Origin of the sequence: Devosia sp. (assembly GCF_039927955.1) — a bacterium.
Lineage (GTDB): Bacteria > Pseudomonadota > Alphaproteobacteria > Rhizobiales > Devosiaceae > Devosia.
In genome coordinates, this window is record NZ_JBDSUA010000003.1 from 1 (window position 1) to 49444 (window position 49444).

Annotated in this window: 46 protein-coding genes and 1 riboswitch; of the genes, 22 read left to right on the top strand and 24 right to left on the bottom strand. The window is 61.6% G+C overall.

Annotated elements, in window-relative coordinates; all coding sequences use genetic code 11:
- Positions 1–77: 77 nt before the first annotated feature.
- The 3 genes from ABIT12_RS00940 (at position 78) to serA (ending at position 4027) form a co-directional block, all read left to right on the top strand.
- The gene (locus ABIT12_RS00940) at positions 78–854 is read left to right on the top strand and encodes a methyltransferase domain-containing protein (RefSeq protein ID WP_348044446.1); all 777 of its coding nucleotides are present in this window, start codon (positions 78–80) and stop codon (positions 852–854) included.
- A 251-nt stretch (positions 855–1105) separates the two neighbouring features.
- The gene (locus ABIT12_RS00945; RefSeq protein ID WP_348044448.1) at positions 1106–2290 is read left to right on the top strand and encodes a phosphoserine transaminase; all 1185 of its coding nucleotides are present in this window, start codon (positions 1106–1108) and stop codon (positions 2288–2290) included.
- A gap of 153 nt (positions 2291–2443) precedes the next feature.
- Positions 2444–4027, top strand: a complete 1584-nt coding sequence (serA, locus tag ABIT12_RS00950; RefSeq protein ID WP_348044450.1) for a phosphoglycerate dehydrogenase — start codon at positions 2444–2446, stop codon at positions 4025–4027.
- Positions 4028–4180: 153 nt separating this feature from the next.
- On the opposite strand, the gene ABIT12_RS00955 is transcribed toward serA, so the two are convergent.
- A complete protein-coding gene (locus ABIT12_RS00955) occupies positions 4181–5128 on the bottom strand; it encodes a DMT family transporter (protein ID WP_348044452.1) in 948 nt (315 codons plus the stop codon).
- A gap of 155 nt (positions 5129–5283) precedes the next feature.
- Between ABIT12_RS00955 and ABIT12_RS00960 the strand changes: the two genes are divergently transcribed.
- Together ABIT12_RS00960 and ABIT12_RS00965 are read left to right on the top strand one after the other, a co-directional pair.
- A complete protein-coding gene (locus ABIT12_RS00960) occupies positions 5284–6573 on the top strand; it encodes an adenylosuccinate synthase (RefSeq protein ID WP_348044454.1) in 1290 nt (429 codons plus the stop codon).
- A gap of 47 nt (positions 6574–6620) precedes the next feature.
- Positions 6621–8681: a hypothetical protein gene (locus tag ABIT12_RS00965; protein ID WP_348044456.1), complete on the top strand. Its 2061-nt coding sequence runs from the start codon at positions 6621–6623 to the stop codon at positions 8679–8681.
- On the opposite strand, the gene ABIT12_RS00970 is transcribed toward ABIT12_RS00965, so the two are convergent.
- The 3 genes from ABIT12_RS00970 to thiB form a co-directional block, all read right to left on the bottom strand.
- On the bottom strand, positions 8682–9320 hold the full coding sequence (locus tag ABIT12_RS00970; RefSeq protein ID WP_348044458.1) for an ATP-binding cassette domain-containing protein: 639 nt from the start codon (positions 9318–9320) through the stop codon (positions 8682–8684).
- Positions 9307–10902, bottom strand: coding sequence for a hypothetical protein (locus ABIT12_RS00975; RefSeq protein ID WP_348044459.1), 1596 nt, complete (start codon positions 10900–10902; stop codon positions 9307–9309). The genes ABIT12_RS00970 and ABIT12_RS00975 overlap by 14 nt, the downstream gene beginning before the upstream one ends.
- Positions 10903–10980: 78 nt before the next feature.
- Entirely contained in the window at positions 10981–11997 is a 1017-nt protein-coding gene (gene thiB / locus ABIT12_RS00980; RefSeq protein WP_348044460.1) for a thiamine ABC transporter substrate binding subunit, read from the bottom strand.
- Between the two features lie 63 nt (positions 11998–12060).
- Positions 12061–12161: riboswitch (TPP riboswitch) on the bottom strand.
- A 26-nt stretch (positions 12162–12187) separates the two neighbouring features.
- Between thiB and ABIT12_RS00985 the strand changes: the two genes are divergently transcribed.
- Complete coding sequence (locus tag ABIT12_RS00985) at positions 12188–12883, top strand: thiamine diphosphokinase (protein WP_348044462.1); 696 nt, start codon at positions 12188–12190, stop codon at positions 12881–12883.
- Between the two features lie 405 nt (positions 12884–13288).
- On the opposite strand, the gene rpoH is transcribed toward ABIT12_RS00985, so the two are convergent.
- Entirely contained in the window at positions 13289–14173 is an 885-nt protein-coding gene (rpoH, locus tag ABIT12_RS00990) for an RNA polymerase sigma factor RpoH (RefSeq protein ID WP_348044464.1), read from the bottom strand.
- Positions 14174–14461: 288 nt separating this feature from the next.
- On the bottom strand, positions 14462–15427 hold the full coding sequence (locus ABIT12_RS00995) for an RluA family pseudouridine synthase (RefSeq protein ID WP_348044528.1): 966 nt from the start codon (positions 15425–15427) through the stop codon (positions 14462–14464).
- Between the two features lie 67 nt (positions 15428–15494).
- Here ABIT12_RS00995 and ABIT12_RS01000 point away from each other — a divergent pair, with 67 nt between their 5' ends.
- On the top strand, positions 15495–15848 hold the full coding sequence (locus ABIT12_RS01000; protein WP_348044466.1) for a DUF6476 family protein: 354 nt from the start codon (positions 15495–15497) through the stop codon (positions 15846–15848).
- 248 nt (positions 15849–16096) lie between these two features.
- Here ABIT12_RS01000 and ABIT12_RS01005 read toward each other — a convergent pair whose 3' ends face one another.
- The gene (locus tag ABIT12_RS01005; RefSeq protein WP_348044468.1) at positions 16097–17242 is read right to left on the bottom strand and encodes a hypothetical protein; all 1146 of its coding nucleotides are present in this window, start codon (positions 17240–17242) and stop codon (positions 16097–16099) included.
- A gap of 201 nt (positions 17243–17443) precedes the next feature.
- Positions 17444–18019: a DUF1134 domain-containing protein gene (locus tag ABIT12_RS01010; RefSeq protein ID WP_348044470.1), complete on the bottom strand. Its 576-nt coding sequence runs from the start codon at positions 18017–18019 to the stop codon at positions 17444–17446.
- A 139-nt stretch (positions 18020–18158) separates the two neighbouring features.
- Here ABIT12_RS01010 and ABIT12_RS01015 point away from each other — a divergent pair, with 139 nt between their 5' ends.
- The 3 genes from ABIT12_RS01015 (at position 18159) to ABIT12_RS01025 (ending at position 19985) form a co-directional block, all read left to right on the top strand.
- Complete coding sequence (locus ABIT12_RS01015) at positions 18159–18629, top strand: YHS domain-containing (seleno)protein (RefSeq protein ID WP_348044472.1); 471 nt, start codon at positions 18159–18161, stop codon at positions 18627–18629.
- Between the two features lie 243 nt (positions 18630–18872).
- Complete coding sequence (locus ABIT12_RS01020) at positions 18873–19547, top strand: histidine phosphotransferase family protein (protein ID WP_348044474.1); 675 nt, start codon at positions 18873–18875, stop codon at positions 19545–19547.
- 72 nt (positions 19548–19619) lie between these two features.
- Positions 19620–19985 (top strand): response regulator, encoded by a 366-nt coding sequence (locus tag ABIT12_RS01025; protein WP_348044476.1) that lies wholly within the window; start codon positions 19620–19622, stop codon positions 19983–19985.
- A gap of 57 nt (positions 19986–20042) precedes the next feature.
- Here the strand turns inward: ABIT12_RS01025 and ABIT12_RS01030 are convergent, their stop codons facing one another.
- Complete coding sequence (locus tag ABIT12_RS01030) at positions 20043–20909, bottom strand: alpha/beta hydrolase (protein ID WP_348044478.1); 867 nt, start codon at positions 20907–20909, stop codon at positions 20043–20045.
- Positions 20910–21072: 163 nt separating this feature from the next.
- The gene (gene ctrA, locus ABIT12_RS01035) at positions 21073–21780 is read right to left on the bottom strand and encodes a response regulator transcription factor CtrA (RefSeq protein WP_348044480.1); all 708 of its coding nucleotides are present in this window, start codon (positions 21778–21780) and stop codon (positions 21073–21075) included.
- A 423-nt stretch (positions 21781–22203) separates the two neighbouring features.
- Here ctrA and fliI point away from each other — a divergent pair, with 423 nt between their 5' ends.
- Positions 22204–23532 (top strand): flagellar protein export ATPase FliI, encoded by a 1329-nt coding sequence (gene fliI, locus ABIT12_RS01040; protein ID WP_348044482.1) that lies wholly within the window; start codon positions 22204–22206, stop codon positions 23530–23532.
- Positions 23533–23586: 54 nt separating this feature from the next.
- A complete protein-coding gene (fliJ, locus tag ABIT12_RS01045; protein ID WP_348044484.1) occupies positions 23587–24003 on the top strand; it encodes a flagellar export protein FliJ in 417 nt (138 codons plus the stop codon).
- 6 nt (positions 24004–24009) lie between these two features.
- Here the strand turns inward: fliJ and ABIT12_RS01050 are convergent, their stop codons facing one another.
- From ABIT12_RS01050 to ABIT12_RS01060, 3 genes are all read right to left on the bottom strand, one after another.
- On the bottom strand, positions 24010–24921 hold the full coding sequence (locus tag ABIT12_RS01050) for a PRC-barrel domain-containing protein (protein ID WP_348044486.1): 912 nt from the start codon (positions 24919–24921) through the stop codon (positions 24010–24012).
- Positions 24922–25193: 272 nt separating this feature from the next.
- Positions 25194–25634, bottom strand: a complete 441-nt coding sequence (locus ABIT12_RS01055; RefSeq protein WP_348044488.1) for a GNAT family N-acetyltransferase — start codon at positions 25632–25634, stop codon at positions 25194–25196.
- A 51-nt stretch (positions 25635–25685) separates the two neighbouring features.
- Complete coding sequence (locus ABIT12_RS01060; protein ID WP_348044490.1) at positions 25686–26747, bottom strand: putative zinc-binding metallopeptidase; 1062 nt, start codon at positions 26745–26747, stop codon at positions 25686–25688.
- A gap of 76 nt (positions 26748–26823) precedes the next feature.
- Here ABIT12_RS01060 and ABIT12_RS01065 point away from each other — a divergent pair, with 76 nt between their 5' ends.
- The 5 genes from ABIT12_RS01065 to ABIT12_RS01085 all read left to right on the top strand — a co-directional run bounded on the left by ABIT12_RS01065 (position 26824) and on the right by ABIT12_RS01085 (position 30217).
- A complete protein-coding gene (locus ABIT12_RS01065; protein WP_348044492.1) occupies positions 26824–27186 on the top strand; it encodes a DUF1801 domain-containing protein in 363 nt (120 codons plus the stop codon).
- 46 nt (positions 27187–27232) lie between these two features.
- Positions 27233–27844 carry a LysE family translocator gene (locus ABIT12_RS01070; protein WP_348044494.1) on the top strand — a complete coding sequence of 204 codons (612 nt, stop codon included), beginning with the start codon at positions 27233–27235 and terminating at the stop codon, positions 27842–27844.
- Between the two features lie 152 nt (positions 27845–27996).
- Entirely contained in the window at positions 27997–28701 is a 705-nt protein-coding gene (locus tag ABIT12_RS01075; protein WP_348044496.1) for a glutathione S-transferase N-terminal domain-containing protein, read from the top strand.
- 149 nt (positions 28702–28850) lie between these two features.
- The gene (locus ABIT12_RS01080) at positions 28851–29810 is read left to right on the top strand and encodes a hypothetical protein (RefSeq protein WP_348044498.1); all 960 of its coding nucleotides are present in this window, start codon (positions 28851–28853) and stop codon (positions 29808–29810) included.
- A 26-nt stretch (positions 29811–29836) separates the two neighbouring features.
- Positions 29837–30217 carry a DUF1801 domain-containing protein gene (locus tag ABIT12_RS01085; RefSeq protein WP_348044500.1) on the top strand — a complete coding sequence of 127 codons (381 nt, stop codon included), beginning with the start codon at positions 29837–29839 and terminating at the stop codon, positions 30215–30217.
- Positions 30218–30388: 171 nt separating this feature from the next.
- On the opposite strand, the gene ABIT12_RS01090 is transcribed toward ABIT12_RS01085, so the two are convergent.
- The 7 genes from ABIT12_RS01090 to fliF form a co-directional block, all read right to left on the bottom strand.
- Positions 30389–30964 (bottom strand): DUF2076 domain-containing protein, encoded by a 576-nt coding sequence (locus tag ABIT12_RS01090; protein ID WP_348044502.1) that lies wholly within the window; start codon positions 30962–30964, stop codon positions 30389–30391.
- A gap of 58 nt (positions 30965–31022) precedes the next feature.
- Positions 31023–33158: a flagellar biosynthesis protein FlhA gene (gene flhA / locus ABIT12_RS01095; protein ID WP_407065567.1), complete on the bottom strand. Its 2136-nt coding sequence runs from the start codon at positions 33156–33158 to the stop codon at positions 31023–31025.
- Positions 33159–33355: 197 nt separating this feature from the next.
- Positions 33356–34723 (bottom strand): sigma-54 dependent transcriptional regulator, encoded by a 1368-nt coding sequence (locus ABIT12_RS01100; RefSeq protein WP_348044504.1) that lies wholly within the window; start codon positions 34721–34723, stop codon positions 33356–33358.
- 10 nt (positions 34724–34733) lie between these two features.
- A complete protein-coding gene (gene fliN, locus ABIT12_RS01105; RefSeq protein ID WP_348044532.1) occupies positions 34734–35024 on the bottom strand; it encodes a flagellar motor switch protein FliN in 291 nt (96 codons plus the stop codon).
- A gap of 59 nt (positions 35025–35083) precedes the next feature.
- Complete coding sequence (locus tag ABIT12_RS01110) at positions 35084–35725, bottom strand: hypothetical protein (RefSeq protein WP_348044506.1); 642 nt, start codon at positions 35723–35725, stop codon at positions 35084–35086.
- Between the two features lie 3 nt (positions 35726–35728).
- Positions 35729–36814, bottom strand: coding sequence for a flagellar motor switch protein FliG (gene fliG / locus ABIT12_RS01115; protein WP_348044508.1), 1086 nt, complete (start codon positions 36812–36814; stop codon positions 35729–35731).
- Positions 36815–36816: 2 nt separating this feature from the next.
- Positions 36817–38448, bottom strand: coding sequence for a flagellar basal-body MS-ring/collar protein FliF (fliF, locus tag ABIT12_RS01120; protein WP_348044510.1), 1632 nt, complete (start codon positions 38446–38448; stop codon positions 36817–36819).
- A gap of 77 nt (positions 38449–38525) precedes the next feature.
- Between fliF and ABIT12_RS01125 the strand changes: the two genes are divergently transcribed.
- Positions 38526–39233: a glutathione S-transferase family protein gene (locus ABIT12_RS01125; protein ID WP_348044512.1), complete on the top strand. Its 708-nt coding sequence runs from the start codon at positions 38526–38528 to the stop codon at positions 39231–39233.
- Positions 39234–39526: 293 nt separating this feature from the next.
- On the opposite strand, the gene ABIT12_RS01130 is transcribed toward ABIT12_RS01125, so the two are convergent.
- From ABIT12_RS01130 to ABIT12_RS01140, 3 genes are all read right to left on the bottom strand, one after another.
- Complete coding sequence (locus tag ABIT12_RS01130) at positions 39527–39805, bottom strand: DUF1153 domain-containing protein (protein ID WP_192658665.1); 279 nt, start codon at positions 39803–39805, stop codon at positions 39527–39529.
- A gap of 226 nt (positions 39806–40031) precedes the next feature.
- Positions 40032–40712: a flagellar hook assembly protein FlgD gene (locus tag ABIT12_RS01135; protein ID WP_348044514.1), complete on the bottom strand. Its 681-nt coding sequence runs from the start codon at positions 40710–40712 to the stop codon at positions 40032–40034.
- Between the two features lie 9 nt (positions 40713–40721).
- Complete coding sequence (locus ABIT12_RS01140) at positions 40722–42353, bottom strand: flagellar hook-length control protein FliK (RefSeq protein WP_348044516.1); 1632 nt, start codon at positions 42351–42353, stop codon at positions 40722–40724.
- A gap of 265 nt (positions 42354–42618) precedes the next feature.
- Between ABIT12_RS01140 and mnmA the strand changes: the two genes are divergently transcribed.
- Both mnmA and ABIT12_RS01150 read left to right on the top strand, forming a co-directional pair.
- Positions 42619–43770 (top strand): tRNA 2-thiouridine(34) synthase MnmA, encoded by a 1152-nt coding sequence (gene mnmA, locus ABIT12_RS01145; protein ID WP_348044518.1) that lies wholly within the window; start codon positions 42619–42621, stop codon positions 43768–43770.
- 457 nt (positions 43771–44227) lie between these two features.
- Positions 44228–46057: an ABC transporter ATP-binding protein gene (locus tag ABIT12_RS01150; RefSeq protein WP_348044520.1), complete on the top strand. Its 1830-nt coding sequence runs from the start codon at positions 44228–44230 to the stop codon at positions 46055–46057.
- Positions 46058–46094: 37 nt separating this feature from the next.
- On the opposite strand, the gene ABIT12_RS01155 is transcribed toward ABIT12_RS01150, so the two are convergent.
- Positions 46095–46280, bottom strand: coding sequence for a hypothetical protein (locus ABIT12_RS01155; RefSeq protein WP_348044522.1), 186 nt, complete (start codon positions 46278–46280; stop codon positions 46095–46097).
- A 161-nt stretch (positions 46281–46441) separates the two neighbouring features.
- Here ABIT12_RS01155 and ABIT12_RS01160 point away from each other — a divergent pair, with 161 nt between their 5' ends.
- Positions 46442–46987, top strand: a complete 546-nt coding sequence (locus ABIT12_RS01160) for a sigma-70 family RNA polymerase sigma factor (RefSeq protein WP_348044524.1) — start codon at positions 46442–46444, stop codon at positions 46985–46987.
- A gap of 8 nt (positions 46988–46995) precedes the next feature.
- Positions 46996–49119 carry a VWA domain-containing protein gene (locus tag ABIT12_RS01165; RefSeq protein WP_348044526.1) on the top strand — a complete coding sequence of 708 codons (2124 nt, stop codon included), beginning with the start codon at positions 46996–46998 and terminating at the stop codon, positions 49117–49119.
- Positions 49120–49444 lie beyond the last annotated feature (325 nt).

Here is a 49444-nt window from a genome sequence, read left to right on the forward strand (position 1 = left end):
GCTCGTGCGGCCTTCGTGAGCCCCTCTATCGAGTGCCCGTGCATCGCGTTATAGTGCCCCATCTCCGGGAGGATCTCATGGCTGAGGCGATGCAGTTTCAAGATGGCGAGCGCTACGAAGCCATGATGGGCGTGTGGAGCGCTTTGGTTGGAACAATCTTTCTGGATTGGCTCAACGTTCCAGCGGGCGCCAAATGGGCAGACGTCGGGTGCGGAAATGGCGCCTCTACGGAGCTGATCATTGACAGGGCCAGAGCCGCACTGGTCGAGGCGATCGATCCGTCCGAAGCGCAACTGGTGTTTGCCCGAAAGCGGCACGTATCGGGGGTGGCGAACTTCACCTTGGGTTCTGCACTGCAACTTCCTTACCTGGATGGCGCTTTTGACGCCGCCATCATGGCTCTTGTCATCTTTTTCGTTCCGGATCCGGCGCGGGGCGTTGCCGAACTGCGGCGGGTCGTTCGGCCTGGCGGGACGGTTGCGGCCTACGCCTGGGACATGGAAGGCGGCGGTTTTCCTTATGAGGACGTCCATGCTGCCATGCGCGCGGTGGGTGCGGAGCCGATGTTGCCGCCGCGCTCGGAGGTCGCAAACCTGGACGTGCTTGCTCGCTTGTGGGCCGACGCTGGCCTTGTCGAGGTTGAAACCCGCGAAATTACCTCCAGCCGGGTCTTTCCAACATTCGAACACTATTGGTCCATCGCGACCTCAGCGCCCGGCATCGGGCCAGTCCTTGCCAGGCTCAGCCCGGAACAATTGGATCAGGTCCGTAATGCTGTTCGTGGTCGTCACGGCACAGGGGAGCTGGTTGTGCAAGGGCGTGCGCACGCCGTCCGGGGGCACGTTGCGCGTTGAGCCGCTCTCGCCTCCCACAGGTCGCGGCGCTTTTCAGGCAGGTTGGCCGCGATATACCTGGGTGCAAAGTCGACCCGACGAGCATGGTCGTGGTGCCTGCGTAACTCAGGAACTCCGCGATTGGTCACGATATTGACGGAAGTTGCGCCTGCATCAAAAGACGTATTGACGCCGATCCCCGCTGAGGAGTATCTCCCGCCTCAGGACACCTTGCCCTAACGCAAGGCTATCGACCTGGGAGGGTCGCAACGATGGCTTCTACGCCCCATACCGCACCGGCGGTCAAACCGGCCAATCCAAATTTCTCGTCTGGTCCCTGCGCGAAACGTCCTGGTTGGACAGTTGAGGCGCTGGCCAATGCGCTGGTCGGTCGCTCGCACCGCTCCAAGCCCGGCAAGGCCCGTATTCAGCGCGCCATCGACCTGACGCGTGAACTCCTCGAAGTTCCCGCTGACTATTTGATCGGCATCGTACCCGCCTCCGATACCGGCGCCGTTGAAATGGCGATGTGGTCGATGCTGGGCGAACGCGGCGTCGATATGCTGGCCTGGGAAAGCTTTGGCGAAGGCTGGGTCACCGATGTGGCCAAGCAACTCAAGCTTGCCGACGTGCGCATCATCAAGGCCGGTTATGGCGAATTGCCGGACCTGAACACTGTCGATACCGACCGCGATGTGGTGTTCACCTGGAACGGCACGACGTCCGGTGTGCGGGTGCCCAATGCTGACTGGATCAAGGCAGACCGCAAGGGCCTGACCATTTGCGATGCGACCTCGGCCGCTTTTGCGCAGAAGCTTGATTTTCCCAAGCTCGATGTGGTGACCTTCTCCTGGCAGAAGGCGCTGGGCGGAGAAGCTGCGCATGGCGTGCTGATCCTGTCGCCGCGTGCGGTGGCACGGCTGGAATCGTTCAAGCCCGATCGTCCGCTGCCCAAGATTTTTCGCCTGACCAAGGGCGGCAAGCTGCTGGGCGAAGTGTTCGAGGCCGCCACCATCAACACGCCCTCGATGTTGTGCATCGAGGACGCGATCGATGCGATGGAATGGGGCATGAAAGAGGGTGGGCTGAAGGCCTTGCAGGCCCGTGCCGACGCCAATTTCAAGGTTCTGGCCGATTGGGTTGCCAAGACCGACTGGGTCGAGTTCCTGGCCAGGGATACGGCGTTCCGCTCCAACACCTCGGTGTGTTTCTCGATCGTTGATTCGGGGATCACCGCGCTCGATACCGACAAGCAGGCAGCGTTTGCCAAGGCCATCGTGTCCCGGCTCGACAAGGCCGGCGTGGCTTACGACATCGGCGCTTATAAGGACGCTCCGTCGGGTTTGCGGATATGGGCCGGCTCGACCATCGAGGCGGCGTCGCTTTCGGCTTTGACGCCGTGGCTGGATTTCGCGTTTGCCGAGGAAAAGGCAGCGCTCACCCAAGCTGCGGCTTAACCAACTAAACCCCCACCCAACCTCTCCCTGATAGGGGGAGGGCTGATCGAGTGCGTGGCAATATGTGGCCACGAAAGCGGAGCTGTTCCTCCCCCTGCAGGGGGAGGCTAGGTGGGGGTCATCCAGACCCTAGTTCAAATTCAGGAGGGCTTCATGCCCAAGGTTCTCGTTTCCGACAAGCTCAGCACTGCCGCCGTTCAGGTGTTCAAGGACAATGGCGTCGAGGTGGATTACCTGCCCGACCTCGGCAAGGATAAGGACAAGCTGCTCGAAGTCATCGGCCAGTATGATGGCCTTGCCATCCGCTCCGCGTCCAAGATCACCGAAAAGATCATCGCTGCCGCGACCAATCTGAAGGTCATCGGGCGCGCCGGCATTGGTGTCGACAATGTCGACATTCCGGCGGCGACCAAGAAGGGCATCATTGTGATGAACACGCCCTTCGGCAACTCGATCACCACGGCCGAGCATGCCATTGCCATGATGATGGCGCTGGCCCGCCAACTCCCGGAAGCCGATGCATCGACCCGTGCCAGCAAGTGGGAAAAGAACCGCTTCATGGGCGTGGAAGTGACCAACAAGACACTGGGCCTGATCGGCGCCGGCAATATCGGTTCGATCGTTGCCGACCGGGCGCAGGGGCTGCGCATGAAGGTGATCGCGTTCGATCCGTTCCTGACACCGGAACGAGCGCAGGAAATCGGGGTGGAAAAGGTCGAGCTGGATGATCTGCTGGCGCGTGCCGATTTCATCACGCTGCACACCCCGCTGATCGAGGCGACGCGCAATATCATCAGCGCCGAGGCATTGAGGAAGACCAAGAAGGGCGTGCGGATCATCAACTGTGCCCGGGGTGGTCTGGTCGATGAAGCCGCGCTCTACGAAGCCCTGAAGTCCGGCCATGTTGCTGGCGCGGCGCTCGACGTGTTCCTGGAAGAGCCGGCGCAAAACAACCCGCTGTTTGAATTGGCCAACGTGATCTGCACGCCCCATCTCGGCGCGTCGACTTCGGAAGCCCAGGAGAACGTGGCCTTGCAGGTCGCCGAGCAGATTTCGGCCTATCTGATGAGCGGCGAGATTACCAATGCGCTGAACTTCCCGTCGATTTCGGCTGAAGAAGCGCCACGCCTGACGCCGTTCATCAAGCTGGCGGAAGTGCTGGGCTCGTTTGCCGGCCAACTTACCGAAACTGCGATCACCGGCATCAAGATCGAGTTTGAAGGCCATGTCGCGGGCATGAACGTGCGGCCGATGGTGGCCGTGGCGCTCAATGGTGTGATGAAGCCGATGATGGCGGAAGTGAACATGGTTTCGGCACCCCAAGTCGCCAAGGACCGGGGCATCAATGTGGAAGTGGTGACCCGCGAACAGCAGGGAGCGTATGAAAACTACATTCGCCTGACGGTGACCACCGAGCGGCAGGAGCGGGCGGTGGCCGGCACCGTGTTTGCCAATGGCCGGCCGCGCGTCATCCAGGTCAAGGGCATCAACATGGAGGCCGAACTGACGGAATCCATGCTGTATGTGACCAATGAGGACAAGCCGGGCCATATCGGCCGCCTGGGTACGCTGCTGGGCACGCTTGGCATCAATATCGCCAACTTCAACCTGGGCCGTGCCGAAGTGGGCGCCGATGCTATCGCGCTGGTCTCCATCGACGGCAGGCTGACCGAACCGCAGCTGGCCCAGATCGCCGGCCTGCCGGGCGTAAAGCAGGCCAAGGCACTGACGTTCTAGATGCGCTGACGTCCCTCTCCCTTGAGGGAGAGGGATAGAAATTCTGCGTTCAGCAGAATTTCAGGGTGAGGGGTTGAGGCCGCAAACGCCACACCGCAAACCCCTCATCCGCCCTTTGGGCACCTTCTCCCTCAAGGGGAGAAGGAAGAAGGTTCAGGTTCGTCGCGCCGCAACCTCGGCCAGAGCAATTCCTACAACGACTAACGCTGCCGCGACGATGTGGTAGCCCTGCAGCACTTCGCCCAGGATCAGCACTGACAGCACTGCGGCAAAGATCGGGATCAAGTTGATGAACAGGCTTGCCCGGTTGGCGCCGATCAGTTCGACACCGCGGACGTAGAACATTTGCGAGACCACTGAAGGCAGCAGCATGGTGTAGGCGGCGACCCACCAGCCTTGCGGCGTGACGTTAGGCAGGGTGGCAACCAGTGTGCCGATGCCGCCGCCGAGCGCGAATTGGTAGATGATGGCAGCGATAATGGCGCCGATGAAGGTGGCGACCAGATAACTCAGCCAGGAACTGGTCGCCGGCCGCCAGCGCAGGGTGACCGAATAGGCGGCGTAGGCCGCGCAGGCGAGCAGCACCAGCAGATCGCCGAAGCCGATATCGAGCTTGAGCAGGCGGGCGAGATCGCCATGGGTGGCGGTGACGAGGACGCCCAGCGCGGTGATGGCAACGCCCACCAGTTGCAGGCTGCGGACCCTGGTGCGGAACAGGATGAAATTGGCCAGCATGACGAACATGTTGATCGTCACCTGTTCGAGCGCGATGTTGATGCCCGAGGCGAAATGGGAGGCGATGTAGACCAGAATGTTGAAGGTCACATAGCCGACGCCACCATAGAACAGGAACAGCCACCATTTGCTGAACAGCACCGGGAGATCGCGCCGCAAGCCGCGAATCGAAAATGGCAAAACGATCAACAGCGCACCCGTCCAGCGGACCAGGGTGAGCGTATATGGATCGATATTGTTGACCGCCAGTTTGCCCGCGACGACGTTGCCGCCCCAGAACAAAGTGGTCAAAACCAGCAAGATATAAGGCTGGTCGAGCAGCCGGGCGGATATGCCGCGATTTTGCGGGGAGGGCGGCTTTGTCATCGCGGCTCGAGTGATGTATTGAGACTCGGACTTATCAGCAATTCGGCGCGCCACAAATTCAAAACCGGCGGCCGGGGAACTAACTTTTTTGCCAGTCCAGCTTTCGGCGATTGCCGCCGGGAGTTTGTTGGCGCGCCTATCCTGAGGACAATCGAATGGCAAATGTGGTGGTCGTCGGCTCGCAATGGGGCGACGAAGGCAAAGGCAAGATCGTGGACTGGCTATCGGAGCGCGCCGATGTGGTGGTGCGGTTCCACGGCGGGCACAATGCCGGCCATACGCTGGTCATTGATGGGGTCAGCTACAAGCTGGCTTTGCTGCCATCGGGGCTGGTGCAGGGCAAGTTCTCGGTGATCGGCAATGGCGTGGTGGTCGATCCGCACCACTTTGTCGCCGAAATGGCCAAGCTCCGGGCGCAGGGCGTCGAGATTACCCCGGAAATCCTGCGCATTGCCGACAATGCGCCGCTGATCCTGTCGCTGCATCGCGAGCTGGACTCGATCCGCGAAGATTCCAATGCCGGCCTCAAGATCGGCACCACCAAGCGCGGCATTGGTCCGGCCTACGAAGACAAGGTGGGTCGCCGCGCCATCCGCCTGATCGATCTTTCCGAGCCTGAGACGCTGATGCTCAAGATCGAGCGCTTGCTGCTGCATCATAATGCACTGCGGCGCGGCATGGGTCTGGTGGAGATCGACGCGCAGAAGATTTATGACGAGCTGACTTCGGTAGAGGCAGAAATCCTGCCGTTCATGGATCAGGTCTGGCGGATTCTGGATGAAAAGCGCCGGGCTGGCGCGCGCATTCTGTTCGAGGGCGCGCAGGGCGCGCTGCTCGACAATGACCACGGCACTTATCCGTTCGTGACTTCGTCCAACACGGTGGCCGGTCAGGCCGCTGCCGGTTCAGGCCTGGGGCCAACGGCGATCGGATATGTGCTGGGCATTACCAAGGCCTATACGACCCGTGTCGGCGAAGGTCCGTTCCCGTGCGAGCTGAACGACGAGATCGGTCGTCATCTGGCGACGGTGGGCAAGGAAGTGGGCGTCAATACCGGCCGTCCGCGCCGCTGCGGCTGGTTTGATGCGGTGCTGGTGCGTCAGACTGTGCGGACCTCCGGGATTTCGGGTATCGCCTTGACCAAACTCGATGTTCTGGATGGGCTGAAGGAAATCAAGGTGTGCGTCGGGTACGAACTCGACGGATCACGAATTGATTATTTGCCTGCCTCAATGGGGGCACAAGCGCGGGTTAAGCCGATTTATGAAACGCTCGAAGGCTGGTCGGAAACCACTGCCGGCGCGCGCAGCTGGGCCGAGCTTCCGGCACAGGCCATCAAATATGTTCGCTACATCGAGGAGTTGATTGGGGCACCCGTTGCGATGCTTTCGACAAGTCCGGAGCGGCTCGATACCATCCTCGTGCATGACCCATTCCAAGATTGAGTTTTTTTGCTAAAAGAATGTGGCAAATTGTGAGTAACAAGTAGCGAATGGCGGACTACAAAGAGCTGTTGCGCAGGGCAATCACCGCCCTGCCGGAAAATAATGGGGCCGCGCGACGCGCGGTTTATGAGAAGGCGCGTTCTGCGCTGGTCGGGCAATTGCGCGCGATCAATCCCCCGCTTCCGGCCCGCGACATCACTCAGCATCGCCTGCAACTTGAAGATTGCATCCGTCAGGTGGAGCAGGAAGCCAGCGAAGCGGTGATCACGCTGGGGCGCGAGCACGTGGCTCCGCCGCGAGTAGAACCAGAGCCCGTTGTTGCGGCAACGCCTGAACCTGCTCCGCCGGCACCGAGACCCGAGCCGACTATCGAGGCACGCAGGCCCGAATCAACTATTGAGGCGCGCAAACCCTATGTGCCGCCGCAGGCCGTTGTTGTGCCGGCTCCGTCTGTTGTCGAAAGGCCTGCCGCTTCGGAGTCTATTGAAGACATCATCAGCGCTGCCGAGCAGGCCAACCCCAAAGCGGATGTGTCGCCGCCGCAAGCGCCGAAGCCAGCAGAACCAGTTGTTGCCAAGACCGCTTTGCCGGTGATTGAAGCCCGGCCTGAGCCGCGTATGGTGCCGTCCATCGTGGCGCGCGCAGAGGCGGCAAAGAGCGCGGCCTCCTCGCCGATGCCCAACGCGAACCGCACATATGATCGTCCGGGTTTTGAGCCCAGGCGCGAGCCAATGCCCAGCTTTGCCGCCAACGCTGCGGCGGAAACGATTCGCAGCAACGGCCTGCGTCTCGAGCCATCGATTGGCATGGGCGGACAGTCGGCGGCACGTCAGCAATTAATCGAAGCGATTCAGGGCACTGAACTACGGCCGGTCGAGACGGCGCTGTCCAGCGTGCGTGAAGTCGATCTTGAACCGGCTTCGCAGCCGAACCCGGCGGAAGCTGAAGGCGCGATCGAGCGCGCCATTGAAACCCTGGACCGAGAGGCGCGCGGCGAAAAGACCGCGATGCTGCCTGAGACGCCGGACCGGGTGCGGGCCGTTGCTGCCAACGCAGCCGATACCGCATTGCTCGATGACGACCACGCCGAGCCGCAATCGCAGCGGCGCGGGGCGGGCCTTACGATTTTTCTGGTGGTGTTTGCGCTGCTGCTGGCGGGTGTTGGCGGGGCCGGGTTTTGGGCCTGGCGCGAAGGCTATGTGAACCTGGATCAAATGTTTGGCCGCTCAACCACAGCAGTGGCCGAAACTGCGCCGGCCACTGGAACAGCGACGACACCGACGCTGGACACAACACCTCAGGCTGCTCCCGTGCAGCCGGTGGCCGGGCCCGGCAACACAGCTGGCAGCACTGGGTCTGCTGCCGCGACGACGGCTCTCGACGGGCTGGAGCCGGAAGAGCGTCTGGAGCCAACCCCGACAGCGGTAGTGCCAAGCGTCGATGCGGTGAAATTGCCAGATGTCGGCACTGCGACAACGCCCTCCAACGAGGAACGTCTGCCGGTTGAAGATCCCACTCAGGCCGCGGTGACCGATCCCGCAGCTTCGGTCGATCCGGCTGTACTGGCGGGCAGTCAATCGCTGCTGCTGGAGGCATCTTCGGATGGCCGAACCGGTGCTGTGCCATTCTCGGGCACGGTGGAATGGTCCGAGGGTGTCGATGAGATCGGCCTGCCGACGCTGGTAGCCAAGGCCAATATTCCGGCGCGCAATCTTAGTGTCGATCTGATCATTCGCAAGAATGCCGATCCGAGCCTGCCCGCCAGCCATCTGATGGAAGTCAATTTCCAGGTCAGCGACAGCTTTATCGGGGGCACCATTGCCGGTCTGCCCGGTGTGTTGCTGAAAAACGAGGAATTGGTGCAGGGTACGCCGCTCGTTGGAGCTTCGGCCCGTGTCGTCGGCAGCTCGTTCCTGTTCGCGCTCAGCGCCGCAGACAAGGACATGCCGGCTAATATCGACCTGCTGACCAGCCGCAAATGGATGGATTTTGCGGTGATCTACGGCACTGGCACCCGTGCCATTATCACATTGGAAAAAGACGATGCGGCGCAGGCACTGTTCACCAAGGTGTTCACCGCCTGGTCGGCTGCTGCCAAAACGCCCTGATTATTCCAGCCTGAGCGTGCGGTTTTCCAACCGGTAGCGCCGCGTGGCAAGGGCTGCGACGTCATCGGCATGGTGGCTGACCAGAATGGTGTGCCAGCGATGACGCTCCGTCAGCTCCTTGACCAGGGTACGGATAGTGCCGCGCGTGGCATCGTCCAGTGCGGAAAATGGTTCGTCGAGCAACAGGACCGGACGGTTGCGCAACAGCGTGCGGGCCAAGGCGACGCGCTGCTTTTGACCACCGGAGAGCGTTGCGGCTTTCTGCGCGCCGAAACCTGCCATGCCGACTTCGGCGAGGGCCGCTTCTACCGCCGATTTGGTGTCAGCGCGCGGCGTGGCGGTGGACAGGCCCAGCTCGACATTGCGGGTTGCTGACAGGTGCTCGAACAGGCTTTCCGATTGCAACAACAGCGACAGCGGGCGGTGCTCGGGGGGCAGGGCGGTGATGTCGGCGCCATCAAGAGTGATCGTGCCGCCGCTGGGCCTGGCAAAGCCGGCCAGCAGATCCAGCAGAGTGGATTTGCCGGAGCCACTGGCCCCGGACACAGCAGTGACTTCGCCATCGTGTGCCTCCAGCCAGAAGCGATAAGGCTCGATCTGGCCGGGATAGGCGAAGGTGAGGTTGTCAGCGGCGAACATTGGACAGTCTTTCGATAAGACGCGGCAGGGCGACAAAGGCCAGCGTGGTGCCGATCAGCAGGATGGCGGCGATCGCGGCCGCGTCATTACCCCGATAGGCCCCGAGGGCGCGGAACATCAGCAGCGGCAGGGTGGTGAAGTCCTGCGTGCCGAACAGGGCGATGACGCCCAGGTCGCCCAGCGAAAAGCAGAATGACAGCGCCAGCACGACGCCGATATCGCGGCCAAGCAACGGATATTCGATCAAGGCGAATTGCTGCCAACTGGTCAGGCCCAATGAGCGGATCAGTTTGCCGCGCGTGCTGGTGATGGCATCGAGCGGCGGGCCGAGAGTGGCAACGGCGAAGGGCAGCGCCAGCAGCGCATTGGCGATGACCACGACGACGGGGGCCGCTGCGCCGGGCGCGATGCCAAGCGCACGGACTAGCAGGAAGAAACCGAGCGAGAGCACCACTGCCGGTACCGCAAGGTAGGCATAGACTGGCACGCCAAGCAGGATGCGCAGGCCCGGTCGCGCCGTGGCGCCACGTCCGAGCGACAGCAGCAGGGCCAGCGTCAGGGTGAGCAGAGCGGAGAGCGTGCCAATGGTCAGGCTCGTGGCGAGCGACCACCAGAAATTGGGGCGCGACATGACAACGAGCAGGCCGTTGCCCAGCCCGCTGACGAGGACGGACAGCAGAGGCAGGATGAAAGCCGCGGCCGCCAGGGTCAGCAGGATGATCTGGAGGGTGCGGGCCAACACGCCATCGCTCCAGCTTTGGGCTTTCGACGGTCCGAGCGCCGAGGGCACTGGCGGCAGCGCGGCCGAGGCGAGAATGACCAGAGAGCAGACGCCGATCTGGGTGAGGGCCAGCAGCACGGCGGCGCGCAGGTCGAAATCCTGGCGGATGGCGGCATAGATGGCGACTTCCAGCGTTTGATTGGCTGGGCCACCGCCGAGCAGCAGCACGATGGGAAAGCTGGTGAAGGCCAGCAGGAAAATGATGGCGGCAAGGCCTGGCAGAGTGCCGCGGATGGCGGGCCAATCGATGATGGCGAAGCGCTGGATGGCCGAAAGGCCAAGGCTCTGGCCGGTCTTGAGGCGCGGTGACGGAATGGCGTCGAGGCGGGCGAGCAGGATGCGGGCGGCGAAGGCGCCATCGAGAATGACATGGGCGAACAGGATGCCGGACAGGCCAAAGGCCGGATTGCCGATGGAGAAGCCGAACAGGTGCCCGGTGGTCTGGTTGATCCAGCCATTGCGTCCCCAGATCGACAGCATGCCGAAGGCGACGATCATGCCGGGGGTGACAATGGCCGAGGCGAAGATGCCGATGACCAGATCACGCCCCGGAAAGCGCAGCCGATTGAGGCACCAGGCAAGCGCGGTGCCGACCAGCAACGAGATGGCCGTGGTCAGTCCTGCCTGGATGCTGGTCATGCGCAGCAGGTGGGGGATGTCGACGCTGCTTGAGCTGGTGTTTGGGGCGGCTGACGCGGCGTTGAAGATGGCCCAGAGGAGGACGGCAATCAGGCTCGCGATGGCCGCGGCCAGCACCAGGCCGGCGGCGACGCGTTGGGGGCGGATGGGCAGGGTGGTCAACAATGTGCCTCCGGTGTGAAGCAACCCCTGACCCCTTCCCCTTGTGGGGAGGGGTCAGGGGTGGGGGTGCCCATCGGTCTACTGGATCGCCTTGAGCATTTCGTCGATCCATTCCTTGCCGTGCGCGGCGATGTCGGCGTCGCTGACGGACAGGGTTTTGGTGGGCTGCGGCAGGGTGCCGAATACGGCATTGGTATCGGCGCCCAGATCAACCACCGGGAACATCCAGTTGGTGGTGGGCAGGATTTTCTGGCCATTGACCGAGGTCAGATAAGCGAGGAAATCCTTGGCCAATTGCTGGTGCTTGGAGGATTTGAGGATGCCGGCGACTTCGATCTGGGCGAGATGGCCTTCGTCAAAGATGGCAGCTTTGATGGTGTCCTTTTTTTCCTCGATGATGTGGTAGGCCGGCGAGGTGGTATAGGAGAGGGTCAGGTCGGCCTCACCCTTGAGGAACAGGTCATAGCTTTCCGACCAGTCGCGGGTAACGGTCAGAATATGGGGCTTAAGACCGGCCCAGATATCCTTGGCCCTGTCGCCATAGGCGGCCTTGATCCACAGTACCAGACCAAAGCCCGGCGTGGACGAGCGCGGGTCCTGGATCGAGATCTTGACGCTGGCCGGCATGGCGATCAGCTCTTCAAACGACTTGGGCGGCGTCTTGGTGCGGTCGGTGTCGTACATGATGGCGAAGTGGGAATAGTCGAACGGCACGAACTGCTGGTCGGTCCACTTTTCGGGCAGGTTCAGATTGGCCAGATCGAGGCCATGATCGGCGAACAGGCCGGTGGCGCGGGCTTCGCCGGCAATGGCGGTATCGAGGCCAACGATCAGATCGGCCGGGGTGCTGTCGCCTTCGAGCTGCACCTTGCGCAGCGTGCCGATGGAGCTGTCGGCGGCGACGAATTCAACGGTACAGCTGCAACGGGCCTCAAAGCCGGCCTTGAGCTGGCCGCCGGGGCCCCAATCGGCGGCAAAGCCGTCATAGGTGTAGATCGTGAGCTTTGGTGCATCACTTGAAGTTCCTTGGGCCTGTGCGGGGACCGCAGCAAGACCGAGAAGGACCGCAAGCGCCAGATGGGTCAGTTTGAGCATGGCTCTTCCCTAATGGGTTGCGGCCATGTGATAGGGGATGTGTCAATGGTGCGGCCGAACGAGCGGCCTTGCCATCTCGAACTTCCTCCGCCAGCATGACCTGGTTCAGGTTCAATGGGTAACTCTCAGCTCTGCAGACCTGCAGAACACCCCAGCGAGACGCCTCACACATAATCAGAGCGATCATTGCATGCAAGTGACTTCCTTGAAGCAAGAGTGCGGCCTGCCCATCGAGTTTGCCGGCGTGCTCGCCATTGTGGGCGGCGGCGCGGTCGATGCCGGGCTGCTGCGCGCCTTGCACGACCGTGGCGTGGCGCTGGTGGGCGCCGATGGCGGCGGCGATGCGATCGGCGCCGCGGGGCTGCTGCCGGCGGCGATCATCGGTGATCTGGACTCGTTGCAGGATCGGGCCGGATGGGAGCAGCGGACGCGGGTGATCCATGTGCCCGAGCAGATCACCACGGATTTCCAGAAGGCGCTGTATTGCACCAATGCACCGGTGACGCTGGCGCTGGGGATGACCGGCAAGCGGCTCGATCATACGCTGGCGGCGTTGAGTGCGGTGCTGCAATACGCGCCGCAACGCAAGCTGCTGGTGGTGGACGAAGTGGATGTGGCGTTCGCAGCGACCGGGCATTTTCGCTTTGCCGCCGGGGTAAAGGAGCGGGTGTCGATCCATCCGCTGGTGCCGGTGGATTTCGTCGCATCGACGGGACTGCTGTACCCGCTGGACGGATTGCATCTGGCGCCGGGCGCGCTGATCGGGACGTCGAATGAAGGTGTGGGTGGAGCGGTGGATATCGTACCGGTAGACGACACGCCCTGGCTGCTGATCCTGGGCAAGGAACGGTTGTGGGATTTGATCGAGATGCTCGAGCGGCCATGACAAAATTCCGCACGGCCAATGGCCTGCGGCTGCGACATGGGGCAAGGCACCGCCTCGGTGCCGGTCGTCCGGCGGGTAGTAAAATGAAGCAAACCTTGCCCCATGCTGTTCCGGAGACTCTTCGGGCAGGACCTTCCGTGGCTTTATCCTGTGCCAAACGCTGGGCCTTGGCCCCAACCCGGGGGATCAAATCGGGTCCGGATCATCCTGTATCCAAAGGGCAGTGGGCGACCCCACTGCCATCCGGCCTCCCCGCACCGACCGTTCGTCGCGACCGCGCAGCATGCGCGGGGATGGGTGGAGTATGCGCCAGCTTGCTGGCTGCGGGGACAAGTTGGACAAGCGGGGCTGGCTAACAGACAAAAGGCGGGCACATGGCCCGCCTTTGAACTTCTCTATTATCGCTTAAGCGTCGGCGCCGGCTCGGTTCTTGGCGGCATCCTTGACCGCGTCCTGGACCTTTTCAAAGGCGCGGACTTCGATCTGCCGGATGCGTTCGCGGCTGACGTCGTATTGCTGGGCCAGCTCTTCGAGCGTGGCCGGATTATCCTGCAGGCGGCGAGCCTGGAAGATGGCACGTTCACGTTCGTTGAGCACGGTCATGGCATTGGTCAAAAGACCCATGCGCTCGTTATATTCTTCGCTGTCGCCAAGCGTGGTTTCCTGGCTTGGCGTGTCGTCGACCAGCCAATCCTGCCATTCGGAGGCACCTTCATCGGCGCGCATCGGCGAGTTCAACGATGCATCGCCGGTGAGGCGCGCATTCATCGACACCACATCGGCTTCGGTGACGTGCAGGGTGGTGGCGATCTGCTTGATCTGGTCCGGGTGCAGGTTGCCGTCATCCAGCGCCGCGATCTGGCCCTTCACCTTGCGGAGGTTGAAGAACAGGCGCTTCTGTGCGGCAGTGGTGCCGATCTTGACCAGCGACCACGAGCGCAGCACGTATTCCTGAATGGCCGCGCGAATCCACCACATGGCATAGGTTGCCAGCCGGAAGCCCTTGTCGGGCTCGAAGCGTTTGACCGCATGCATCAGGCCGACATTGCCTTCAGAGATAACCTCGGAAATCGGCAGGCCATAGCCGCGATAGCCCATGGCGATCTTGGCGACCAAGCGCAGATGCGAGGTGATCAGGCGCTGTGCCGCAGCTGGATCGGTATGTTCCTTGTAGCGCTTGGCCAGCATGAATTCTTCATCCGGTTCCAACATGGGGAACTTGCGGATTTCCTGAAGATACCGGCTCAGCCCGCCCTCGGCTGATAGAATTGGCAGATTGGACACGGCCATTGGCGCACCCCTTTTCTTTCCCTCGCCCGATGCGAGCAGAATATCCAAGTGCTGTCCCGAAGGCACAGCGATGGATTTGCAGATCAATATAGGTCGCAGTTTGACGATTTAAAGGCCCGAGAATCTGAATGAACGCGGTGTGGCGAGATTGGTTGCAAGAAGCACAGCAAGAACCGCTCCCTTCCCTCACCGCAAGGGGGAGGGTGACATCGAGTGACTTGCACGATCAAGCCAACCCAGGGTTCACCCTCCCCTTGTGGGGAGGGCCAGGGAGCGGGTCTTTCAGAATTACCCCGGATACGCCCGATCATAAGGCTCCAGTGCTTCGACCAGGGCTTGCAGATCAGCTGGCAGTGGCGCTTCGAAAAACATCTCCTCGCCCGATTGAGGATGCTCAAAGCCCAGTTCGGCTGCGTGCAGCGCCTGACGACCCAGAGCTGCAATGGCAGCAGCCGGTTCGGCGGGCAGGCGATTGATCTTGGTGGCAAAGCCGGGGGCATAGACCGGGTCGCCGACCAGCGGATGGCCGATATGGGTCATGTGGACACGGATCTGGTGGGTGCGGCCGGTTTCGAGCTGGCACTCGAGCCGGGTGATGTCCCAACCGTCGCCGCCAAAGCGTTGCTGGGTCAGGTAGTGGGTGATGGCTTCGCGGCCATCGCGGCGCACGGCCTGCTTCAAACGATTGTGCTGGTCGCGGCCAAGCGGGGCATCAACCGAACCGCGGGCGGTTTCGGTGTGGCCCCAGACAAAGGCGGTGTAGGCGCGATGCAGCGGGCCGGTGCGGCCGTGGTCGGCGAATTGTTCGCTCAAATGCTTGTGGGCGCGCTCGTTCTTGGCGGCAACCATGACGCCGGAGGTGTCGCGGTCGAGCCGATGCACGATGCCGGGGCGCTTGACGCCGCCGATGCCCTTGAGGCTATCGCCGCAATGGTAGATCAGCGCGTTGACCAGCGTGCCGCTGGTGCTGCCGGGAGCGGGGTGAACGACCATGCCGACGGGCTTGTTGATGACGATCAGAAACGCATCCTCATAAAGGATATCGAGCGGGATGTTTTCGGGCTGCGGTTCTGGATCTTCGGGCGGCGGCGCAAGAAGGGTGATTGTTTCCCCTTCGGCGACAAGGTATTTGGGCGAGGCTACGATCACGCCGTTGATGGTGACGGCGCCGCCCAGGATCAGGTCCTTGAGGCGGTTGCGGCTCAGAACGCTGTGGGCCCTGGCCAAGACGACGTCGAGCCGGCCGCCGGCCATTGCGGCATCGACGATGATTTCAACTTCACTGGCATCAGTGTCCAGGTCTTCAACGGATATATCCTGCATGAGCGATCCTAATCAAAACGAGCCGGTCGAGGCCAACAAGGTCGAACCGCTGTCGCCCGAAGCGCAGGCAATGTTTGCCAAGGCGCGCCGATCCTTCGGGATTTCGATCGGCATTCTGTTGCTGGGCTTTATGGCGATTGGCTTCGCGCTTGTCTATCGGGTGATGCGCGACAAGCCCCCGGCAGAAATGGCCGCAGAGGTCAGCCTGCCGGCCGGCGCCGAGATTTTGTCATCGGTTGTGTCCGATGGGATGGTCAACGTGACCCATCGCGAAAACGGGGTGGTGTCGCTATCGCTGTTCGATCAGGGCACTGGCGCGCTGGTGCGTTCGATCGAGTTAGTGGCGAAATAGTCGGATCAGCAATCTTCCCTTCTCCCCTTGCGGGAGAAGGTGCCCGAAGGGCGGATGAGGGGTCTCTTGCTACCGATGCATGGGAAGGCGCAGCACCCCTCACCCTGATTTTCTGCTGAACGCAGAAAATCTGTCCTTGTTCGGTTCAAACCGCTCCACCGGAGCGGTTTGTGGCTGCGCCACCACCTCCAAGTCCCGCAAGGGGAGAGGGTGGAAGGAGGCGGTGGACAGGATAGAAAGGAAGGCGCCTAGCGGCCCTGGATTTCGCGCAGCGCGGCCATGCGGTCCGAGACCTTGCCGGGATTGTTGGCAGGCTTGGGGCTCTGGTTCTTGCCGGTGGGCATGGTGTCGGCGCTGAGCCCGTCATCGGCAAAGCGTTGGACGCGATCGAACAGGCTTTCCTCTTCGGCGCTGGCTAATGGCTTTTCGCTTTCGATGGCATAGACCAGCCGGCTGACATTGCTGGCGATGTCATTGAGCCGTTCGCGCAGATGCGCCTCTTCGAGCCGCTCGGTATCCCAATCGGCAATGATCGACGATTCAACGCCCAGCACCTGGGCCTTGAGGGTTTCGACCTGATCTTCGAGGGTGAGTTTGTCGGCAAGCAATTGTTCGGTGCGGCTGCTGGCCCGATCGACCATGTGGCCGGTTTCGGCCAATAGTGCATTGAGCCGGCTTTCGGCGCTGGCAATGCGGGCTTCTGCGGCGATCAGCGTGTCGGTGGCGCCGGCTCGTTCGTCGCCCTGAAGTGCGAGGGCCTGACGCATCTCGGCAATGGCAGCATTGGTTTGACTGCTGCGCTGGTCCGATGTTTCAAGGCGCGTCAGCAAGCCATTGGCCTGATCTTCGAGGAAGCTGGCGCGCTTGCGCTCGACGGCCAGCGCGTTGAGCACGCGCTTGATATCCTTGTTATAGGTGCCGGTCAGCGGCTGCCCATCGATCTGAGTGGCGCTGACCCCGCCTTCGGCTTCGTCACGGTCGCGCATGCGCAGTTTCTGCGCCAGATCGGTGGTCTCGCGTTCCAGCACCAACACGCGCGACTTAAGCTCGGCTTCGCGCGCTTCAAGGTCGCGCACAATGCTCAGGTGCTGGTCGCGCTCGGTCTTGAGGGCGCCCAGGTCACTGCGCTTCTGGTTGGCGTCGCCCAACTGCTCGGCAAGGCGCTTGCGCAGGGTCTCCACATTCATCTCCAGCCGGCGGGTGGAGAGGGCAAATTCGGCGCGGAGCTGGTCCTTGTCGGCGCGGAATTCGGCCATGGTAATGGGGGTTGCCGCTTCGATGCGACGCTTGGTCAGGCGAACGGCGCGTTTCCACACGGCGGGCATGATGATCAGCGCTCCAAGACCTGCAATAAGCAGGCCGAGCGCGAAATACATGACGTTCTCGATGACCATGGTCCAACTCCGACGCCTGTCCGAGGGTGGCACTGACCTTGGACAGAACACCTATCTGGCAGCAATGGCCCCTCTAGGCCATCTTTGCCAAGTGTTAACCCTAACGGTTTTGGGCAATGGAGTCACGGCGCCGGAACGCAGTGCCTGGTTCACATCCTGCATGGCGATGCGGTGATTTTCGCGGGCCGGACCTGATCAGGATCAGAAGGGGTTCCAGGTCGGCTGGTCAGTGAACTTGAGGTAGCCGACATTGAGGCCAAGACGGGCGCCGACGCCGGAGCGGATGGGCACCATGACCACATTGCCATGCTTGATCACCGTCATGCCGAGGCCGCCGATAATATAGGCGGAGCCGTCGACACCGGCGAAGCGGTTGAACACGTCGCCAGTCGAGGCCAGGCTGTAAACCAGCATCATCACCTTGGAGCCATCGCCACCAACGTCAAAACCAATGCTGGGGCCCTGCCAGAACACGGGCAGCTCACCGGCATTGCGGGTGTAAAGGCGGCCTTCGCCATAGCGGGCACCGGCGAACAGGGCGCCGCCTGCGTCTTCGCCCAGGATATAGCCGTTTGGCAGGCCGAATTGGCTGACCGAACGCTCGATGACCGAGGCCAGCCCCTGCGCCACCGAGCCAAAGAAGGCGCTGCCGGTGTTGACCAGTTCCTCGCCCGAATAGGTATCGGAGAGCGAGCCGCCGCTTTGCGCAAAGGCTGCGGGCACAGGCGCCAGCAAAGTTGCGGCAACAGCGAGGGCGAGAGCGAGGCGCTTGAACATTGTCGTGGACTCCTGGAGTCGGCGCGAAGGGGGGTTACGAAGGCCTTAACGAAATCGGGTTAGCCTTCGGTGTGGTAACTGGGCCGGTGCGTCGATCATCGTTGCAATGATGAAGCAAACCTCTAAACAAATCTTAACCATGCTTGCCTTAGTTCTGCCCATATCGGGCAGCGCCAGCCTGGGCATTGTGCAGCCGGTTCTTGGCCAATCTGTGGTCAGCTCGATTGTCACCAATCCACTGACCGGAATTGCCCTGGATGGCTATGATCCGGTGTCATATTTCACTGAAAACGAACCGCTCATGGGCAGCAGCGACTTCGAATATGACTGGAGCGGGGTGCCCTGGTATTTTGCCACTGCGGCCAATCGCGATGTGTTTGTCGGCAATCCGGAAATCTACTGCCCGCAATATGGCGGCCATGGTGCCATGAGTGCGGCCCGCGGCTTTGTCTCGGACGGCAATCCGAAAATCTATACCGTGTTCAAGCAGCGGCTCTATCTGTTCTATTCTGCCGCCAACCGGGACGCGTTTTTGCTGTCACCAGACGAGGCGGCGGCCAGCGGCGCGAAAAACTGGCCGGCACTGGTGCAAACGCTGACGCACAACTAGGGCGCGTGTGGATTGAGTGATGTCGGGCTGCAAACTTCAATTTTCTGCGCTTCCGGTGCTCACGTACCAAACGTACGCTCCGCTCCGGTTCTCGAAAACCGCCGTTTTCGCCTCGCCCTGACGTCAATCCCCACACACCCTAGCCGCTACGGCAAGATTGACCATAAATTCTCAACCAAGCCGCACTAATGTTGGCGCGGTGATTCTTGAAATCCCGACTGACGCACTCACGGAGACCACTTCATGGCCGAAATCATCGAGCTCAATGCAACCGACCTGGCGGCCATGCTGTGCTCGCGCGTTTGCCATGATCTGATCAATCCGATCGGGGCGATCGGAAATGGGCTGGAAGTGCTGGCCGATCCGAACCAGACCGAGATGGCCGATGGTGCGCGGGACCTGATCGCGAACGCTGCCAAGCAGAGTCGCGCCAAACTCGAATTTGCCCGTCTGGCCTACGGCGCCTCGTCCACATCGGGGACCGACATCGACACGCGCGAATGCGAACGCGTGGCGCGCATCCTGTTCGAGATCGAAAAGGCGGCGCTGGAATGGAATGCGCCGCTGATCCTGTTGCCCAAGCACAAGGCCAAGCTGTTCATGAACATGCTGCTGATCGCGGCAACCTCGGTGCCGCGCGGTGGCGTGGTGGCCGCGACCATCAGTGGCGATGCAGGCCAGGAAAAATTCGAATTCACGACCAGGAGCGATCCAGAGAAGCGTCAGCGCACGCTGGTGCCGTCCGGGTCTGCCGGGTTGCTGGCTGGTATTCCCGATGAGGGCTTTGTCGATGCGCGTGGCATCCAGCCATTTTATACCGGTATTCTGGCCCGTATGACCGGCATGGAGATCAATATTGGTCTGGAGAACGAAGTTTTCTTCCTGACGGCGATTCCCAAGGCAAAAACGGCGGATTGATCGGGGTCCGCTAACGTTTCCGTAGGCAGTGATGCCGATAATGAGCGTACTTACCCGTGACAGGACCGCGTCATGAAATCCTGCCTGATTGTCGATGACTCCAGCGTCGTGCGCAAAGTGGCGCGGCGCATTCTCGAAGATATGGACTATATCGTCGAAGAGGCCGAGGACGGCCAGGAAGCCATCGACAAGTGCAAGGACGAAATGCCCGATTGCATCCTGCTGGACCGGGACATGCCGGTGATGGGCGGGATCGAATTTTTGAAGCTGCTGCGCTCGTATGTCGGTGGCCAGAAGCCCAAGGTAGTGTTCTGCACCGTTGAGAACGACATTGGCGCTATCGCCATGGCCCTCAAGGCCGGCGCCAGCGACTACATGATGAAGCCGTTCGATCGGGCCATCCTGGAATCCAAGTTCGAGTTTGCCGACGCGGCTTGAGCTGGCGCTGCAGGCCGTAAAGTAAACCCGCGGCGCCTTGGCCGCGGGGCTGTTGCTTTACATCATGAAGGACTTCGGCGTCTGACCCTGCAGGAACGGTTCGATCACTGACCACAGCAGATCCGGCTGCGATGGGATCGACGTGTGTTCCGTGGCCGGCAGGATTGCCAGGCGCGCGGCGCTGGGTGGGGCGCCCATGCCGCCCATCTTGCCGCCACCGAGCAGGCGGAACATCGAGACGACGTGTTCGAGGGTAACGACGTCGGAGTCGCCGGCAATCAACAGCGTCGGCGCGGCGATGCCCTTGATGTCCGCTTCCGGCCAATTCTGCTGCACATGTTCGAGCGCAATCATCTTGTCGACAAAGGCCGCAAAGTGGTCGGGATCGGGGGCATACTTGCGATATTCGGTTTCAAGCGGGCTGCCGATGAACATCTCGGGTGTCATGCTGGGCACCATGGCTGCAAACTCAGGCTGGTAGCCGGACATGTTGTAGGACACCGAGGCTGCGACCAGATGATTGACGTCTTCAGGGTGGCGCACGGCGAGTTGTACGGCAACGCCGGCGCCCATCGAATAGCCGAACACGTCGGCGCGCTCGAGCTTGATGGCCAGCATGAAGGCGTCAAGATCGTCTGCCATTCCCTCCATGGTGATCGGCCGATCAACATCACTGGTGCGACCGTGGCCCTGCAGTTCAACGGCGATGACCTGATGCGTCCTGGCGAGCATGGGGATGATCGCCCCCATGCTGGGAATGTTCATATAGGCGCCATGCAGGACAATCAGCGGTTCGCCTTCGCCGCTGGTCTCGTAATAAACCTTCATGCCGTTGACCGAGACATATTGGCCGACGGGTGCCGACTGGGCGTAGGCCGTGCTGGTCAGCAGCAATGCGCCGACGATTGTTGCGATGCGGATCATATTGGTCTCCTGGGCTCATGGCGCGGCTTCGGGCCTGCGCTTCTGAAACCACAACGAATGGCCTCGTCGCGGATCGACAGGGTTCAGCAAAAAAATCTGCGCCACAAACAAAAACCCCGCGCAATGCTGCGCGGGGTTCTAAAAATCTGATGGTTGGTGCGGTTTAGGCGACGCTCTCAACGTAAACTTCGCTTTCGTCAGGTTCGCGCAGCACGTAACCGCGGCCCCAGACGGTTTCGATATAGTTCTTGCCGCCAGTTGCCACGGAGAGCTTCTTGCGCAGCTTGCAGATGAACACGTCGATGATCTTGAGTTCGGGTTCGTCCATGCCACCATAGAGGTGGTTGAGGAACATTTCCTTGGTGAGCGTGGTCCCCTTGCGGAGGGAGAGCAGCTCCAGCATTTGATATTCCTTGCCAGTGAGATGCACGCGCTGGGTCTGCACTTCGACGGTCTTGGTGTCGAGGTTGACGGTCAGCTCGCCGGTCGAAATGACCGACTGGGCGTGGCCCTTGGAACGGCGGACGATGGCGTGGATGCGGGCCACGAGTTCGTCCTTGTGGAACGGCTTGGTCATGTAGTCATCGGCGCCAAAGCCGAGACCGCGCACCTTGTCCTCGATACCGGCCAGGCCGGACAGGATCAGGATCGGCGTCTGCACCTTGGCGACGCGCAAAGTGCGGAGCACTTCGTAGCCGCTCATATCGGGCAGGTTCAGATCGAGAAGAATGATGTCGTAATCATAGAGCTTGCCGAGGTCGACGCCTTCTTCACCGAGATCGGTGGTATAGACATTGAAGCTTTCGGATTTGAGCATCAGTTCGATGCTCTGCGCCGTCGCGCTGTCGTCCTCAATAAGGAGTACCCGCATTATATTCCCCTTGCCATTCGTTCCTGCTGGAACATGGAGACCGCATCGCCGATACGCGCCTCACGCCAACCCTACTGGATATGACTGAACCCTAAGCTCAAATAGTTAACAAAGTTTAATTCTGATCCGCAATACGCAAAGCGCGGTAAGGTGAATTAATGTTAAGTTATTGAAAAATATAGGTTAATTGTCTTCATTTTTCTTAACAAAATGGTTTAAGAAGGCGCTTCAAGCGACTCTTTTGACTCATGGTATTGTGGGAAAACGGGCGGTTTGCGGGGCTGTGGATAGCAGGCGGCACAAACGGCTCGACTAAAGCGATTAACGCTTTCTCATTAACGATCGGTTACTTTCTGATTCGAGCGCATGCCGATTCGAGCCGGCCCGTTAAGGTTGGCAAAGTGCTACCGGAGACCCTCTTCCATGAAAGCCCTGATCTCTGCGATCGATGCAATCGACGATGTCGAGGTGTTTGGGCGGGTCAAATCCGTGCAGGGACTGCTGATCGAAATCGTCGGTCCGGTCCGCGAACTGCGGGTCGGTGGCCGGGTAATCATTGAAACCTCCAATGGCGGCGAGCTGCCGTCCGAAATCATCGGTTTCAAGGGCGGCCATGCCCTGTGCCTGCCGTTCGGGCAATTGGCCGGAGTGCGGCTGGGGTGCAAGGCGGTGTTCCAGCGCAATGACGGCGCGGCATTTCCCTCTGCCGGGTGGCTGGGGCGGGTGGTCAACGCCAATGGCGACCCGATTGATGGCAAGGGACCGCTGCCGCGTGGCGCGACGCCTTATCCATTGCGGCAAAATCCGCTGCTGGCGCATGACCGCGTGCGGGTGGGCGATCCGCTGGATCTCGGCGTTCGGTGCCTGAATACCTTCACCACCGTGTGCGAAGGTCAGCGCCTCGGGATTTTTGCCGGCTCGGGCGTTGGCAAATCGGTTTTGATGTCGATGCTGGCGCGCAATACCAATGTCGATGTCGCGGTAATCGGGCTGATCGGTGAACGCGGGCGCGAAGTGCATGAGTTCATCCAGGAATATCTGGGTGAAGCGGGGCTGGAAAACGCCGTTGTCGTGGTGGCCACCTCGGATGAAGCGGCCTTGATGCGGCGACAGGCGGCGTTCATGACGCTGGCGCTCTCAGAATATTTCCGCGACCAGGGCAAGCGTGTGCTCTGCATGATGGACAGCCTGACGCGCTTTGCCATGGCGCAGCGCGAAATCGGGCTGGCGATCGGCGAACCACCGACGGCGAAGGGTTATCCACCGACAGTTTTCACGGAATTGCCCCGATTGCTCGAAAGAGCGGGTCCAGGGACGGCTAATTCGGGCTCTGTTACCGGTCTATTTACCGTTTTGGTTGAAGGTGATGATCACAATGAGCCCATTGCGGACGCCGTACGCGGCATTCTTGATGGGCACATCGTAATGGAGCGCGGAATTGCCGAGCGGGGACGTTACCCGGCGGTCAACGTGCTCCGGTCCATATCGCGCACCATGCCAGGGTGTGTTCCGGTCCAGTTCAGGCCGGTCCTGGCAAAAGCGCGCGAGCTCATGTCGATTTATTCCGACATGGAGGAACTGATCCGGCTGGGGGCATACCGGAAAGGGTCAGATCCTAAAGTGGACCGCGCTATCGCCATCAACCCGGCGCTGGAAGGCTTTTTGAGCCAGCAGCGGGAAGAGACCACCACGATTGCCGATGGCTATTCTCAGCTTGAGGCAATCATTGTGGCGGCGGAAGCGACGGCCTGATGGGACGCGTGTTTGGCGTTCCGGAACTGACTTGGTGTGTAAGGAGTACAGGTCTTGAAATCTCGTAGCGAGAGCCTCATCCGGCTCAAGAAATTCGAGGTCGACGAGCGTCGCCGCAAGGTTGCCCAGATCGAAATGATGGTCAACGATTTCGTCCGCATGGCGACCGAACTCGATCAGCAGATCGAAATTGAGCAAACCAAAACCGGCATTTCGGATGTGGCGCATTTCGCCTATTCGACTTTTGCCAAGGCCGCGCTCAGCCGCCGCGACAATCTGTTGGCCTCGGCCAATGACATGCGCGAAAAGCTCGAAGTGGCGCAGGATTCGCTGGCGGAAGCGCTGGAAGACCTGAAAAAGGTCGAACTGCTGGACCAACGCGAACATCAGCGCGAAGCCGCCGAACAGCTCAAGGCCGAACAGGCCGACTATGACGAAATCGGCCGGCTGCGGTTTCGCAACAGCCAGTAACCCTGGCTAGGGCGCAATCACCAGACGCTGATTGGCGCGATCCGACTCGTAGGTAGCCGGATCGTAGGGCGGCTGTGCCTCAAGCTGTTCGCGCGTCGCATTGATGAAGAAGTAGCGGGTGTCGTTGACGTCGGTGGAAAACTTGAGGTTTTCATAGCCGACGGCGACCGGCTTTGCCCCGAGCCCCAAAAATCCACCCACATCCACGACCAGCGCATCAATCGTGCCGTCCTTGTTGGTCAGCACCGAATTGACGCTGCCGATCTGCTCGTCCACGCCATAAACGGCGATCCCCGGCAGTTCCGTGGCGCTGACGCCCGCGGTGTCGAGGCTGGTGAGCTTGGAGCGATCCAGCGGCGCTGTCGCACTGGGCTGGTCGGTGGTTTGATTGGGGTCGGTGGCGGTGGCGTTCGGGTCCCCCGGCGCCAGTTGCGCGGCTTCCTGCGCGGGCGTCATCGCGGCCCCAGTTTCCTCTTCGCTATCGGCCCAGATGAAGGCCGGCGCGGCTTTGAGCGCATCGGCGGTGGTGGTCATGACAAAGCGCGGCTTGCCTTCGGCGTCCTTGACCCACTGCAACTGCGCAAAATCGACAGCGACGGATTTCTGGCCGACGCCGAGAAAACCACCGACATCGATGACCGCGGCGGAAATGGTGCGGTCGGGCGCTATCACCAGATCCCCTACGGTGCCGATCACCTCTGCATCGGTAGCGGCCGACGAATAGACTTTCTGGCCGATGATCCTGGTGGCGATACGATCGTCGACATGGGCTTCATATCCCTGGGACAGCACGACGGGTGGCACAAGGCCGGCCTTTTCCAGTTCGGTCTGTTCGGCAGGTGCGATGACATCCTGCGCAAAGGCGGAGACGCACAGCAGGGTGGCAAGGGCGGGAACAACAAACAGCAGGCGGGCCATGATTTCTCCGGCGCAAATTGAGGATGGGCCGGCGGGCGGCATAAAGGCAACGCCGCTGCTGTACGGGCGTTCCATTGTGCTGATGCGGAACGGGAATTGAAAAGGCCAGCCCGCGTGAGCGGACTGGCCAATTCCGCCTCCCTGGCGGTTGTTGTTCTCGGTGCCCGCGCCGCGCATGACGCGCACAGGGCTCCTGACATCGGGGATGATAGCGCAAGTCTGATGGCAGGGGAGTCAGAGCCTGCCAGCGCAGTTAAGCGGTTCCTAAATGGTTAATGGCCGCCATAGGTGCTCATCGCCAGATGGGGCATCCCGCCATCCTGAAATTGCTCACCAAAAGCAGTGAAACCGAGCTTTTCGTACAGCCCGATCTTGTCGGTCTGGGCAGTGAGATAAAAGCGCTCCTGTCCGGTGGAACGGGCATGGGTCATGGCGGCGAGCATGAGTTGTTTGGCGATGCCGTGGCCACGCCATTGGCTTTTGACCGCCACCCGCCCGATCTTGGCGTGTTCGGCCAGAAACAGCACTCGCAGCGTGCCCACCACTTCGCCTTCGGCAATGGCGACGAAATGGGTGGCCGTCAGATCGTAGCTATCGTGCTCTTCTTCCTCGGGCACCTTCTGTTCGATGACAAAGACTTCGCGGCGCAGGGCAAAAGCGGCGTTGCACAGGGTCGAAAAGACCGGAACGCGGAGGATGATGATGTCGGTCATGGGCTGGTTCCGTCGACGAGGACCCCAACCTAAGGCGCCCCCGACCGCCTGTCAGCCCCTGTCGAGGTGGACCAGATTGTGGATGAAGCAGAGTTTGTCGATGACGGCGGGGCTGAGCACAAACGGGTAGGCGTCGGGCTGACCCATGGCGCGGTTGAGGTTGTTCATCAGCAGGGTCAAGGGGATCCAGCGATCAACGATTTCTTCGAACTTGGCCGACCAGTAGGGGTCAAAATCGATGGCGACGGCCATGCTGCCGTCGGTGTCGGTTTTTGGATCGGCGCGGATGCCAAAGGCCGAGGCCATTTCGACAGTATCGACGATGTGCAGGTAGTGCGCCCAGGTTTCGGCAAAGTCTTCCCAAGGATGGGAGGTGGCATAAGCGCTGATGAAATTTTGCGGCCAACCCACGGGCGCGCCGCTGGCATAGTGGCGCTGCAGTGCCCGGGCATAATCCTGGCTATCGTCGCCGAATTTGGCCCGAAACGGCTGCAGCTGGTCGGTGGGGCGGACCAGCAGGTCCCAATAATGGTGACCGATCTCGTGGCGGAAATGGCCGAGCAGGGTACGATAGGGTTCGCCCATCGCCTCGCGGCGGGCTTCGCGCTGGGCATCGTCGGCCTCGATCAGGGCAATGGTGATGATGCCGTCTTCATGGCCGGTGAGCACTGGGGAGCGCTCATTGGCATCATCGGCGAGGAAGCGGAAGCTCAGGCCGTGACCGGGGGCTTCGCCGCGCGTATGCAGCGGTAGGTCGAGGCGAAGCAGGGAGTAGAACAAGCGCTTTTTGGCGCGCTCGATGATCTGCCAGCGGGCGAGATTGACCGGGTCGTCGATGGGTGGGATGGTTTCGTTGTGGCGGCAGGCAGCGCAGAAAATATCGCCGCCCGGCGTGGCCGGAACCAGCCAGTTGCAGGCGCCGTGGCGCGCATTGTCGCAGAAAACGAAGGTTTCGCCGGGGAAAACCGGCGTCGACCAGACATTGCCTTCCTTGACCAGCGAGACCAGTGCATTGCGTGCCGAGACATAGCCCAACTGATGGCCACAGCGTTCGCAGATGGTGTTTTCAAAATACAGCGTGTTGCTGCAATGGTCGCAGGCAAAGAGTTTCATCGAGAGTCCCGGTGGTGTGCGCTGCAACAATGCGCGAGATTATGGCATGTTCCGTGGCGAGAGGGAGGAATGGCGCATGGCTGCCAAGCTTGAAACCATGGATGCCTATATCGCGACGTTGCCTGACGGGGTGCAGGTGGTTATCGAGGACATCCGCCTGACCATTCGCCGTGCGGCGCCGAGCGCAGTTGAGGCGGTGAAATATGGCATGCCCGCCTTTCGGATGAACGACACCTATCTGATTTATGTCGCCGCCTGGAAGTCGCATATCGGCCTCTATCCGGTGCATCGCGGGGATGCTGAATTCGAGGCGGCGCTGGCACCCTATCGTGCAGAAAAGGACAGTGTGAAGTTCATGCTCAACCTGCCTGTCCCGCATGACATCATCGTGAAGATCATCGCGGCGCGGGTTGCGGCACTGCAGGGACGCTACGCTTGATGGCATCGATCAGCTCCCCTAGGGTGACGCCAATTGCGGAGTCGCCATGAGCATCGAATTTCTGATCACTACGCTGATCGTAGTCGTTTCCCCAGGGACTGGCGCGCTTTACACCATCGCCGCTGGGCTTTCGCGCGGGGCCAAGGCCAGTGCGGTTGCAGCGTTTGGCTGCACGCTGGGCATCGTGCCGCATATGCTGGCGGCGATCACCGGCCTTGCGGCGGTGCTGCACACCAGTGCGCTGGCGTTCGACATCATCAAATATGCCGGCGTGGCCTATCTGCTGTACATGGCCTGGATGACGCTGAAGGAAACCGGCGCGCTCAGTGTCGAGCAGGATAAGACGCCCAAATCGGCGCGTGAGGTGATCGTGGAAAGCATCCTGATCAACATTCTCAACCCCAAGCTGTCGATCTTCTTTTTTGCCTTCCTGCCGCAGTTCGTGCCTAGCGGCGCACCCGATGCGCTGCCGCAGATGCTGGAGCTGAGCGGGGTGTTCATGGCGGTGACGTTTGTGGTGTTTGCCCTCTATGGCCTGTTCGCAGCGGTGATCCGCAATCACGTGATTTCACGGCCGTCGATCATGACCTGGATGCGGCGCAGCTTTGCCGCAGCCTTCGTGCTGCTGGGTGCCAAGCTGGCGCTGACCGAGCGCTAGGTCATGCGGCCAGCTGATTGTGGCGCCTGCAAACGGCAGCTTTCTGCGCTTCCGGTGCTCACGTACTCACGTACGCTGCGCTCCGGTTCTCGAAACCCACCATTTTCGACTCGCCACCATCAACTGGTCACACGACCTAGAAGGACTTTGCCATGACCGATTTTTCGGGCTTTCCCATCACCGCCAAATGGCCGGCCAAAAATCCTGAGCTATTGCAGCTCTATTCGGTGCCGACGCCCAACGGGGTGAAGGTGTCGATCATGCTGGAGGAAATCGGGCTGCCCTACGAGCCGCACGCGATCAACATCATGACCAATGAGACCTGGGGGCCGGAATTTCTGTCGCTCAATCCGAACGGCAAGATCCCGGCGATCATCGATCCAGATGGTCCCGGCGGCAAGCCGATCGGGCTGTTCGAGTCTGGCGCCATTCTGATCTATCTGGCGGAAAAGACCGGGAAATTGCTTTCGGCTGATCCCGTGGTGCGGATCGAGACCATCCAGTGGGTATTCTTCCAGATGGCGGCGGTCGGGCCGATGTTCGGGCAGCTGGGGTTCTTCCACAAGTTTGCCGGGCGCGAGTATGAGGACAAGCGACCCTTTGAGCGCTATCGCGCCGAATCTGAACGGTTGCTAAACGTTCTGGAGACGCGGCTGACCGGGCGGCAGTGGATGATGGGCGACGATTACTCCATTGCCGATATCGCGCTGATCGGCTGGGTGCGCAATATCGTCGGTTTTTATGAAGCCGCCGAAGTGGTCCACTACGATCGGCTCAAATCGGTGCCGGCCTGGCTGGAGCGGGCATTGGCGCGGCCGGCGGTGCAGCGTGGGCTGAATATTCCGGCGCGACCCTAAGGGGATATTTACGCGGCACGACGATGATGGCGCCAAGAGGGCATCGGTTTGATCGTGACGCGATTTGCAGGAATTGAGCGCAGGGCGGCCATGACTGCCTGGTTGTTTTGGCGGCGGCGATGGTTGCCTGCCTTTGGGTCGCCTTAGCCATGGGCGCCCCTTCGCCCGCGGTTGCCGAAGGGGCGCCCAGCACTGGCGACCTGGCGCTGTATCAGGCCATTGTCGAGCAGATGCGGGCCGGGCGCGGCTATTATCCGGCGGCACACGACCTGATGGTGGCCAATGGCTATGGCACCTTGTCGGTGTTCAACTGGCGCATGCCGCTGTTGATGGAGGCGGTCAGCCTGTTGCCATCGCTGCTGTGGGCGCAGGTGGTGCTGATCGGCATGGCAATTGGCGCGGCGGCGCTGGCGGGGCGGCTGTGCTGGAACACTGGCGGCTGGCCGCTGGCGGGGCCGGTGCTGGCATTGCTGGTTCTGGGGCTGGCGGGATGCCTGCCGCAAAATGCCATCCTGTTCGCGGAAATTCCGGCCGGTGTCCTGATCCTTGGCTCGGCAGCGCTTTATGGGCTGGGGCGGCCCTGGTGGGGGGCGGGAGTGGCGGCGCTGGCCCTGCTGGTGCGTGAACTGGCCGGGATTTATGTGCTGGTCTGTATCTATCGCGCGGCGCGGGGGCGACGGTTTGCCGAGCTGGGGTTCTGGCTGGCGGTGCTGCTGGCCTATGCCGGATATTTCGCCTGGCACTACGGGCAGGTGCAAACTCATATCGGGGCCAATGATCCGGGCTATTCGCAGGGCTGGCTGCAATGGGGCGGCATCGGGTTCTGGCTGACGACGGCGTCGTTCAACGGGGTGTTTCTGCTGCTGCCGGTGTGGGTGACGGCCCTGGTGCTGCCGCTGGGCGTGCTGGGGCTGTTGGCCTGGCCGGGGCGGAACGGGGCATGGCTGAGCCTTGGCGTGCTGGCATTTCTGATGTTCATGGGGGCGGTGGGCAAGCCGTTCAACGCCTATTGGGGTGCGCTTTATACGCCGATGCTGACTGTTGGGCTGGGCTGGGCCGGTTTTGCACTGCGCGACCTGGTGGTGGCAACGCGGTCTGGCGCGCGATAAACCAACCGCATTCAATGGAGCCTGCCATGACCCCGACAGAAGAGATCGACGCACTGATTGCAGGGCTGACCGACTGGCGCGGCAAGACGCTGGCGCGCGTTCGTCAGATCATGGTGGCAGCTGACCCGGAGATCGTGGAGGAATGGAAATGGATGGGCAGCCCGACCTGGTCACGCGATGGCATCATCGCGGTGGGCAATGCCCACAAGGACAAGGTGAAGCTGACTTTTGCGCAGGGGGCCAGCATTGCCGATCCCGACGGGCTGTTCAACAACGGGCTGGGCGGCAAGGTCTGGCGCGCTATCGATCTGTCCGAGGGTGACGAGATTGATGAGCGGGCGCTGACGGCGCTGGTGCGGGCGGCGATGGTGTTCAATCGGGAGAAGGCGGCGAAGCGGGGGAAATAGCCTGTTCGGGCTTATCTGCAGTCTACCCCTCCCCCCTTCGCGGGAAGGGTCAGGGTGAGGGTCGGTTGGCCCGATATTCACCGTCGGGTACCGGGCTCCGCCCACCCCCTCCCAACCTCCCCGTCAAGGGGGAGGAGCAGGACCGGTGCGTGGGTTGAGATGTTGCTTTGACTAAAAATCGCCGCCGATGTCGAAATCGCCGCCGTCGTCGCCACCAAAACCGCCAGCATCATTTCCGGGATCTGTGCCGTTGTCGGTTGGCTGATCTGGCGGGCTGTATTCGGCGGCATTGGCGTCGCCGCTGAACAGGCCGGCGATGGCGGAGCCAAGCAGGATACCGCCGGTTACGCCCATGGCGGTCTGGGCGGCGTTGGCCAAAAAGCTGCCGCCACCGGGACCATAGCCGTGATTGCCGCCACGATCCCAGGGGCCGCGCTGCTGTTGCTGGGGACGCTGGTTCTGGCGATAGGGTTGGCCGTTGCCGAACAGTCCTCCGAGGAAACCGGTATTGGCGGAGCGGCCCGCGAGTTGGGCTTCCAGCGCTTCGATCTGCTGGCGGGCGCCTTCGAGCGCCTGCTCCTGCACCAGAATGGTCTGGGCCATGTAATAGGGTGCAGCGGGGGTCTGGCGCAGCCGCCGCTGGATCAGCGTCTCGGCATCGGGCTCACGTGGCGCGCTGCGCTCGGCGGCGGTTTCGAGCCGGTCGAACAGTCCGTCGATGGCGTCGCGATCCTGGTTGTTCAACATGGTCCACTCCTTGGGTTGACGCCAAAGAGATGGGGACCGCTGGACCGGTTACAAGATGTCAGACACTGCCGATGGTCTTGAGGCGGATACGGGGGTGGACTTCGTTCTGGCTCATCACCACGGTTTGCGGGCGGAAGCGTTCGATGATGGCGCGGACGTGCGGGCGGATCGACGGCGAAGTGATCAGCACCGGCAGTTCGCCCTGCTGGGCGGCGCGTTCAAAGCCCTGCTGGATGCCGGCGATGAACTGCTGCAGGCGCGACGGCGCCATGGCGAGGTGGCGGTTTTCGCCGTCGCCAACCATGGCTTCGGCGAAGTCGCGTTCCCATTGTGGCGATAGGGTGAGCAGCGGCAGGTTGCCATCCGGGCCAAGATTAGCAGCACACAATTGGCGGCTGAGGCGGGCACGGATGTGCTCGACGATGGTCTGGGTCGAGCGACCGCCGCCGGCGATTTCCGCGAGGCCTTCGAGAATGGTGGGCAGATCGCGGATCGAGATGCGCTCGTTGAGCAGCGCCTGCAAGACGCGCTGGATACCCGATACGGTGATCTGGCCGGGCACGATATCTTCGACGAGCTTCTGCTGTTCCTTGGACAGGCCGGTGAGCAGGGACTGGACGTTGGAATAGCTGAGCAGATCGGCGACGTTGGCCTTGAGCACTTCGGTCAGGTGCGTGGAAATCACCGTCGATGGATCGATGATCGACAGGCCCTGCAATTCGGCTTCGTCGCGCAACGCTGGTTCGATCCAGGTAGCGGGCAGGCCGAAGGTGGGTTCGGTGGTGTGGTGGCCAGGCAGGTTGATCTGGCCGCCCATGGGGTCCATGACCATCAGCTGATTGGCCCAGATCTGGCCGGCGCCGGCTTCGACTTCCTTGATCCGAACCTTATAATCGTTGGGTTCGAGCTGCATGTTGTCGAGGATGCGGACCGGCGGCATGACGAAGCCCAGTTCGACGGCAAGCTGGCGGCGCAGCGCCTTGATCTGTTCAGTAAGCCGGTCAGAGCCGTTTTCGTCTTCCTTGACCAGGCTGAGCAGGCCATAGCCGAGTTCGAGCTTGAGTTCGTCGATCTTGAGGCTGTCGCTGATCGGGGCTTCGCTCGGCGCGGCGGCATCGGCTGCGAGCTTGGCTATTGCTTCCGGATCCGGTTCGACCGGCGCTGTGCGCTTGGCGATCATCGAACGATAGGCCATGTAACCGACACCGCCGGCCAGGGCGATGAACGGAATGAATGGCATACCGGGCAGGAAAGCCAGCAGGCCCATAACCGCCGCGGACATGCCCAGCGCCTTGGGATAGCCAGTGAACTGCTTGGCCAGCGCCTTGTCGGCCGAGCCGGTGACGCCGGACTTGGACACAAGGATACCGGCAGCGGTCGAAACGATCAGCGCCGGGATTTGGGAAACCAGGCCATCACCGATGGTGAGCAGGGTATAGACGTTGCCGGCTTCCTGAAAGCTCAAGCCTTCCTGCGCCACGCCGATGATCATACCGGCGATGACATTGATGAAGGTGATGATCAGGCCGGCAATGGCGTCGCCGCGCACGAACTTGGAAGCACCGTCCATGTTACCGAAAAAGGCGCTTTCGCCTTCGAGTTCAGCACGGCGGACCTTGGCAACCTTTTCGTCGATCAACCCGGCGCTGAGGTCGGCGTCGATGGCCATCTGCTTGCCGGGCATGGCGTCGAGGCTGAAACGGGCCGCGACTTCGGCGATGCGGCCCGAACCCTTGGTGATGACGATGAAGTTCACCACGACCAAGATGGCAAACACCACCACGCCGATGATGAAATTGCCGCGCATGATGAAGTGGCCAAAGGCCTCGATGACGTGACCGGCGGCGTCGGTGCCGGTGTGGCCTTCGGACAGGATCAGGCGGGTGGTGGCCAGGTTCAGGCCCAGCCGCAGCATTGTGGCGATCAGCAGCACTGTGGGGAAGGACGAGAATTCCAGCGGCTTCTGAATGAACAAAGCCGTCATCATGATCATCACGGAAAACACGATCGAAATGGCCAGCAACCCATCGAGCAGCATCGGCGGCATCGGCAGGATCAGGATGACGATGATCGACATCACCGCGGTGGCGAGCAGGATATCACCGGTACGCAGGGTAGCAAAAACGGTGGCGACGGATGGCAACTTAAAGTTGCCAATCATGCGCGGGCCGCCGGAGGGGACGATGTCGGTCATAGGGCAGTCACCTTACGCAAAACTTCTTCCCTTCTCCCCTTGTGGGAGAAGGTGCCCGAAGGGCGGATGAGGGGTGCTTTGCGATGGTTTTGGATATGCTGCGGCAACCCCTCACCCTGATTTTCTGCTGAACGCAGAAAATCTGTCCCTCTCCCACAAGGGGCGAGGGTAGCATCGAGTTTGGGGACGCTGACCACTCAGGCCACCGAGCGCTGTTCGCCGGGGGCGGGCACGAAGGTGCCTTCATCGGTGTACTGGTTGAGCTTGTTGCGCAGCGTGCGGATCGAGATGCCCAGGATGGTGGCCGCATGGGTGCGGTTGCCCAGGGTGTGATCGAGGGTATCGAGGATGAGGTCGCGTTCGACATCGGCCACGGTGCGGCCGACCATGGCGCGGGACATGGTCTCGGCGGTCTGGACGAGCTGGGACGACAGCGTATGGGCGAGGACCGCTTCGTTGAGGCCGGTGCCATCTGGCATCGAAATGGCGTCAGGGCCGATGATGTCGGTCTGGCTGAGCAGCACGGCGCGATGCAGGGTGTTTTCCAGCTCGCGGACGTTGCCGGGCCAGGGCGCGCCAAGCAGGGCCTGGCGGGCTTCACTCGACAGCGTGCGGGGGGAGAGGCCATTGGCCTTGGAGTATTTGTCGACGAAGTGATCGGACAGCGCCGCGATATCGCCGGGGCGATCGCGCAGCGGCGGCAGCCGGAGATTGACGACGTTGAGGCGGAACAGCAGATCTTCGCGGAAATGACCTTCGCGCACGGCTTCCGTCAGATTGCGGTTAGAGGTGGCCAGAATGCGGATATCGACGGGCACCGGCTTATTGCCGCCGACACGATCGATCAGGCGTTCCTGAATGGCGCGCAGCAGCTTGGATTGCAGGCGATAGTCCATCTCGGAAATTTCGTCGAGCAGCAACGTGCCGCCATTGGCTTCTTCGAACTTGCCGATGCGGCGGCCGATGGCGCCGGTGAAAGCACCCTTTTCATGGCCGAACAGTTCGCTTTCGAGCAGCGCTTCGGGGATGGCGGCGCAGTTGATCGAGATAAACGGCTTGTTGGCGCGCTTGGAGCGGGCATGCAGGTATTTGGCGATGACTTCCTTGCCGGTGCCGCTTTCGCCGGTGATCAGCACGCTGGCATCGGAGCCGGCGATCTGGTCGGCCATTTTGACAACACGTTCCATGGCGGGGTCGCGGAACAGGAATTCGCTCGATTCGCGGGACACTGCGGCGATCACGGCGGCGATCAGTTCGGCATCGGGCGGCAGCGGGATATATTCCTTGGCGCCGGCGCGAATGGCGTTGACGGCAGCAGCAGCATTGGTTTCGACGCCACAGGCGACCACCGGAATGGCGATGCGCTCGGCATCGAGCGCGGCGATCAGCCCGGCAATGTCCATCATCACATCGACCAGCAGCAAGTCGGCGCCACGGCCGGCGCGGAGCGCGGCGAGCGCGATTTCAATGCTGGGGGCGTGCGCAACCTTGGCGCCGCCCTGCATGGCAAGCTTGGTGGCTTCGCTTAACTGGCCTTCAAGGGGTCCGACAATCAGCAGTCTCATGGCGTGCCTCCTAAGCGGCTTTGATGATTTCAGTCATGGTGACGCCCAGCCGGCTCTCGACGAGGACGATTTCGCCGCGGGCGACCAGGCGATCATTGATGTAGATTTCAACCGCTTCACCAACCTGGCGATCAAGTTCGATGACAGTACCGACGTCCATGCGGAGCAGGTTGGAAACCGGCATCTTGGTGCGGCCCAGGACAACCGAGATGCGGACCGGCACGTCGAACACGGCCTCAAGGTCGGCGGCGGTCTTTTCCTGATGCGGCTCGACGCCATCGGCACGACCGGGTGGCATCATCTCTTCAAAGCTGATGCCTTCGCTGGTGGTGATGTCATCGTCGACCGTGCCGGTAGTGCTCATTGTTCGGTCTCCTGGGATGCCGCGCCGTTGGCAGCGGCGAGATAGCTGGAAATGCGCTTATCGATTTCGCGCGAGATGGCGTTGATATCGCGGACGAGGCCGCCGTCGACCCATTCGAGCCGTCCGTCGCCCAGCCGCTGATCGGGGTCACCCATGACGATCAGCCGTCCGCTAAAGCCGGAGGTGGCCATATGGGCAGTGGCGGTTTCGCGGATGGCGTCGGCGATCGATGGATTGCAGCGGATAACCAGATGCGGCACGCCTTCCAGGCTTTGCATGCATTCGGCAATCAGGGCTTCGAGTTCGGCGGTGGGCTGGCGGGCCAGCAGATGGACAGCGAGCTTCCGGGCAATGCTGGCGGCCAGTTCAACCGCTTCACGGCGGCTGGCCTGCGTGGCGTCGTCAAGGGCGGCGCTCATTTCGGCGGTGCGGGTCGCCAGCGTTCCAGCGGCGGCGGCAAGGGTCTGGGCGGCAATAGCGGTTGCATTGCGTTCGCCGGCTGCCACGCCTTCGGCATAGGCCTCGTCGCGCGCCTGGCGCACCAGATGGCCGACCAGATCTTCGGGCACGGTGGCTTCCGGCTTGGCGGGTCGGTGCTGCAGATCGAGATCGAAGGTGAAGCGGGCGGGATTGGCCATCGATCATTCCACCATCTGATCGTCGGACTTGGTCTTGAGGATGATGATTTCCCCACGGGCGGCCATGTCCTTGGCGGTCGACACCATCTTGCCCTGGGCTTCGTCCACGTCCTTGAGGCGAACCGGACCCAGGGCCTCCATATCATCGCGCATCAGCTTGGCCGAGCGGACCGACATATTGGCAAAGAAGAAATTCTTGAGCTGCTCGTTGGCACCCTTGAGCGCCATGGCGAGATCCTTCTTGTCCATCTTGGTGAGCAGGGTCTGGATGGCCGAGGACTCCAGGCGTGACAGATCCTCGAAGGTGAACATCAGCGCCTTGATGCGCTCGGCGTCTTCACGGCTGTTTTCTTCGAGCGTGGTAATGAAGCGTGCTTCAGTCTGGCGATCGAAGGAGTTGAAGATTTCGGCCATCTGCTCGTGGCTGTCGCGGCGCTTGGTGTGGCTGAGCGTCGACATGAATTCGGTGCGCAGAGTGGTCTCGATCTTTTCGAGGATTTCCTTTTGCACCGGATCGAGGCCCAACATGCGCTGCACCACGTCCATGGCCAGCTCTTCTGGCAGAACCTTGAGCACCTTGGAGGCGTGGTCGGTAGCGATCTTGGACAGCACCACGGCGATGGTCTGGGGATATTCGTTCTTGAGATAGGCGGCCAGCACGTCTTCCTGAACGTTGGAGAGCTTTTCCCACATGTTGCGGCCGGCAGGACCGCGAATTTCTTCCATGATCGAGTCCACGCGTTCAGCCGACAGGAAGCTGAGCAGCAGGCGTTCGGTGGTGTCCGAATTGCCGGCGAGCGAGCCAGTAGAGGAAATCGTGGTGACGAACTCGATCATCAGATCGTCCAGCATTTCCTGGGTGATCGGACCAAGGCGGACCATGGCGCGCGACAGCACCTTGATCTCGAGTTCATCGAGCTCTTCAAAGATCGGCTTGCCGTAATCGGGGCCGAGCGCCAGCAGCAGAGCCGCCGCCTTTTCGTCGCCCTTGAGGACGCGCTGATGGCTGGCGTCGTCGCCCAGCAACAGCTTGCCGCCGCCGCTGGGGGCCGCCGGTAGTGCGGTATCGGATTGGGAAACGAGTGCCATGGTTACGCCGCGCTACCCAGCCAGTCGCGCACGATAAGCGCGGCCTGTTTGGGATTTTCTTCAACAAGGGTGCCGACGGTCTTGAGCGTCTGCAATTGGGCTTCGCCCATGGATTTGGCACTGGCCACCCAGGCCGGTGTTTTATCGCGGGGCGACGCCGGCGCTTCATCGGCGATCAATTGGCCATCGGCCGACATCATGGCGTGATTGCCGACAGTGGCGCCCGAAGCCAGCGCCAGCGCCTTGGTTTCGGGCGACAGCACGCGCTTGAGCAGCGGGCGGACGACGAACAGGATCAGTGCCAAAGCGATCAGCAGGGTGACGGCCATTTCGGCGGCGTTCATCAGATCGTCGCGGGTGAAATCGAACAGGCTGGAGCCGGGTGCTGCCGGCAAAGCCAAGTCTGGACGGGCGGCGAACTGCAGATTGACCACCTGCACGGTATCGCCACGGGCCTGCGAGAAGCCGGCGGCCGACTGGACCAGTGTCTGCAACTGGGCGATCTCCGCAGTGGTGCGCGGGGCGTAAGTCAGCGTACCCTTGCCGTCATCGGCATAGGTGCCATCAACGACCACGGCGACCGACAGGCGCTTGATGGCGCCCGCTTCGGTGGTGGCGACCTGGGTGGTCTTGGAGATTTCGTAGTTGGTGACTTCCTGGGAGCCCTTGCTCTGGTCGCCACCGGCTGCGGTGGAGCCAGCGGCAGAAGCGCCGGGCAACTCGTTGGCGACGGTGACCTGGCCGTTGTCGGCACTGGCAATGCTCTGGTTGTCGCTGACCTGGGTGGAGCGGACGACCTGCCCATCGGGATCGAACTTTTCCGAAGTGGTGGTGGAGCGGTTGTAGTCGATCTCGGCCGAGACTTCGACGCGGGCGCGGCCGGGTCCGACCACATTGGCCAGCATTTCTTCGAGGCGGGTGCGCATACGGGTTTCGTAGCCGATGGTGCGTTCGTCTTCTTCGCCCGAGATAGCGCCATCGGCGCCGTCGCCGCCGCCAGCGGCCAGCAGGGTGCCGGTATCGTCAACGATGGAGACCATCGAGGGGGTCAGGCCTTCGATGGCCGAGGCCACCAGATGCTGGATGGCGCGAATTTCGCCGGTTGACAGATCGCCGCGCACGCCGACGACGATGGAGGCCGAGGGCGGCTGGGTGGTGCGGCTGAACAATTGCCGCTCGGGCAGGACCAGATGCACGCGAGCGCTCTTGATGCGGGCCAGCGAGGTGATGGTGCGCGACAACTCGCCTTCCAGCGCGCGGACATTGTTGATGTTCTGCACGAAGCTGGTGGCGCCCAGCGTATTCTGCTGATCGAAGATTTCATAGCCAACCTGGCCCTTGGTGGGCAGGCCCGAACCGGCAAGGTTCATCCGCAATGTCGTGATCTGGTCACGCGGAACCATGATGGTGTCGCCGTCGCCGCGCACTTCGAACGGCACGTTCTGGGTCTGCAACTCGGTGACGATGGCCTGGGAGTCTTCCAGCGAGAGGCCGGTGTAGAGCGGGGACATGGTGGGCGTGGACGCACGCATCACCAGAAAGGCGAAGAATCCCAGCATGAGAATGGCCACCGTGCCCATGGCAGCGACGCGTGGAAGACCTAACCGATTGAGAAACTGGGCTATATTGTTCACGCCGGCACTCGATCCTCACACGGCAGCGGCGCAATCGAACCGATTTGCGGAGCCGTTAGGCAAAAATTACCTAGTGGATGGTAAACATTGTCTTAATTCCTGGCCGCAGATTGCAAATTGCGGCAGAAAATGCCGGTCAACGTGAGCAAAGGGTGAACAGGATGCTGAGAATTCTCGGGCGGGACACGTCCATCAACGTCCGCAAGGTGTTGTGGGCCGCGGGCGAGCTGGGTCTGGCCTATGAAAATGAGGTCTGGGGCCTGCCGCTGCGTGATCCGAAGGTGCCCGAATTCCTCGCCTTGAACCCGAACGGGCAGGTACCGGTGATCGTGGACGATGGGTTCGTGCTGTGGGAGAGCAATGCCATCTTGCTGTATCTGAGCGAAAAGCACGGGCAGGGTGGGCTTTGGCCCACAGACCCGCAGGTGCGCGCGCTGGCACTGCAATGGCTGGGCTGGCAGGCGTCCGAGCTTAACCCGCCATGGGGTTATGCGGTACGGGCGCTGATCCGCAAGGAGGCGGGGTTTGACGATCCGGCCAAGGTCGCCGATTCCGTGGCGAAGTGGACTGACAAGATGGCATTGCTTGAAGCGCATCTGGCCAAAGGCGGTTCCTTTGTTGCCGGAGAGCAGTTCAGCTTTGCCGATATCGCCCTGGCGCTGTCGCTGCACCGGTGGTTTGAGTTGCCTTATCAACGCCAGGCGATGCCGGCGGCAGAAGCGTATTACCAGGGGCTGCGGGGTCGGGCGGCCGGGGCGCAGTGGATGACGGCGCGGACGCCTTAGGGGTGGCGCCACGGCCGGTGGTATATGCGGAGGCATACCCCAGCCCTGCTCGATGGACGGACTTAGCTAGAGCTAAGCCCTATCTCGCTTCCCTCCTCACAAGTGGGGGGTGACCCCGACTGATGGCTTTGCTTCTTGCCGAGAGATCGCAGTCGATACCCCCTTGTGGAAAGGGATCAAGGGTGGGGGTGATGACCGAGAGGTTCGGTGGCCAAGCGTGTGTATAGACCAAACAGCAAAACCCGCCCAGTGACCCGGGCGGGTTTTGAAATCTCTGGGCTGGCGGTTAAGCCTTAGCCTTCTCGATAGTGCTGGATCCAGGTGGTGCGCAAACCGGCAAGACCGTGCTTGTCGATGGCAGCCTGCCAGTTGAGGAACTCGTCGACGCTTAATGTGTAGCGGGCGCAGGCCTCTTCGAGGCTGAGCAACCCGCCGCGCACGGCGGCAACGACTTCCGCTTTTCTGCGGATGACCCACCGCCGAGTATTCTTCGGGGGGAGGTCTGCGATCGTGAGCGGACTTCCGTCCGGTCCGATTACGTACTTAACGCGAGGGCGCATCTGTACGGTCATTTTACTCTCTACTCAACCTGACCATATGATCACAGAGTAGGGTAATGGCCTTAAAATTGCCCTAAGGGGAAACTTACAACAGGTTAAGAATGCCCAGTGATTTCAAGACACTGGCGCAGGCTGTTGATTCAGTTCTGAACACTGAAAAACTTGGTGGATTCGCCATAAACAAGGGCCGCCGGGCATTGCCGGCGGCCCTTATCACAGTGGCGTGACCCGTTTCGGGTCAGGTTGCGGGCGTGGATGCCGGAATCTTGACGCTGGTTACGGTGGAGAGTTTGATCTTGCTCTGCCCAACGGTCAGGACTGGCTCGGTGCCGGAGAAGTCCACGGCGGTCACCACGCCGGTGGTTGCGGTGGTGACACTGACGCTGCTGCCGGACAGATCCTTGCCATCGATGGTGATGGTATAGACGCCATCTGGCTTGGTCTCTCCGTCCGAGCCCTTGCCATCCCACAGGAAGTTGCCGGGGCCCTGGGCGAGCGAGCCCTTTTCGGAATAGACCACGTTGCCAGTGGCATCCTTGATGGTGACCACGGCGTTCGAAGCCTGGGCGGCGGCGTTATAGGCCCAGGTCGCGCCACCATTCTTGAGTTCGGCCTGCGTGCCGGCAGCATTGATTTCCTTGCCGATGAACGAGACCGCATCGGTGTTTCTGGAGGCCTGGCTGGAATTTAGCAGCGCCTCGAGAAAAGTATTGGTCTTGAGCTGCTGCTCGACGCCGCTGAATTCAACCAGTTGCTGGGTGAAAGCATTGGTGTCCATGGGGTCCAGCGGGCTCTGGTTTTTCAGCTGGGTGGTGAGGATGCTGAGGAACGTGTCGAAATTTCCGGCCAGCGTCGAGCCGGAGCCGCTGATTGTCGAGTTTTTGGTTGTGCTGGTATTGGATACGCCACTGACGGCCATGAGAGCCTCCTACGCAAAAATGTTGACGCCGCTGGCCGAAAGATTGCCGCGGTAAAGGTTGATGGCCGGCATTGGCGTTTCCTCGGCAGGCGAGGTTTCGCCAAGCTGCGGAAAGCTGTCGCGGCCCTGGTTCTGCTGATTGTCCTGCCCGGAATTGTTCTGGCGCAGGGAGAATTCGAGGGTGGTCTTGGACCCATCGAGCCCGGCCTGCTGCAAGGCCTGCTGCAAGGCGCGCTGATCGCGCTGCATGAGGTCCAGCGTTTCGGATTTCTCCACCACCATGCGGGCATTGACCGTGCCGGTCTTGTCGATATCGAGGTGAACGTCGATCTGACCCAGTTCAGCCGGATCGAGCCGGATCTGGAAGCGCGAATTGCCGTGCTGGGACTGGCGCACCATCTCAAAGGCGATCTGGGGGATGTTGAGCTGCTGCTGGCTGGTCTGGTAAACCGTGGACGCAGCTTTTGCTGCGGCCGGAGCCTCGACCCTGGTCGCGGGCTGGGGGCCAACCGCATTGGTGCTCGAATTATCGCCGGCCAGGTCGGCCTTGCCGGCGACGGCGGCGGCAATGCCCTTGGTCTCGGATTTCTTGCTGTCCTTTTCCTTGCCGTCTGAAGGGGCGGTATCGGTCGAAGGGGTTACCTTCGCGCTGGCCGTTGTGGTCAATGCCGCCTTCGGATCAGCGGGCGCATCGGCAGAAGTCGTGGCGGTCTTGGGTTCCGCGGTGGTCTTGCTGGTGATGGACGATGCCGGCAGTTCAAGTGCGGGCGTTGCCAGAGCCGGTGCTGCCGCCGATGCGGTGGTGCTGGTGCTGGTGCTGGTGGTTGTGGCGGGGGCCTTGCCATCGATCAATGTAGCAATCGCGGTCTTCAGCGTCGGGTCAATGCTGGGCGCGTCGGCGTTGAGGCCGAGCTTGTTGAGCGTTTCGGCGGGAACGGTGCCATTGGCCAGCGTCTGGGCGAACTGGGCCAGTTTGGTCGCGACCTGCTGGGGCAGCGCGGTATTGGCGGTGTCCGTGGCGGCGCCGGAATTTGCCAGGTTTACGGCCAGGCTTGCCAGCTTCTGATTGAGCTTGAGTTCGGCGCTCGCATCGTTCGGCAACTGCGTGCTGGCAAGTTTGAGCATGTCGTCAAACGATGGTGCCGCATCGGAGGGTACGCCGAGCGCCTGGCTCAAGGCATCGAGCTGCTTGTTCAGCTTGTCGAGCAGTTCGGGTGCCGGAGCCTGACCATTATTCAGCGCGGTATTGAGTTCGCTCAGCGACTGGATCAGGTCGGCGGCTGGCTGCTGGGCGGACAACGGCAGCGCCGCCACAACCTGCTGGACGACGACGGTCGATGGATCGACGGTGGTATCGGTCGCGGGCTTGTCAGTGGCGGTATCGTCGGTGCCGGCATCGAGCGACAGGCCGATCAGGCCGGCCAGGTTGATATCGACATTGGTCTGGCTGGTCTGGCTGGTCTGGGTGGTTTCCGTGGTGCCTGCGGGGGGCGTATCGGTGCCGCCGCCGAGCATGGACGCAAACAGGCCGGCGATGCCCTGGATGGCATCGGCGGCGGGCTGGGACTGTGCCTGGCCGAGGGCCTTGGTCACATTGGCGCCGGTGCTGGACGTGTAGCTGACTGAAAGGTGCGACGCCACGGAGAGCTGCCTCTTGTACAAATAATCCAAGCCACACGATGCAAGCCGCTTGCCAAGTTGATGGCCGCAGAAATATTCTTTATTTTGCAATGGTTTGGCCGACCTGGCGGAATCAGCGCGGGAGGAGGATGGGCTCGAAACGGCAGGATTTGTCCCTCGGGGCGGCAAAAGCTGCCGGGTGGGCCGGTTCTTGATCCCGGCGGCGGAGTGGCGTAAAAGCCGGGGCTTCCGCTGGCCCTTGAACCCACCCGGATGAGAGATAAAAATGTTGAACTCGCTTGATTTCCCCAAGCGCCCGGAAGACACGCGCATTGTTGTCGCGATGTCTGGCGGCGTTGACTCTTCGGTGGTTGCCGGCCTGCTTGCCCGCCAGGGCTATGAGGTGATCGGCGTTACCCTGCAGCTTTACGATCATGGCGAAGCGACGCACCGCAAGGGCGCGTGCTGTGCCGGCCAGGACATCCACGATGCGCGCCGGGTGGCTGCAACGCTGACTATTCCGCATTACGTGCTGGACTATGAGCAGCGCTTCAAGAATGCGGTGATCGCGCCCTTTGCCAATGCCTATCAGCAGGGCGAAACGCCGGTGCCGTGCATTGCCTGCAACCAGTCGGTCAAGTTCGTCGACCTGATGGCGGTGGCACGCGATCTGGGCGCCGATGCGCTGGCGACTGGGCATTATGTGCAGTCCAAGCGGGGCGGGGATGGGCGGCGGCAGTTGTTCCGTCCGGTCGATGCCGAGCGCGACCAGACCTATTTCCTGTTCGCGACAACGCAGGAACAGCTTGAGTTTTTGCGCTTTCCGCTCGGCGGCATGGGCAAGGCCGAGGTGCGTGAACTGGCGCGCGAGATGGGGCTGGAGATCGCTGAAAAGCACGATAGCCAGGACATCTGCTTCGTGCCGCAGGGCAAGTATGCCGACATCATCCGCAAGATGCATCCCGAAGCGGTGGCGACGGGCGAGATCGTGCATCTGGATGGGCGCGTGCTGGGCACCCATGAGGGGATCGTCAATTACACCATCGGGCAGCGCAAGGGCCTGGGGATTGCAGCGGCGGAACCGCTTTATGTGATCAAGCTGGAACACAAGACCGGTCGGGTGATCGTGGGGCCGCGCGAGGCGCTCAAGACCCATACCGTGCGGCTGCGCGATGTAAACTGGCTGGGCGCGCGGGCGCTGGCCGAGTTCACGGCGGGCAATGGCGCACCGATGGAGGTCAAGGTGCGCTCAACGCGCGGGCCACAGCCAGCCGTGGTGCAAATGCGCGATGAGCAGGTTTACGTGACGCTGACGGCGGGCGAATACGGCATTTCGCCGGGGCAGGCCTGCGTGTTTTACGCCGATGACAGCAGCACATCCGAAGTGCTGGGCGGCGGATTTATCGCCGAGGCGGTGCCGCAGGTGTTTGCGGCTTGATGCAATAACTGCGTCCCGACTCTATCCGTCTCCCTCCCCCTTGTGGGGAGGGGACAGGGGTGGGGGTCCTACTGGCAGCCCGGGTATGTGGAGGCATACCCCCCACCCTGCTCGACGACGGACTTAGCAAGCTAAGTCCTATCTCGCTTCCCTCCCCACAAGGGGGAGGGTGACGACTGCTGCCCCGGTTCCAACACAGATCGCACCTCAACTCGATGTGGATGACAGGGCGGTGAGGCCATCGGGCAACACACGGTGGCGGATTGGTAGCAAGGGGTGGTCGCCCTGCGAAATATTGGTTAAAAGCGCTTATTCGATTGGCCAGCATTGGCCGATATGAGGAGATAATTTTGATGAGAAAATTCGGCACTAAAACTTCGCTCTAAAGCGCAGTGCCGAATTTCGGGCTGAGCTTTGGATCGCCCATCAAATTTGATCTTGCCCCCGGAGGGCGCTCATGTCTCGTCGCTTTGCAAGCCTCGTCAATCCATTTCAATTTACCGATAGCACCACGCCGCCCGAAAACCTGTGGCGGTTTCTGGTCGAACAATTGTGGCCATTCCGTTTTGTCATTCTGGGCAGCCTGTCGCTGACCGTGGTCGGCGCCGCCATCGAGGTGTGGCTGATCGGCTATACCAGCACGCTGGTGGACCTGTTGGCTTCGACCCGACCCGACCAGCTCTGGGCAACTCATGGCACGCAACTGGTGGCGGCGGGGCTGTTTGTGCTGATCGCGCGGCCATTGGCCGGCTACGTGCGCGAAGCGCTGGACGATATAGCCTTCCGGCCCAATGCGGTGACCATGGTGCGCTGGCGGGCGCACAGGCATGTGCTGCGCCAATCGGTAGGATGGTTTCGCAGTGACCTGTCGGGCCGGATTGCCTCGCAGGTGATGGATCTGGGCGCAGCGGCAACCGGCGTGGCTTATTCGGTGATCCACACGCTGGCCTTCGTTTCGATCTACATTGCCGGATCGGTGTGGCTGATTGCCAGCATTGATGTGCGGCTGCTGGTGCCGCTGCTGTTGTGGATTGCCTGCTATGGCGGGTTGATGGCCTATGCGGTACCGCGCCTGGTGCGCCAGTCGGCCAAGCTGCAGGCGGGTTATTCCGGCGTTTCGGGCCTGCTGGTCGATAGTTACGGCAATATCGACACCATCAAGCTGTTCGGCAACGCAGCCAGCGAAGACCGCGAGAGCCAGCAGCGCTTTGCCCAATTGCGCGAAGCATTTATTGCCGTGCAGACCACCGAAGTGACCATCAATGCCGGCATGCTGTTTTTGAGCAGCCTGCTGCTGGTGGGATTGACCGGTTTCGGGGTGGCGTTGTGGCAGGGCGGCGGCGCGCCGCTGGGGCTGGTGGCTGCGGCTTTGGCGCTGAGCTTTCGGATCACCGGCATGGCCGAGTGGATGCTCGATGCGGTGTCCTCGCTGTTTGCCCTTTCAGGTTCGGCGCGACAGTCGCTGAAGACGGTGGCGCAGGATCTGGAGGTCGCTGACGCAGCGCATGCCGGGCCGCTGGAGTTTGCCGGGGGTGGCATCTCGTTCAGCGATGTCAGGCATCATTACGGACGAGACGATGGTGGATTGAACGGGGTGACGCTGACGATCGCTCCGGGCGAAAAGGTGGCGCTGGTCGGGCGGTCGGGGGCCGGCAAATCGACGCTGGTCAATCTGTTGCTGCGGTTCTTCGATGCCGAAAGTGGCGTCATCGCCATTGATGGACAAAATATTGCCAGCGTGACGCAGGAGAGCCTGCGTCTCCATATCAGCATGATCACGCAGGATGCGGCGCTGCTGCATCGCTCGGTGCGGGACAATATCGGCTACGGCGCGACCGGCATCGATCACGCGGCCATCGCGGCGGCAGCCGACAAGGCCGAGGCCAGCGGCTTCATTGCGCAATTGCAGGATGCCGAGGGCCGGCGTGGCTATGACGCTCATGTCGGGGAGCGGGGCGTAAAGCTTTCCGGCGGGCAGCGGCAACGGGTGGCACTGGCGCGGGCGATCTTCAAGAATGCGCCGATCATGGTGCTGGACGAGGCGACTTCGGCGCTGGATTCCGAGGTGGAAGCGACAATCCTTGATGGGCTTTATGGGGTGATGGAGGGCAAGACCGTGATCGCCATTGCCCATCGGTTGTCGACGATTGCCCGGATGGATCGGATCGTGGTGCTGGATCAAGGCCAGATCGTCGAGGCCGGTACGCACGAAGCGTTGCTTGAGCAGGGCGGGATCTATGCCGGGCTGTGGGCGCGGCAGTCCGGTGGGTTTCTGGCGGAGGATTAGGATAGCACGGAGCCTGGATCTATGGTCCTCCGCCGGTCTAATTGGTAGCCGGCGCTGCTGCAGCGGCGTCCTTGGCGGCCTGGGCGCCTTCCTTGAGGTGTTGATAGGAATTGAGGCCACCCAGCGTGGCCGACAGGATCAGGGCCGCGGCAAGGACGACGAAGAACACGATGATGATCCGTGGTCCGGTCAGCTTGAACGGGCTTAGCTTGGGTTCGTCCATTGGGTCCGCCTCTTGTTGCTGGCCAGATAATCGCTTGGCGCGGCGATGTCACGCCTTACGGAAAAATTTGATGCCGGCACCCAAGGACTGGCGTCGGGTCGGCGTCTTAGCCATAGAGTGATGCAGGCAAGGCATCGAGTACAGGACAATTGACGCCGCAATTGGTCGCAGCATCGCCGGAGGAGTCAGCCGCGCAGGTTCGCGCGCTGGTGGCGCTTGCGCAAAAAGGCGACGGGCCGGCGTTCGGCGAACTGGTCAACCTGCATTATGACCTGATCTTTCGCACCGCCTATAAATGGTGCGGCCACCGGGCCGATGCCGAGGATGTGGCGCAGGATGTTTGTGTGAAGCTGGCTGGGGCGATCCGCAGCTTTGATGGCCGTTCGGCGTTTTCGAGCTGGCTCTATCGGATCACGCTCAATGCGGTGCGCGACATGCAGCGGGCGCGGGGCCGGCGTGGCAGGCAGGTGGATGCACTGGCGCTGGTCACTCCGCAGGACCTCCCAGCCGAACAGGAAGACGCGGCGACCGCCGGGCAGCTCTGGGCCAAAGTGCGTGAACTGCCCGATCAACAACGCGATGCAGTGTTGCTGATTTATGCCGAGGATATGAGCCACGCGGCGGCGGCAGACATCATGGGGTGCAAGGAGGCGACTGTGTCCTGGCACATACACGAAGCGAAAAAGACCCTGAGGGGGCTTTTATGAGTAATGAGATGAACGACGACGACTTTGCAGCCTTGCGCCGGATCGAGGTGCCAGAGCCGAGCGCTGCGGCGCGGCAGCGGGCGTTTGCGGCCAGCATGACAGCGTTTGAAGCGGCCAAAACCAGTGATGTAAAAAAATCTGCGCCCGCCACCCAAGGAAGTGGCTGGGGCGCGCGTCTCAAATCCATCGTCTCTCAAATGAAGGGTCAATGGATCATGGATACGCGTATTCCTCTTGGTACTGCCGTCGTCGCCTTGCTGCTGCTGCCGCTGGGTTACCAGCTGTATTCGACCACCGCGATGACGCGGCCGGATCTCAAGCAGGTGGTGGTGCCACCGGTGACGCCACCGCAGCAACAGGTTGAAGTTGCCGCGCCGAAAGAAGCGGCCAAGACCGACGATGGCGTGTCCAAGCCGGCGCCGGTGACACCTCAGCAGGCCCAGGCAAAGGATGTGTCGGGCGCCGTGGCGCAGCAACCCGTTGTCGCCCCGGAGCCCAGGCCGGAACTGGCCTTGGGCCGCGAAGCGGCGCCGGTGGATGCTTTGGCGGATCAGGTGGCGGGCAATGCAGCCACTGCCGCGGCGCCCAGCGCCGATCTGCGGATGCAGGCGCCGGCTGGCGGGATAATGATGGAAAGCGATAGCTTTGCGGCACCCGCCCCGATGCCGTCGATGACCGTTGCGCCGACAGCGACCATGCCGAGCGGCGATGAGTTTGCCCATTTCGAGGAATCCCCGCTCAAGGTGGTGGCGACCGATCCGGTCTCGACCTTCTCGATCGATGTCGATACCGCGTCCTATTCCTATGTGCGGCGGATGCTGGAGGACGGGTATGTGCCCGAGCCCGATGCGGTGCGACTCGAAGAAATGATCAATTACTTCCCCTACAATTATGCCGGGCCAGACAGCGCCGGAGCGCCGTTCAAGGCCAGCATGGGGGTGATTCCGACGCCGTGGAACCCGAAGACGCAACTGCTCGAAATCGGCATCAAGGGCTACGTGCCGCCGGTGAGCGAGGATAAGGCGTCGAACCTGGTATTTTTGATCGACACCTCTGGGTCGATGGATGAGCCGGACAAGTTGCCGCTGCTGAAACGGGCGTTTGCGCTGCTGGTGGATCAACTTTCGGGCAATGATACGGTGTCGATCGTGGTCTATGCCGGTTCCGCCGGCGTGGTGCTGGAGCCGACCAAGGCGACCGACAAGACGAAGATTCTGGCGGCGCTGGATAATCTTTCCGCCGGGGGCAGCACCGCTGGCGCCGAGGGCATTGATCTGGCCTATCAACTGGCCGAGCAGCACAAGGTTGATGGCGGCATCAACCGGGTAATTTTGGCCACCGATGGTGATTTCAATGTCGGCATCGACGATCCGGCGGATTTGACCACCTTCATCAAATCCAAGCGCGACGAGGGCATTTCGCTTTCGGTGCTCGGTTTTGGCCGTGGCAATCTCGATGACGCGACGATGCAGGCGCTGGCGCAGAACGGCAATGGCAATGCCAGCTACATTTCGAGCTTCAAGGAAGCCCAGAAAGTGCTGGTGGCCGAGGGCGGCTCGACGCTGCAAACCATCGCGCAGGATGTGAAGCTGCAGGTGGAGTTCAATCCGGCTGTGGTGTCGGAATACCGGCTGGTTGGTTATGAAACCCGCGCGCTCAACCGCGAGGATTTCAACAATGACGCGGTGGATGCCGGGGACATTGGCGCCGGACACACGGTGACGGCCATCTATGAGATTACCCCGGTCGGCGCCGGTCTGGTCGATCCGCTGCGCTATGGCAGCAAGCCGGTAACCGATCCGGGTGCGGCGGTGGCAACGACCGATGCTGGGAGTCAGGAAATCGCGTTCCTCAAGATGCGTTACAAGCTGCCCAACGAGAAGGTCAGCCAGTTGATCGAGCAGCCAGTAACTCCAAGCGTGGTCTATGCCGATGCGGCCAAGGCATCGGATGACATGCGGTTCGCCGCTGCCGTCGCCGCCTTCGGGCAGAAGCTCAAGGGCTCCAACTACGGCGATATGAGCTGGGAGGCGATCAAGGCCCTTGCCCAGGGCGCCCGCGGCACGGACGAAAGCGGTTATCGCGCCGAATTCGTGCAGTTGATCGATACGGCCAAGCTGCTGAAGCCGTAGGGGCGATCCCTCCTGTCCGCCGGACGACTCCGGAGTGGCGGGGAGGGGATTGCGGAGCCGTGATCGGGGCTCCCCCCACCCCTGTCCCCTCCCCATCAAGGGGGAGGGAGACGATGAACACCGGCATTTCAGCCTGTGTTTCCCTCCCCTTGATGGGGAGGGATTAAGGGGGGTGGGGCCAAGTGAGCAGAATCAGAGATCAAAAAAGCTGCGCTTAAGGAGGCTCAGACCGGGTCTGCGGCGTGGCAAGGTAGTGGGTCGAGGCGGTTAGCGCTCCGGCCCATTTGCTCGCCTAAGGGTTTCGGGCTAGAGACGGACAAAGTCG

Coding starts and splice junctions, on each gene's coding strand:
- ABIT12_RS01065 (WP_348044492.1), top strand. CDS start 26,824: ATGGCTGCCAAGCTTGAAACCATGGATGCCTATATCGCGACGTTGCCT.
- ABIT12_RS01070 (WP_348044494.1), top strand. CDS start 27,233: ATGAGCATCGAATTTCTGATCACTACGCTGATCGTAGTCGTTTCCCCA.
- ABIT12_RS01110 (WP_348044506.1), bottom strand. CDS start 35,725: ATGGCCAATCCCGCCCGCTTCACCTTCGATCTCGATCTGCAGCACCGA.
- ABIT12_RS01125 (WP_348044512.1), top strand. CDS start 38,526: ATGGTAAACATTGTCTTAATTCCTGGCCGCAGATTGCAAATTGCGGCA.
- ABIT12_RS01015 (WP_348044472.1), top strand. CDS start 18,159: ATGCTTGCCTTAGTTCTGCCCATATCGGGCAGCGCCAGCCTGGGCATT.
- ABIT12_RS01075 (WP_348044496.1), top strand. CDS start 27,997: ATGACCGATTTTTCGGGCTTTCCCATCACCGCCAAATGGCCGGCCAAA.
- fliG (WP_348044508.1), bottom strand. CDS start 36,814: ATGGCACTCGTTTCCCAATCCGATACCGCACTACCGGCGGCCCCCAGC.
- serA (WP_348044450.1), top strand. CDS start 2,444: ATGCCCAAGGTTCTCGTTTCCGACAAGCTCAGCACTGCCGCCGTTCAG.
- ABIT12_RS00970 (WP_348044458.1), bottom strand. CDS start 9,320: ATGTTCGCCGCTGACAACCTCACCTTCGCCTATCCCGGCCAGATCGAG.
- fliN (WP_348044532.1), bottom strand. CDS start 35,024: ATGATGCCACCCGGTCGTGCCGATGGCGTCGAGCCGCATCAGGAAAAG.
- ABIT12_RS01165 (WP_348044526.1), top strand. CDS start 46,996: ATGAACGACGACGACTTTGCAGCCTTGCGCCGGATCGAGGTGCCAGAG.
- thiB (WP_348044460.1), bottom strand. CDS start 11,997: ATGCTCAAACTGACCCATCTGGCGCTTGCGGTCCTTCTCGGTCTTGCT.
- ABIT12_RS00965 (WP_348044456.1), top strand. CDS start 6,621: ATGGCGGACTACAAAGAGCTGTTGCGCAGGGCAATCACCGCCCTGCCG.
- ABIT12_RS01090 (WP_348044502.1), bottom strand. CDS start 30,964: ATGTTGAACAACCAGGATCGCGACGCCATCGACGGACTGTTCGACCGG.
- ABIT12_RS01005 (WP_348044468.1), bottom strand. CDS start 17,242: ATGGTCATCGAGAACGTCATGTATTTCGCGCTCGGCCTGCTTATTGCA.
- rpoH (WP_348044464.1), bottom strand. CDS start 14,173: ATGGCCGTGTCCAATCTGCCAATTCTATCAGCCGAGGGCGGGCTGAGC.
- ABIT12_RS01060 (WP_348044490.1), bottom strand. CDS start 26,747: ATGAAACTCTTTGCCTGCGACCATTGCAGCAACACGCTGTATTTTGAA.
- ABIT12_RS01150 (WP_348044520.1), top strand. CDS start 44,228: ATGTCTCGTCGCTTTGCAAGCCTCGTCAATCCATTTCAATTTACCGAT.
- ABIT12_RS01100 (WP_348044504.1), bottom strand. CDS start 34,723: ATGAGACTGCTGATTGTCGGACCCCTTGAAGGCCAGTTAAGCGAAGCC.
- ABIT12_RS01020 (WP_348044474.1), top strand. CDS start 18,873: ATGGCCGAAATCATCGAGCTCAATGCAACCGACCTGGCGGCCATGCTG.
- ABIT12_RS00955 (WP_348044452.1), bottom strand. CDS start 5,128: ATGACAAAGCCGCCCTCCCCGCAAAATCGCGGCATATCCGCCCGGCTG.
- ABIT12_RS00995 (WP_348044528.1), bottom strand. CDS start 15,427: ATGGCCGGCGGCCGGCTCGACGTCGTCTTGGCCAGGGCCCACAGCGTT.
- ABIT12_RS01050 (WP_348044486.1), bottom strand. CDS start 24,921: ATGGCCCGCCTGCTGTTTGTTGTTCCCGCCCTTGCCACCCTGCTGTGC.
- ABIT12_RS01080 (WP_348044498.1), top strand. CDS start 28,851: ATGGGCGCCCCTTCGCCCGCGGTTGCCGAAGGGGCGCCCAGCACTGGC.
- fliI (WP_348044482.1), top strand. CDS start 22,204: ATGAAAGCCCTGATCTCTGCGATCGATGCAATCGACGATGTCGAGGTG.
- ABIT12_RS00940 (WP_348044446.1), top strand. CDS start 78: ATGGCTGAGGCGATGCAGTTTCAAGATGGCGAGCGCTACGAAGCCATG.
- ABIT12_RS00985 (WP_348044462.1), top strand. CDS start 12,188: ATGCAAGTGACTTCCTTGAAGCAAGAGTGCGGCCTGCCCATCGAGTTT.
- ABIT12_RS01010 (WP_348044470.1), bottom strand. CDS start 18,019: ATGTTCAAGCGCCTCGCTCTCGCCCTCGCTGTTGCCGCAACTTTGCTG.
- ABIT12_RS01135 (WP_348044514.1), bottom strand. CDS start 40,712: ATGGCCGTCAGTGGCGTATCCAATACCAGCACAACCAAAAACTCGACA.
- flhA (WP_407065567.1), bottom strand. CDS start 33,158: ATGACCGACATCGTCCCCTCCGGCGGCCCGCGCATGATTGGCAACTTT.
- ABIT12_RS00945 (WP_348044448.1), top strand. CDS start 1,106: ATGGCTTCTACGCCCCATACCGCACCGGCGGTCAAACCGGCCAATCCA.
- ABIT12_RS01030 (WP_348044478.1), bottom strand. CDS start 20,909: ATGATCCGCATCGCAACAATCGTCGGCGCATTGCTGCTGACCAGCACG.
- ABIT12_RS01025 (WP_348044476.1), top strand. CDS start 19,620: ATGAAATCCTGCCTGATTGTCGATGACTCCAGCGTCGTGCGCAAAGTG.
- ABIT12_RS00960 (WP_348044454.1), top strand. CDS start 5,284: ATGGCAAATGTGGTGGTCGTCGGCTCGCAATGGGGCGACGAAGGCAAA.
- ctrA (WP_348044480.1), bottom strand. CDS start 21,780: ATGCGGGTACTCCTTATTGAGGACGACAGCGCGACGGCGCAGAGCATC.
- ABIT12_RS01130 (WP_192658665.1), bottom strand. CDS start 39,805: ATGACCGTACAGATGCGCCCTCGCGTTAAGTACGTAATCGGACCGGAC.
- ABIT12_RS01055 (WP_348044488.1), bottom strand. CDS start 25,634: ATGACCGACATCATCATCCTCCGCGTTCCGGTCTTTTCGACCCTGTGC.
- ABIT12_RS01000 (WP_348044466.1), top strand. CDS start 15,495: ATGAGCGATCCTAATCAAAACGAGCCGGTCGAGGCCAACAAGGTCGAA.
- mnmA (WP_348044518.1), top strand. CDS start 42,619: ATGTTGAACTCGCTTGATTTCCCCAAGCGCCCGGAAGACACGCGCATT.
- ABIT12_RS01085 (WP_348044500.1), top strand. CDS start 29,837: ATGACCCCGACAGAAGAGATCGACGCACTGATTGCAGGGCTGACCGAC.
- ABIT12_RS01155 (WP_348044522.1), bottom strand. CDS start 46,280: ATGGACGAACCCAAGCTAAGCCCGTTCAAGCTGACCGGACCACGGATC.